45 protein-coding genes and 4 pseudogenes (1 of these 49 cut by a window edge) are annotated in these 57,671 nt (G+C 57.0%); 31 read left to right on the plus strand and 18 right to left on the minus strand.

Going from position 1 to position 57,671, the window contains the following annotated elements:
- Positions 1-514: the end of an NTPase KAP gene (locus NOV72_RS10135; protein ID WP_106854463.1), read on the plus strand. It extends 1,214 nt beyond the left edge of the window; only the last 514 of its 1,728 coding nucleotides appear in the window; the start codon falls outside the window, past its left edge; the stop codon is at positions 512-514.
- Between the two features lie 586 nt (positions 515-1,100).
- Here NOV72_RS10135 and NOV72_RS32680 read toward each other — a convergent pair.
- Positions 1,101-1,361, minus strand: a pseudogene (locus tag NOV72_RS32680) (energy transducer TonB); the annotation flags it as partial.
- 798 nt (positions 1,362-2,159) lie between these two features.
- Positions 2,160-2,423: pseudogene (locus NOV72_RS33045) on the minus strand (J domain-containing protein); the annotation flags it as partial.
- On the opposite strand from NOV72_RS33045, the gene NOV72_RS32685 reads away from it, so the two are divergent.
- Positions 2,313-2,552, plus strand: coding sequence for an abortive infection family protein (locus tag NOV72_RS32685; protein WP_245932976.1), 240 nt, complete (start codon positions 2,313-2,315; stop codon positions 2,550-2,552). The pseudogene NOV72_RS33045 and the gene NOV72_RS32685 sit on opposite strands and share 111 nt — an antisense overlap.
- A 10-nt stretch (positions 2,553-2,562) precedes the next feature.
- Here NOV72_RS32685 and NOV72_RS10155 read toward each other — a convergent pair whose 3' ends face one another.
- Positions 2,563-3,525 carry a toll/interleukin-1 receptor domain-containing protein gene (locus NOV72_RS10155; protein ID WP_106854464.1) on the minus strand — a complete coding sequence of 321 codons (963 nt, stop codon included), beginning with the start codon at positions 3,523-3,525 and terminating at the stop codon, positions 2,563-2,565.
- A 445-nt stretch (positions 3,526-3,970) separates the two neighbouring features.
- Between NOV72_RS10155 and NOV72_RS10160 the strand changes: the two genes are divergently transcribed.
- From NOV72_RS10160 to NOV72_RS10185, 5 genes are all read left to right on the plus strand, one after another.
- Complete coding sequence (locus tag NOV72_RS10160; RefSeq protein ID WP_106854465.1) at positions 3,971-4,978, plus strand: hypothetical protein; 1,008 nt, start codon at positions 3,971-3,973, stop codon at positions 4,976-4,978.
- Between the two features lie 449 nt (positions 4,979-5,427).
- Positions 5,428-6,237 (plus strand): TIGR02391 family protein, encoded by an 810-nt coding sequence (locus NOV72_RS10165; RefSeq protein ID WP_106854608.1) that lies wholly within the window; start codon positions 5,428-5,430, stop codon positions 6,235-6,237.
- Between the two features lie 435 nt (positions 6,238-6,672).
- Complete coding sequence (locus NOV72_RS10170; protein WP_106854466.1) at positions 6,673-7,284, plus strand: hypothetical protein; 612 nt, start codon at positions 6,673-6,675, stop codon at positions 7,282-7,284.
- Between the two features lie 420 nt (positions 7,285-7,704).
- Positions 7,705-9,351 carry an ATP-dependent nuclease gene (locus tag NOV72_RS10180; RefSeq protein ID WP_216858870.1) on the plus strand — a complete coding sequence of 549 codons (1,647 nt, stop codon included), beginning with the start codon at positions 7,705-7,707 and terminating at the stop codon, positions 9,349-9,351.
- Positions 9,308-10,741 carry a UvrD-helicase domain-containing protein gene (locus tag NOV72_RS10185; protein WP_216858871.1) on the plus strand — a complete coding sequence of 478 codons (1,434 nt, stop codon included), beginning with the start codon at positions 9,308-9,310 and terminating at the stop codon, positions 10,739-10,741. The genes NOV72_RS10180 and NOV72_RS10185 overlap by 44 nt, the downstream gene beginning before the upstream one ends.
- A gap of 129 nt (positions 10,742-10,870) precedes the next feature.
- On the opposite strand, the gene NOV72_RS10190 is transcribed toward NOV72_RS10185, so the two are convergent.
- Positions 10,871-12,103, minus strand: a complete 1,233-nt coding sequence (locus NOV72_RS10190) for an AlbA family DNA-binding domain-containing protein (protein ID WP_146149976.1) — start codon at positions 12,101-12,103, stop codon at positions 10,871-10,873.
- 2,001 nt (positions 12,104-14,104) lie between these two features.
- Here NOV72_RS10190 and NOV72_RS10195 point away from each other — a divergent pair.
- Positions 14,105-14,617 (plus strand): hypothetical protein, encoded by a 513-nt coding sequence (locus NOV72_RS10195; protein ID WP_146149977.1) that lies wholly within the window; start codon positions 14,105-14,107, stop codon positions 14,615-14,617.
- A gap of 77 nt (positions 14,618-14,694) precedes the next feature.
- Here NOV72_RS10195 and NOV72_RS10200 read toward each other — a convergent pair whose 3' ends face one another.
- Genes NOV72_RS10200 through NOV72_RS10210 form a run of 3 tightly spaced genes read right to left on the minus strand, consistent with a single transcriptional unit; the run spans position 14,695 to position 19,772 of the window.
- Complete coding sequence (locus NOV72_RS10200) at positions 14,695-16,014, minus strand: TniQ family protein (protein ID WP_106854472.1); 1,320 nt, start codon at positions 16,012-16,014, stop codon at positions 14,695-14,697.
- 14 nt (positions 16,015-16,028) lie between these two features.
- Positions 16,029-17,051 (minus strand): AAA family ATPase, encoded by a 1,023-nt coding sequence (locus NOV72_RS10205; RefSeq protein ID WP_106854473.1) that lies wholly within the window; start codon positions 17,049-17,051, stop codon positions 16,029-16,031.
- Positions 17,052-17,060: 9 nt separating this feature from the next.
- Positions 17,061-19,772 (minus strand): Mu transposase C-terminal domain-containing protein, encoded by a 2,712-nt coding sequence (locus NOV72_RS10210; protein ID WP_106854474.1) that lies wholly within the window; start codon positions 19,770-19,772, stop codon positions 17,061-17,063.
- Positions 19,773-19,918: 146 nt separating this feature from the next.
- Between NOV72_RS10210 and NOV72_RS10215 the strand changes: the two genes are divergently transcribed.
- Complete coding sequence (locus NOV72_RS10215) at positions 19,919-20,170, plus strand: DUF6471 domain-containing protein (RefSeq protein WP_106854475.1); 252 nt, start codon at positions 19,919-19,921, stop codon at positions 20,168-20,170.
- A gap of 427 nt (positions 20,171-20,597) precedes the next feature.
- On the opposite strand, the gene NOV72_RS10220 is transcribed toward NOV72_RS10215, so the two are convergent.
- Positions 20,598-21,089: an HAD domain-containing protein gene (locus tag NOV72_RS10220; protein ID WP_106854476.1), complete on the minus strand. Its 492-nt coding sequence runs from the start codon at positions 21,087-21,089 to the stop codon at positions 20,598-20,600.
- A gap of 154 nt (positions 21,090-21,243) precedes the next feature.
- Here NOV72_RS10220 and NOV72_RS10225 point away from each other — a divergent pair, with 154 nt between their 5' ends.
- The 7 genes and pseudogenes from NOV72_RS10225 to NOV72_RS10260 all read left to right on the plus strand — a co-directional run.
- A complete protein-coding gene (locus NOV72_RS10225) occupies positions 21,244-21,768 on the plus strand; it encodes a DUF6471 domain-containing protein (protein ID WP_106854609.1) in 525 nt (174 codons plus the stop codon).
- A 207-nt stretch (positions 21,769-21,975) separates the two neighbouring features.
- Complete coding sequence (locus NOV72_RS10230; protein ID WP_181290963.1) at positions 21,976-22,311, plus strand: hypothetical protein; 336 nt, start codon at positions 21,976-21,978, stop codon at positions 22,309-22,311.
- Positions 22,298-22,531, plus strand: a complete 234-nt coding sequence (locus NOV72_RS33050) for a BPSL0761 family protein (protein WP_106854477.1) — start codon at positions 22,298-22,300, stop codon at positions 22,529-22,531. Before NOV72_RS10230 ends, NOV72_RS33050 begins: the two co-directional genes overlap by 14 nt.
- Before the next feature lie 444 nt (positions 22,532-22,975).
- Positions 22,976-23,650, plus strand: a complete 675-nt coding sequence (locus tag NOV72_RS10240) for a hypothetical protein (protein WP_146149978.1) — start codon at positions 22,976-22,978, stop codon at positions 23,648-23,650.
- A complete protein-coding gene (locus NOV72_RS32690; RefSeq protein ID WP_245932977.1) occupies positions 23,647-24,042 on the plus strand; it encodes a hypothetical protein in 396 nt (131 codons plus the stop codon). The genes NOV72_RS10240 and NOV72_RS32690 overlap by 4 nt, the downstream gene beginning before the upstream one ends.
- A gap of 254 nt (positions 24,043-24,296) precedes the next feature.
- Positions 24,297-25,504: pseudogene (locus NOV72_RS10250) on the plus strand (RNA-guided endonuclease InsQ/TnpB family protein).
- Positions 25,505-26,641: 1,137 nt separating this feature from the next.
- A pseudogene (locus tag NOV72_RS10260) lies at positions 26,642-27,148 on the plus strand (UPF0149 family protein); the annotation flags it as partial.
- A gap of 297 nt (positions 27,149-27,445) precedes the next feature.
- Here NOV72_RS10260 and NOV72_RS10265 read toward each other — a convergent pair.
- Entirely contained in the window at positions 27,446-28,330 is an 885-nt protein-coding gene (locus tag NOV72_RS10265; RefSeq protein ID WP_106854480.1) for a hypothetical protein, read from the minus strand.
- A gap of 987 nt (positions 28,331-29,317) precedes the next feature.
- Positions 29,318-29,725 carry a GFA family protein gene (locus tag NOV72_RS10270; protein ID WP_106854481.1) on the minus strand — a complete coding sequence of 136 codons (408 nt, stop codon included), beginning with the start codon at positions 29,723-29,725 and terminating at the stop codon, positions 29,318-29,320.
- Positions 29,726-30,025: 300 nt separating this feature from the next.
- Between NOV72_RS10270 and NOV72_RS10275 the strand changes: the two genes are divergently transcribed.
- The 4 genes from NOV72_RS10275 to NOV72_RS10290 all read left to right on the plus strand — a co-directional run bounded on the left by NOV72_RS10275 (position 30,026) and on the right by NOV72_RS10290 (position 34,977).
- Positions 30,026-31,018, plus strand: a complete 993-nt coding sequence (locus NOV72_RS10275) for a Bug family tripartite tricarboxylate transporter substrate binding protein (protein WP_181290965.1) — start codon at positions 30,026-30,028, stop codon at positions 31,016-31,018.
- Positions 31,019-31,207: 189 nt separating this feature from the next.
- Positions 31,208-31,945 (plus strand): IclR family transcriptional regulator, encoded by a 738-nt coding sequence (locus NOV72_RS10280; protein ID WP_216858872.1) that lies wholly within the window; start codon positions 31,208-31,210, stop codon positions 31,943-31,945.
- A 581-nt stretch (positions 31,946-32,526) separates the two neighbouring features.
- Complete coding sequence (locus tag NOV72_RS10285) at positions 32,527-34,641, plus strand: 3-hydroxyacyl-CoA dehydrogenase NAD-binding domain-containing protein (protein WP_106854483.1); 2,115 nt, start codon at positions 32,527-32,529, stop codon at positions 34,639-34,641.
- Positions 34,642-34,770: 129 nt separating this feature from the next.
- Positions 34,771-34,977, plus strand: coding sequence for a rubredoxin (locus NOV72_RS10290; protein ID WP_106854484.1), 207 nt, complete (start codon positions 34,771-34,773; stop codon positions 34,975-34,977).
- 626 nt (positions 34,978-35,603) lie between these two features.
- On the opposite strand, the gene NOV72_RS32240 is transcribed toward NOV72_RS10290, so the two are convergent.
- The 3 genes from NOV72_RS32240 to NOV72_RS10300 all read right to left on the minus strand — a co-directional run bounded on the left by NOV72_RS32240 (position 35,604) and on the right by NOV72_RS10300 (position 38,902).
- Positions 35,604-35,819: a hypothetical protein gene (locus tag NOV72_RS32240; protein ID WP_181290967.1), complete on the minus strand. Its 216-nt coding sequence runs from the start codon at positions 35,817-35,819 to the stop codon at positions 35,604-35,606.
- 562 nt (positions 35,820-36,381) lie between these two features.
- Positions 36,382-37,836 (minus strand): multidrug transporter subunit MdtD, encoded by a 1,455-nt coding sequence (gene mdtD, locus NOV72_RS10295; RefSeq protein ID WP_106854485.1) that lies wholly within the window; start codon positions 37,834-37,836, stop codon positions 36,382-36,384.
- Between the two features lie 313 nt (positions 37,837-38,149).
- Complete coding sequence (locus NOV72_RS10300; RefSeq protein WP_245932978.1) at positions 38,150-38,902, minus strand: hypothetical protein; 753 nt, start codon at positions 38,900-38,902, stop codon at positions 38,150-38,152.
- Positions 38,903-39,271: 369 nt separating this feature from the next.
- On the opposite strand from NOV72_RS10300, the gene NOV72_RS10305 reads away from it, so the two are divergent.
- The 10 genes from NOV72_RS10305 (at position 39,272) to NOV72_RS10350 (ending at position 51,607) form a co-directional block, all read left to right on the plus strand.
- Entirely contained in the window at positions 39,272-41,401 is a 2,130-nt protein-coding gene (locus tag NOV72_RS10305) for an acetate--CoA ligase family protein (protein ID WP_106854486.1), read from the plus strand.
- Between the two features lie 44 nt (positions 41,402-41,445).
- Positions 41,446-42,489 carry a CDP-6-deoxy-delta-3,4-glucoseen reductase gene (locus tag NOV72_RS10310; RefSeq protein ID WP_106854487.1) on the plus strand — a complete coding sequence of 348 codons (1,044 nt, stop codon included), beginning with the start codon at positions 41,446-41,448 and terminating at the stop codon, positions 42,487-42,489.
- Positions 42,490-42,523: 34 nt separating this feature from the next.
- Positions 42,524-43,267 carry an enoyl-CoA hydratase/isomerase family protein gene (locus NOV72_RS10315; RefSeq protein WP_245932979.1) on the plus strand — a complete coding sequence of 248 codons (744 nt, stop codon included), beginning with the start codon at positions 42,524-42,526 and terminating at the stop codon, positions 43,265-43,267.
- Between the two features lie 80 nt (positions 43,268-43,347).
- The gene (locus NOV72_RS10320; RefSeq protein ID WP_106854488.1) at positions 43,348-44,142 is read left to right on the plus strand and encodes an enoyl-CoA hydratase/isomerase family protein; all 795 of its coding nucleotides are present in this window, start codon (positions 43,348-43,350) and stop codon (positions 44,140-44,142) included.
- A gap of 1,115 nt (positions 44,143-45,257) precedes the next feature.
- The gene (tcuA, locus tag NOV72_RS10325) at positions 45,258-46,667 is read left to right on the plus strand and encodes an FAD-dependent tricarballylate dehydrogenase TcuA (RefSeq protein ID WP_106854614.1); all 1,410 of its coding nucleotides are present in this window, start codon (positions 45,258-45,260) and stop codon (positions 46,665-46,667) included.
- A complete protein-coding gene (gene tcuB, locus NOV72_RS10330; protein WP_106854615.1) occupies positions 46,654-47,820 on the plus strand; it encodes a tricarballylate utilization 4Fe-4S protein TcuB in 1,167 nt (388 codons plus the stop codon). Before tcuA ends, tcuB begins: the two co-directional genes overlap by 14 nt.
- A 118-nt stretch (positions 47,821-47,938) precedes the next feature.
- Complete coding sequence (locus NOV72_RS10335) at positions 47,939-48,232, plus strand: hypothetical protein (RefSeq protein WP_146149979.1); 294 nt, start codon at positions 47,939-47,941, stop codon at positions 48,230-48,232.
- 55 nt (positions 48,233-48,287) lie between these two features.
- Positions 48,288-48,755 (plus strand): tripartite tricarboxylate transporter TctB family protein, encoded by a 468-nt coding sequence (locus tag NOV72_RS10340; protein WP_106854490.1) that lies wholly within the window; start codon positions 48,288-48,290, stop codon positions 48,753-48,755.
- Positions 48,752-50,314 (plus strand): tripartite tricarboxylate transporter permease, encoded by a 1,563-nt coding sequence (locus NOV72_RS10345; RefSeq protein WP_106854491.1) that lies wholly within the window; start codon positions 48,752-48,754, stop codon positions 50,312-50,314. The genes NOV72_RS10340 and NOV72_RS10345 overlap by 4 nt, the downstream gene beginning before the upstream one ends.
- 531 nt (positions 50,315-50,845) lie before the next feature.
- Positions 50,846-51,607: an IclR family transcriptional regulator gene (locus NOV72_RS10350; protein ID WP_106854492.1), complete on the plus strand. Its 762-nt coding sequence runs from the start codon at positions 50,846-50,848 to the stop codon at positions 51,605-51,607.
- Between the two features lie 23 nt (positions 51,608-51,630).
- Here NOV72_RS10350 and NOV72_RS10355 read toward each other — a convergent pair whose 3' ends face one another.
- Together NOV72_RS10355 and NOV72_RS10360 are read right to left on the minus strand one after the other, a co-directional pair.
- Positions 51,631-52,407: an SDR family oxidoreductase gene (locus tag NOV72_RS10355; protein WP_106854493.1), complete on the minus strand. Its 777-nt coding sequence runs from the start codon at positions 52,405-52,407 to the stop codon at positions 51,631-51,633.
- Positions 52,408-52,449: 42 nt separating this feature from the next.
- The gene (locus NOV72_RS10360; protein WP_106854494.1) at positions 52,450-53,568 is read right to left on the minus strand and encodes a CapA family protein; all 1,119 of its coding nucleotides are present in this window, start codon (positions 53,566-53,568) and stop codon (positions 52,450-52,452) included.
- A gap of 295 nt (positions 53,569-53,863) precedes the next feature.
- On the opposite strand from NOV72_RS10360, the gene NOV72_RS10365 reads away from it, so the two are divergent.
- Positions 53,864-54,700 (plus strand): SDR family NAD(P)-dependent oxidoreductase, encoded by an 837-nt coding sequence (locus NOV72_RS10365; RefSeq protein ID WP_106854495.1) that lies wholly within the window; start codon positions 53,864-53,866, stop codon positions 54,698-54,700.
- A 39-nt stretch (positions 54,701-54,739) separates the two neighbouring features.
- Here the strand turns inward: NOV72_RS10365 and NOV72_RS10370 are convergent, their stop codons facing one another.
- From NOV72_RS10370 to NOV72_RS10380, 3 genes are all read right to left on the minus strand, one after another.
- A complete protein-coding gene (locus tag NOV72_RS10370; protein ID WP_106854496.1) occupies positions 54,740-55,909 on the minus strand; it encodes a lactonase family protein in 1,170 nt (389 codons plus the stop codon).
- 89 nt (positions 55,910-55,998) lie between these two features.
- Positions 55,999-56,403, minus strand: a complete 405-nt coding sequence (locus tag NOV72_RS10375; protein WP_106854497.1) for a Zn-ribbon domain-containing OB-fold protein — start codon at positions 56,401-56,403, stop codon at positions 55,999-56,001.
- Positions 56,404-56,409: 6 nt separating this feature from the next.
- Positions 56,410-57,579 (minus strand): thiolase domain-containing protein, encoded by a 1,170-nt coding sequence (locus NOV72_RS10380; RefSeq protein ID WP_106854498.1) that lies wholly within the window; start codon positions 57,577-57,579, stop codon positions 56,410-56,412.
- Between the last annotated feature and the right edge of the window lie 92 nt (positions 57,580-57,671).

Below are 57,671 nucleotides of genomic sequence, written 5' to 3' on the forward strand. Positions count from 1 at the left end.
AGGAGCGGATTCGGGCAACGCTATTGTTCAAGGATGGATCGAACACTTCCGTACGCTTCCGCATGAAGGCTCTTTTGACGAGGACCTGTTTAATCGACCCATCCACGACGCCATTCGGGAGGCGATGGCTAGTGTGGAAGCCCAGGCGAGGTCGCGCGTCACATTGTTCGAGACAGTCCAGCACATCGTTAAGCAAAGCGGATGGGGAACGCGGGAGGAACTAGTCATGAAGACGGCGACGGCGGCGGAGTTTGAGTCGCAGATTCGAAGCCTTTCGATGGACGAGCGCGCGTTTTTCATGCGACACATGCTGCGGATGAGAATACAGAGGGGAAACTACGACTCCCATTTCGGTACTGCAACCGAACGCTTTACGGAAGCCTGTCGAGTCATCGCGACGGCGCCCAATTCCGGCAGACTCGGCGCTTTGATTCGGGCGCTTTTTAAGAACGCAAGTCTCGAGAGCGAGCTGGATCCGCGAGAGCCTGGGCCGGGCACAATGGTGGGCGAATAGGAGGCGAGCACGTCGATGGACTTCTGGCAACGTCGGCACCGGACAATCGAACGCCGGCCGTCATCAAAAATCGAGCGCCAGCGCAGATGTGTGGCCGCGACCGCAGCGTGGCAAGGGCATGCTGCCGGGGCATCTTGCGCCTTGGCCGCCGAGCGCGGCAACCAAGGGTGGTCTCGATGCCCTGATTCGAGTGTCTATCGTACAGAATGTGCGACCGAGAGAAGTTCGCGCCTAGCTAAGCTCCTCCGCCCCGCACACAACTCGTTTGCATTGCTCCGCTCGTCGAGCAATACCCGCGCCAGTTCTCGATCATTGCCGGGTCGAACGAGATTTGCTCCTCGTTTGTTTCCGGCCAATAGCTCGCGATGAATCGGCATTGCTGGCTGAGGAACATGATCACGGGCCGGTATTCGCTCGGTCTGTGCGGCGTCTGCTGGAGCAAGATGGCGTCCGGACATGAAGCTTTAATGGAAGCCAGGTTCCGCGCGGCCGAATCATATGCGGCATCTGCGTCGGGGTGCTGCACCTTGATCGCGTGGACCCATGCAGTAGCCTTGTCTCGACCGGATTGAAGCGCTGGGCTGTCGCCGTTCGGACTCAGCGTTATGGTGAACGACGCAGGGGCTTCTCCGGATACATCCACCGGCATCGGGTCCGACCTCTGGACTGCACGAAGCGCAGCGTCATCCCATTGGGAGTTCCCGCTTGAGCGCGAAACACTCGCGGACAACAGGGTGCCCGTCCTGCCGAGACGAACGGCGACCACTGTTTCTAATCCGCTGGTTTCGCCGGCCCATATGATGTTCGGTCTAACTCGGCGCTTGACACGTTCTGCATAAAAGCTCGACGGAGCCGCCGGGGATGAGTTTGAGACCGCTTGTGCGGAGCCGATTACTCTGCTCTGACCGGATGTGGCCATGTCAGCATTGGCAATCGGTGGCTGAGACGCGGCTGCGTAGTCTGCCGGCTGGTTCAGTTCTGCAACAAGTCGTTCGCGCTGTTCGTTGTACCAGGTCACGAGACACGATTTGTTGAAGCAATTGGCGTTTCGCCAGTTCCATGCCCTGCGAGCGGTGTCGGCAAACGCCCTCTTGTCGGGTGCGACGCTCTTAGCCTGTGCGAAAACGGTTGCCAGGTCCAAATCCAGAGACGCAAGCTCGGCGTCGCTGCAAATCAGTTTCTCGGACGTGGAGCGCGCTTTCGTGCAGTCAAAGCTGGTGATGACTTTTGGCTCTTCGCGAACAGGCGCATCAGAAGGGGCCGCGGGTGCATTAGATGACAAGTCGCTGCCCGCGCTGTTTGCATATTGCGACGGCGCTGCCGTTTCGTTGTTGCTCGAATCGTGCGACGCGCCCACCACCATGCGGATGAAGGCAGCAACCACAATGCCGACGATCCAGAGCCAAACAGAGCGCTTCTTCGAACCGGCGGTCGTGGCCGAGCTCGGTGGGACTTCCGAAGCGGTAGGCTGCGGTGGCGGTGAAGCGTTGTGTTCCTGCCTTTCACTTTCCGGTGGCTCAGCGTTGCGTTGCTGCTCACCGCTGGAGGCCGGACGGACTGGCTCTTCGTCGTCAACAAGCGTTGCGTCGTATCGTTGCCGCCTGTCCGCATCGCCCAAGACCTCGTACGCCTCGTTTAGAATCTTCATGATCCGCGTGGCGTCCGGACTGCTGTTCTTGTCCGGGTGGTAGCGTTGGCTCAATGCCTTGTATGCCGCCCGTATGACTTCAGGCGGCGCGTTGCGGGACACCTTGAGATTGTCGTAGTGGGTATGCGGTTGAGACATGCGCGATGATCGTTGCAATTTTTGTCTCTGGATTACGGCACGGCCCACGAAAAATTTAGCCTGTCTTTGTGTCCCGTCACGGTCGAGATTCCGGTCGCAATGAATAAACTCGGCGATGCGCATTCTCTCGGCCCTCTCCGGGCGCGCCCTTCGCCACGGCACGCCGAACTGGCTGCCAACCTGTCCGGCGCGATGGCGACGTTCCTGGTGCCGACCTGGGATGTGCGCAAACAAGAGAGCAGCGCTGCCTGAAAGTCAGGCGTCAGCGAGAGCTGAGCGGCGACACGAACCGCTGCCACAGATATTCGGCTGCCTGATCGGCCGAAAGGTGCTTCATATCGAACTTTTTCTCGGAAGCGAACATGCCCATCGCCATCACCGCCTCGAACTGCAGTTCTCCGCTCTGCGCGAGCGACAGCATCTCGTTGTAGCTGTTGTTGGACATGGAGCGGCCTTCTGAATAACTGATGCCGTTTTCCGAATGGAATCCGCCCATCCAGACCCGGCCGATGCATGTACTCTTGCCGTCGAGAAATAGCTCGGCCCGGAAGTCAGTCGCCGTGGTTAGCTGGAAGTCGGTGTCGATGCGCGCCTCCTGACGGGATACGGCGTCCAGATTAGCCTCGAACAAGTTCTTGATCGTTGCAAACCCGGCCTTAACGAAACGGCGCTTGTCGGCGTCGGTGGGGGCGCTCTTCAACGACGGAATGAGGCTGTCTGCCCGCGATGCCACGACTGGTTCAACGTCTCGGGTACTGGGTCCCGGAAAATCCTTGTGCGGAACTTGAGCCGCCGTACCGGGAAAACGAGGCCGCGTGGACGGCTTCGCCCTCTTTTGATTGATACCGTCGATGAGCGCCTGGCGAGCCGCGCCCTCGTCTAGGCCAACAGTCCGAATCTGCACGATCGACTTGAACAGACCTGGCGGATCGCATTTGCGCACCATGGCCGGCACCAGCTTCATCTCTTGCCCTTGGGGATCCTGGCCGAACGCTGCCGCCCATTCCGGGGATGCGAACGGCGATTGAAGATAGTCCGGCGAAAGGACCATCACGGTGCGTTTCGCCGAATCTGCGGCCTTTTGCATCTCCAGCACGAAGTTGCTACCCGGCCGAAAATCCCACGCCTGTATAACAACGCTGAAGCCTTCCTCTTCAAGCACGTAGCCGATCCATTGGGCCCAGTCAGCGTCAGCATGGGTATAGCTGATGAAAAAGTCCGTCATGTTTTCCCGGAAAGTTCAAGGTATGCGTTGAAATCGCGTAGGCATTGATTGTAGCTATCAATCCGGCGAGACGTAGTCCGCTTTCGACACATCTATGCCGAACGAAACGTGGCGCAGAAGCAAGCGTAATTGCAGCCACAAGCGCGCCTCGTGCATATAGTGCAATGGATGTCCGCATTCCTCGAATGACCGGAGGCAGCGCCCAGTCTGCCGTGGCGACAGGCCGGCGCGCTTATGCAAGTGCTTGTCACATTCCATTTTTTCCTTTAAATTGGCGACTGGCCAACCGCCACGGTCTGCTCGACTGAAGTATTGCCAAACTTGAAGAGCGCAGTAACCCGCAGCAAACTTTGCGTCAGCCCTCGTTGGTGAGGTTTCTGTCGTAAAAACCGGCAAACAGAAACAAAAGTCGTCGTTTTTCACTCACTTACATTTCGAGGTGCCTATGCAACCCTCAGCGTTCGATCGCGCCTATTTCCAGTCCCTCAAGCGTGACCTCCTCGCCGCAACCCGCGATTTCTTTCGCGTTCCCGATTCGCAGGTCAACGAGTCTTTCGCCCGTGGCTTCGGTGTCAACACCTACGCTGCGCTTATCGCCGCACTCGACGGAAACCATCCGCGGAAGCATCTGAAGGCGCCGGGCGTCGAACTGCTCGATCATGCAGCGTTTGCGGCTCGCATGACCGAACTTTCTGACGACCGCACGGCTGAGTCCGTGAGCGCGATTCTGGAAGGCGCGCGTATCGAGATCAAGATCGTCCGGCGCTCGCCCGCGCGACAGAATCCTGTCCGCTATTCGGACATCGCGTACGACGTGACTGTCGACATTTTGGGCGTTCCGCCGGAGGTGCTTGAATCATCGCCAGAGTTTCTCATTCCGGAATTTTTCAGGCCTGACGGCACGGAGTTGTATCGCCTCGATTGCGACTGGTCGTTCCGCGTCGACGGTGAGTATGCGGTCACGCGCAAGCAGTCGGGTCGGGGTCTGCTCAATACAAAGGTAGTCGATGGTCATTGGAAGGGCGCGCTGTATGTCTACTCGCCGCAGCATCAGGAAGACGATTCACGCTGCTTGCGTTCCGTGAAAGCCGCGCTGGCGCGAGCAATGCTTCCGGCGCTGACATCGCGCGTGCGCTGTTCGATTTTCCGGCCTGACCGCTATCAACACGGAGCATGGCGCGTACGCATCGCTATCGGTCCCGTCATCCAGGCTTTCCTCGGGGGCTCGCGCCTGGTGTTTGCGTTGCCGAAGCTGCCGAAGCGCCACGTGGTCATGGACAAAGGCTTCATGTTCGATATGGGTGTTGGTGTGTTTCAGGATGGCGAGTGGTGTGCCGATATTTACAGCAACGGCATCCACGAGGATGAAAATCCGACAAGCCTTGCGCAGGTCAAGGCGGAACTGCTGCAGGCTGTAAATCTGGCTCTCCAGGGAGCTGGCTTCGGAGGTTAAGATCGACGCGCCTGACTCGAAAACGGAGCCGGGCGGGTTGAAGCCTCTGGTCGACAGGAAGGGAACCCGGGAACGCGAAAGCGACCCGGGTTTTTTAGAATCTAACTCCGAAAATGCGACGGCTTCTGCGATGCTGCACGGGATCATGTTACGAGGGTTCCGTTCATGGATAGATCAGTACAGCGAGCAGCTAGAATGGAACGCAAACGGCCATGAGGTGTATTGACGGAATGGTCCTGACCGGCGTATTTGCGCTGTTCTTTCCCAAGTCAGGCGATATGAGGTCACGTGATTTCAAAGTGAAACAGGGACCGCACGCCACGTGCCCATCAACCACTCACAAAGGCAATGTTGTTGCCGATAGACAGGACGTCGGTACAAGAGCACTCGCTGTCCTATCATCTCGCACTTGTCGTATGTCGGGACGGCTCACACCTAGGAAAACGGACATGACCGACAATCTGACGTTTTCGTCAAGCCAGCTTGAGGCGATCGCCCGCGCTCTGGGGCATACCACAGAGGGACTGACGGGCAGGGAGATCGAACATCTGCTCGCGATGGCCCGTATCACGGATACCGATCCAGGCATCACAAAATGGATTCGGCTTTTCAACGCTTTCGCCGGTAGTCAGAACCACCTCGGTCATCGTCGCAACATCCTGGCCTTCATCCGGTTTGCAACGAAACCGGATCGGTACGCACACGAGCCGGCGCGGTTCGAGCCGATGCGGGCGCATCTGAATCGCAGTCTTGCTTTCGTTGGGCTGCAGGTACTGGAGAATGGTGATCTTGTAGAAAGCAGCCGTGTGTCCACGCTCCCGGATGCAATCCGCAGGGCGACCGAACTTCGCGCAGATCTTGTGGCTCGCGGCGTGCACCCCGATGTACTCGAATTCTGTCGGTCTGAACTTGTTGCTGATAACTACTTCCATTCTGTTCTTGAGGCAACGAAGAGCGTAGCCGCAAAACTTCGGGAACGGACGGGATTAATCGATGACGGCGCAGCCCTGGTCGATCGTGCTCTCAGTGGCAATCCGCCAATGCTGGCAATCAACTCGCTTGCCGACGAGAGTCAACTCAGCGAGCAACGGGGCTTTGCCCATCTCGTGAAGGGCATGTTCGGGATGTTCCGGAATACGACGGCCCACGCCCCGAAAGTGTCGTGGAATATGAGCAGAAGCGACGCTGAGGATCTTTTGACGCTGGCGTCGTTAATTCACCGCCGGCTCGACGCAGCTGTTATGCCCGCCCGCGTATAGAGCGGCGACGAGAGACACGAGAGGTGTAGATGGAAAAAGACCACGCCGGATCCGCAGGAGAAACGGAGACAGGAAACGCGGACGTTGGCACGGCATCGCCGGGCGGGACGCGTTCCCCGGGTTCGCCTGCGTGGACGCCATCTATCGCTACCGATGCTGCTCTCGGCGCGCGACTGCCCGAGCCGGCCTGGTTGCAGGGATTGCAATCAGCCTTAAGGCCGGGCGGCGTCGTCAATACCATCGTGCAAAGGATCCAGCAGGCCGCCGAAGCAGCGAGCGACGCCCATTGCGACCGAGCTCGAAAAAACATCGCATCTCATCGGGAAGAGTATCGCAAGGACCGAAGGCGTCTGGCGGAAGATAGCCGAGGATATCGGAACAGTTGCAAAAAGCCTCCAAGCCTATCCTTCTAGGGTTCGTGAGGCGCTCGTGTTGATGAGCCAGTTCGGCTGGTACTTGGATCGCCAGATGGGAATGGGGGCTCCGCTGCGGTTCAAGAGCGCAGTCGATGCCGGCCGCGCTCCTGAAGCGGAGCGGAAGATGATTGCGCACTTCGAGCCGCGTGCCGAGGGGATCTGCGCGGAACTGATGGAGAAATATCCACATCGCAGCGAGCTCTTTGAGGCTGCATTCAACGCGCATCGAAACGGCCAGTACATTCTCTCAATACCGGTCATGCTCTCGCAGGTCGACGGCATCTGTTTAGACGTGGCGAAAGCGCATTTCTTCATGGGACGAGATCGCGAAAAGGTAATCTCTCACGTTGTTGAATTTGCAGGTTCAGAAATCGCAAGGGCGTTCCTTGCTCCATTCGAATCCGACATGTCTGTAGTGCAGTCGCAGAAAGCCCGCTCGGAGGGGTTTGCTGGGCTGAACCGGCATATGGTTCTGCATGGGGAATCGCTCGACTACGGAAACAGGGAGAATGGATTGCGCGCGATATCCCTGCTTAACTACATCTCGCAATCGCTGCAGCAGGACACTGACCGACCGGTCGAGGAGACGAGCGACTCGACCGGGGCGACCATGCCGCCAGCGAACAACTGAAGTGCCCGGGCAGGTAACTGTCGGACGGATGTGCGGTGACGCTGCGTCGGCCAACCCCGCGGCTTTCCGTTTCTCCTGCGTTGTGGCCGTTATTGTTTTTCTAATAGCGGCTCGCGCAGCGGGCGACGCAGAACAGCGGAATAGGAACGACATTGCCGCGAAGCTCAACGGAGCCTTTATCCGGTCGACGTCGAGACTCATCAGCGAGGAGCCGTCCTTTGCGGAGATGATGTGCGAGATTAAGCGGAGCCGCGCAAAAGCATCTTCTGTACTCGCAGCGTTCCAAGGCATAATGCCCTCGTACATGCGTCGATAACCATCTCTCACCCGCCAGCAATGCGAATTGGAAAACTATCTGTAACACATTTTCGTGGCATTTCGGAACTGGAATGGGTGGCCGCTGGAGCTTCTCTATGCTGCTTGATCGGTCCTGGCGATTCCGGAAAGTCAACCGTTCTTGATGCAATCGAGGCAGCGCTGTCCGCGCGGTGGCTCAGTTTCAACGAATCCGATTTTCACAATTGCGACACCACGAAAGAAATTGCGATCGAAATCACGCTCGGAGAGCTTTCGAAGTCACTTCTTTCTGACGAGCGTTTCGGAATGTACGTTCGCGGATGGTCGAGGGACGGGGTCATCAACGACGAACCAGAGGACGGCGATGAACCGCTGTTAACCGTCCGCCTGACCGTTGACGCGACCATGGAGCCCGTATGGCAACTTGTATGCGAACGAGCGGAAGTCCCCCGGGTACTTTCCAATCGGGATCGGGCGCTGTTTGGTCTCGTGCGGTTGGCCGGACATGATCCGCGGCACCTGACCTGGGGCCAAGGTTCCGTGCTTGCACGTTTAACGGACAGTAACGATGAAGCGGCGAGACATTTGGCCGACGCTTACCGTAGTGCAAGAGCCAGCGCCAATCTGGCAGGCATCGATGCTTTGAAGACAGCCTCGGGAGAAGCGGAGCGACTTGCGAGAAGCTTCGGAGCCTACATCAACGGAGCTTATGGTCCCGGGCTTGAACTTACGCGAGGTGGGTTTTCCTCCGGGTCGATTGCACTGCACGATAATGATGTTCCATTGCGCCTAGCAGGGCTGGGAACGAGAAGGCTTGCGACGTTGGCTATACAGCGCGCGTCAATCTTGGATGGCGCCATCGTATTAGTGGACGAGATCGAACACGGACTGGAGCCTCATCGAATAATCGGGGCTATCGCACAGCTCAAAGGGGCACAGACCGAGGCAACCACCTCGGGAAAACCTTCGGGGCAGCTTTTGATGACAACTCATTCGGACGTTGCGTTGGGTGAGATGTCACCGGAGGACATCTACGTGGTTCGCCGAGAACCGACATCGAAATATACAACCGTCGCGTTGCCCTCTGATCCGGCGCACCTGACGAAGATCGTAAAGAAGTCGCCTCGCGCGTTGTTCGCTAGGAAAATCCTCGTGTGTGAGGGGCCAACGGAGGTGGGCTTGATGCTGGGGTTGAGAGAACTGCTGCCTAGAAATCACCATGGCGTGCCTATCGAGCAGCGAGGGGCGGCACTGGTCGACGGAGGCGGTGCGGAAGCACCAACTGTGGCGTTGGCTCTCGCGAAGCTCGGTTATCTCGTTGCGATGTATCGAGACTCAGACCGAAAACTTACAGCCCAGCAGGCGCGAGATCTTGCAACGGTTAAGGTGCAAGTGTTCCAGTATCCGACCGCAATACACACAGAGACCGCATTGTTTGAGAGTGCCTCCGATTCGCACGTTCAAGAGCTAATCGACGCGGCAAGGGAAGAGAAAGGAGCCGCCGCAGTCAATGCGAGCATCAAGCAGGGCATTCCCGAGCTGGAGCTCGATACTATCAAGCAGTCGTTCTCCTCATGGTCACTACTAGAGGGCGTTGACGATAAGGAACTACGCGTGGGCCTTGCCAAGATCAGCAGCGACATGAGTTGGTTCAAAAAACTGCATTCAGGCCGTGAGATTGCGCCGACGGCATCGAAAATCTGCACGAACGCTCCAGCATCGTCGCTTGCAGTTTGTCTCTCACAAGTCGAACAGTGGCTTTATGAGTAATACGCGGAAGTTGGCATTCCTCCGAGAAGGCTCGATTATTGCGCCCGCAGGTCACGGAAAAACTGAGGAAATTGCAAAAGCAGCGGCTCACGGAACTCGATCATTGATTTTGACGCATACCCATGCCGGCGTCCACGCTATAAAGTCACGCCTGAAACGCATGGGAGTCTCACAGTCGGCAACCATTGTCGACACCATCGCCGGTTGGGCGATGCGATATGCAAACGCATTCCCGAGGACCGCAACTCCACCGAATGGTATGCCACGAAATGCTGGGGAGTGGACTTGTCTTTACGACGGTGCCCATCGACTATTGCAAATAAGCGCCATCAAAAGGGTAGTTGAGGCGTCTTACGATCGCGTCTTCATCGACGAATATCAAGACTGTGAAGCCGGCCAGCACCAGATCGCTATCGCGTTATCGAAAATTTTGCCGACGGTGGTCCTCGGTGATCCGATGCAGGGAATCTTTGAATTCACGGGATCAATCGTTAGCTGGAACAGAGACGTATTGCCAGTATTTCCAGAGTTGATGTCCTTGGACCGCCCTTGGAGGTGGGAGAAGAAGAACGAAGACTTAGGAAATTGGATTGCGCAGGTGCGTCAGAAATTGCTACGAGGCGAGCGAATAGATCTTTGGGACGCACCGGTGAAGTTCATTGAAAGCGACGATCAGTTCGACATGGGAGCATTCTTTGATGACTTCGATAGTAGAGATGGCTCGGTCGCTGCAATTCATTGCTGGAGGCAAACTTGCAATCAGTTAGCCAAAGCAAGTCGGGGTGCTTATCAGTCAATCGAAGAAGTGGCCGCAGCCCGCCTTATGGCGTTTGCGCAGCAATGGGATGCTGCAGAAGACGGGGCAGAACAACTGACTGCGATACGGCAACTGCGGGATGAATGTGTCCATATTAAACCGTCTGTTGAGCACCAAGAGGGCGCTTCGTCAGACGCTGAGGTCTTGGCAAGAATCAAATCCCTCGCTGAAGTTGTAAAAAAGGGCGACGCTCCCGGCGCTGCTAGCGCGATCATCAACTTATCTCGCAAGCTCTCTAACTGGCGAGTCTATCGTGGCGAACTCTGGCGTGATGCTGAGCGCACGCTTGAAGAACTGGCACGCGGAAGGGCTGGGTCAGCGGTCGCCGGAGCCACGGCCGTTCGGCAGCGCGTCAGCCTTACTGGCCGCTCGCCCCACAAACGTATCATCTCTACACCACTTCTACTAAAAGGCCTGGAGTTCGACCACGTGGTATTGCCTTACGCGACGCATTTCGCGCAGCAGCGTCTTGCTGCCGCAAAACTATTTTATGTCGCCATCTCGAGGGCCACCCGTACGTTGACTGTTAGTGGGCGAGAGCGCTTTTTACAATTCCCGGTTCCCACGCTTTAGGCCCTGATGAAAGGGACCTAGGACCTCGGACGCGGCCTTTTGATCTGCGACGAAGGCGATGGTCGGCGCCGATACGACAGTCTTCGTCTAGTCTGGTAGGGCTTTGAACACATGCCCGGCAAGGTTGAGCTAGCGAGGATGTGGGGCCCAGACGCCCTCGGCGGTGTAATTGAACGACCGGGCTAGTCCGGCTGATTGCCATACCAGGTCGAAGACAGGTTTTAAAACTTGTTCAGGTGGTAGCTCGGCGGGTAAAAGGATATCGGGAAGAACAAGCGTTTGTCGGTCGAAAAAGCCTTGGTGATCGTCAAGGAGGAAATGCGCGCGATTGATGCCGAGTTCAACATTGTCCGCGCCCAAGATCGAGAGCATACAGGTCATCTCGAGACCGATACCTAGGTGTGTGTATTCCGCACGTAAGCGGGTGAGCAGCGCGATGAATTCTTCTTCATAGGACAAGCTGCCGAGAGAAGCGCGTGCGCCCTCGGCGTATTCGAACACCTTGACGGTTTCGAAGTATCCGTTACGAAAAAGAAGCGAGTATCCGTATGTGCCGGCCGGTTGTGGATTGCGAACAACCAGCGCTCCGTCGGCGTTCACCCTTGCGTTGGGAATGGTGCGGCTAAGAATAGGCAGTGCGCGCTCCTCCATGTACTGGATTGGGTCAACATTCACTGTTCCGAGCGCGGATTGCGTCGGAATAAAATGGGCGACGAGTCGCGCCCCAGGTACAAGCCGGTGCGGCCCCTCACCGGCGAGGATTGCGCTCAATCGCTCCGTCCGAAAATCTCGTATCTGTTGCGCTTGTCGATCTGAGCGGAGAAAGAGGCCGCGAATTTCAGGAACATCAAGCTGACGCTTGCGACCGTTCTCTCGAACAAAGAAGTGTTGATTGGTATTCACACGATGAGGTCCGGCCCAGCTTTGAGGGACCCGGACGATTGCAACGAAGCCCCCATCGACCGGTACCGTTTGGATCTGCACGCCAGGAATTCGCGGCTGCACGCCGTTCAGCAGCATGTCCTGCAAACGCCTGGACTCTTCGTCAGCGTTCCCTGCAAGAGGCCGGACTTCGAGAGCGCGGCCTTCGCCATCTTCCTCGATCCCGTAGACCAGGTCTCCGCCAGATGCATTTGCGAACGCAGAAACGTCGGCGACGAATTCATGCCGTGCTTCGCCGTTGCGCCCGGGTAAATCACGCTTGAAGTCGAGGTGTGTACCTTCGACTGCCTGCTCCTGTACGAGCGACTGAATATCGCGATCTACAGTCGTAGCGAGGTTGCGTGGAAGGGCCATGGACACCGCTCCAGAAAATAATGTCAGCGGTATTCTGCCACGGCTTTCTGGCAGTTCCAGTTCCAATGAGGCTCATCGGTTAGGACGCGTTCCCGCCCAGTGAATATCGGGAGACTCTCGTTGAGGTGTTGTTCGCCTCGCTTCTTTACCGGCGGATGGCCTCGACGCCGCTGAGCGTTTGAGCGACTGCCCCGGCAAAGCCTTGGTGGAGGTTCGCGGGGGCGTTGCTCGCACGCGCGGCGTCCCGCTCTGAGCCTCGCATTGCACGAGCAGCGGTCACGTTCAAGACACCGACCGAAGCCGACCGACGGGGCGCCCGGCATCGCCTCGAGTCGAGCGTCGCTCCCGTCGTCGCGGCGGCGGCTACTGTAAAGCGCGCTTTGCCGTAGAGGCATCATCGGTACGGGCCGATCGGATGCTTTGGGTCGCCGTGCCTCATGCGTCGCACATTGGCTGAGAAAAGGGCGGTTGGTCGCTGCGTCGACTTGGTAATCGGTATTGTTACAAATGAATTCACGATTGAAGTTTTGAAAATCATTCGCCAAATAGCGGCTTTTTTTATCGGCGGTGAATTGAGCGCGGATTTCAGCACGAATATCGCATTGTTTTAACCGCGAGCGAGTGATATACATCCCCATGTCACGCGTCGGCCGAGCACCGAGCCGCCCGACGTTATAGCCAACTCTTCCGACTGAAGAGCTTCGGTTGTGACCGCCAGCGCGGACGGGTGTGACCGGTGGCGCGCTGGGGAGATCCGCACCACGGGGATGGGACCTGAGAAGCGGACACGCTGGCGAAGCTAGAGGCGTGGGACCCGAAATAGTCTGGCGGAGTCGGTTGTTGGATGACCGATGGAAGGGGCACCTGCTTTATTGCCAGGGGCCCCCGGCATGACCTTTCTACTCTAAAAAAAGATATGCTCACTAAGGAAATTCTTTAGCGAGCAGTGTTCGCATTTCTCAAAAAAGAGATCCTCACAAAAGGATATGCTCAACCCTTAAAAGGAGATGCTTATGTAAGCATCTCCTTTTGTGTTTCGCGTTTCGGCGATTGAGGGCCGCTGCGCGGCTGGCAGCCAGGGCGGTGCGTGGCGGGCGCGAGTATGGTGTATCGGCCGTTGGCGGCGCGGAGGTTCTCGCAGCGAAGGGCGTTTCATCGCGATCCTGCTCAGCGCTTTCTCGATGTCGTCGCGCGAGTATGGGATTCATGTTTTGCAAGCGCGGTATGTTGGCCGCTGCGCGGCTGGCAGCCAGGGAGGAGCGCAGAGGGCTTCGCGTCCGCATCGTTCCCACCCGCGCTGGCTTTACGCGCGCTCGAACGTTAAGCGCCGTATGCGAGGCCGATGTCGTCACGAGTGGGTTGCCATTGTCGTTGTGCTCGATCTTGCGTTAGTCGCTGATGGCAGCACGAGCGCAAGTTCGACGAACACTTGGGAGCGTTATGGCGCCGCTTTTCGCCTGGTTGCCATATGCGCCGTACGCGTGCCGCTCTTCGCCGGTCCTATTGGCAAACTGGGGTTGTCTCTCAGTCTTCGCGCAAAGCGCAATGTATCTTGATACTGCTTGTTTTCGCTGAAGAGCGCGCGCGGCATTCCCGCAATAGCGACATTGGCAAAACACGTATAGGACGCAATACCGGTCGAAATATAAATTCCCTTTTTTTAAAGCTGCCCGGGAAAATAGCACGAAGCATTGAAACGTAAGACGAATCGCGTTATAATAGCGGCCAGCTTTCTTCTGCATTCTTGTTCGCCGACCAGGCGAGAGGAATGTGGACCTTTCCGAGGACGAGTTGAACTCGATGCACTGAAACACCTTTGATCTTTGGCGCTGGCGCGATATGACTTGTCGCGTCCGCTCGAGTCTGGGGCAAATGCTCCGGGGTGTTGTCGTCCGTGCTTAGACGGACGTGCATTGGAGCCGCTGCAATCGCCGCGGCAAAACTCTCATCGGAATAGACCAAAAAATGGAAGCTACTTTCTGTCTCAACATCGCAGGCTGCCCCGTCGGAATTGGCGGCATCGTAGACTTGCGGTCACTCCCTGTACGCCCGAAGCAAACTATCGGGATGCCCGCCGACACTCCAGTACTGACGTGTCCGGTCGCGCCCGCAGACGCTCGTTGGCTGTCAAAGAGTAATGGCCGGGCCTGTTTCGGCTTTGGGTTCATCCCACGCGAAGACGGCCTTCTGATGACTATCCGCGCGCAGATTGGCGGGTTGCAGGTCTACTGGGTCGCCGAAATGGCCGACCCGCAAGTGTGGGCTGCCATCGACAAGTGGAAAAAGGCGAAACGCGTTCCTGTCTTGTTCGAAACCCGTGAAGGTGAGCGAATCGACCACGCTTTCGGTGTGTTTGATTTGCCTCCGGGAACCTTGCGCAACGAGGCGCATCGACATGAGCCTGACCCTGAGCCGACGGTTCAAAGGTTTCAGAGAATAGTATCCTTCGTGGGTAGCGGAGCTTTGCAGATGCGGGCAGGGACCGACATCTCGGGAGTTCCGTTGCAGAAGGTACTGGCCAACGTGATTATCACGGAACGGTTCGCGCAGTTTGTAGAGGCGTCGCCGGTTCCGGTGTAAGAGCTCGTTACGAGCGACTGTGAGGTGTGCGGCTGCCGGCCGCGCACCTCCTTGGCTGCCCGTCGTTCGGAAGAATCTTATGGCAAGGTCGCGGACCGTGAGCCCTCGATTTTCCGTTTCGCCTCCTGGATCATCGCGATAACTCCGCGAACAGCGCCAAGAACGTTTCGGGGGACCATCTGCTGAACCTCGCGAAAGTTGGGCGCCTTTCCGCTTGAAAGAATCTCTTCGACAGCCACTTCGATCGCTCGGGCGGCCTCACGTCTGTGTTGCTCGGTACAAGCGTGTTGATGCTCTTCCCATCTCGCCCCAATGCGGCGCGTTTTCTCGTGCTCCAGACGATAGAGTTGTCTCCGACGGACTTTCATTCGCCGCGCCGCTTCGCTGACACTGATCGCGACGTCTGACTGACGCAACTTGTCCATTATCGCTTCGATTTCAGCGGTATCACGGTGAACTGGCAATGCTCGCTTCTTGTAGTCTGGGACAAGCTCCGCCAACGAAGGAGATTCATGCAAGCTAACAACGCTGTCACCGATAGCTCCGGTTAGCAGCGCCACGAGCGATACGCCTGTCTGTGATGCGATGCGCAGGTGAGCGGCTAGTGTCGGAACCCCGCCTTGCTTCAGCCAGTAATGCACGGTCGATTTATTCAAGCCGATACGCCGAGCAAACCTTGCGCTCATCCCACCGTCAAGTTGTTCGACGAGCTTCAAAATCCCAGCTATCATGGTGCCGCGATCCGGTACCGAGCTTATCGACGATTGCGCCGCCAGAAGTTGCCCGACTTGCGCCGCCTTCCACGTCTCGTCAAGAGTCGCCGAAGAGGCAGCGGTTCGGACGCCGCCGAGAAACGCTCCGCAATAGCAACACCACCCAGGAACAACCCACACAGCGTTGTTCCTCGCTCCAGTACGGCCGCAGTCCGGACAGGTATCTGTGAGACGGGTGTGATCCTTCGCACAAGCTTCAAGGTCACCTACATCCCACGCGAGCCTGAAGTAGGGCATTCCTTCGTTAGCCAAGTCCTCTTCAAAGCACGCGCCGCACCAGCGCCCCTTCGCCGGTGCCTGACTCCTCTGCGCGATCACGTTTCGCCACGGCCGAAGCGTCAACGAATCCAGACGCTCGACGCTCGTCATCTCAGACAATGCGCACGCATATCGTTCGGCGACATCGCCCATGCCGCTCAAGTTGACGTCCTTCCAAAAGTTCTTCGCCGGAGCCGGCAAGCCGCAAGTCTTCGAAATCCTGTGCAGCAGGTCCGTTGACGAAACGCAATGCGTTACTGCCAAGCGACAGAAAAAACTCACAAGGCTCTCTACGTTTGCGGTTCCCACGCCGATGGGCTCCAACGCATAGAGCGCCGAGCGAGGAGGGCACAAGACCTCGTTCATTTTGCCGTTCCTCCTCAGCTAGCTATCTCTAGCTCGCCCACCGAGCACATCAAGTTCGGGCCAATCCCGGCTTCGCCATCGAGAATCTCCTCCAGAATGCGATTGTGCTGTGCCGTCGTCAAGAATGCGCGCTCCAACGAGCTTGTTGTCCAGGCTTTCGTGGTGCTCGCGAGCCTGGCCGCACGCACAAGCACGCTGCTCAGCGTACCGATGCATCCCAGGGTGTTCTCATGGAGCGCTTTCGAATGTCTTTTAAGCTGTCCTCCGCCCCACAGTTCGGGAAGCGTTTTCTCAAAACCAGAGACGCAACGCTCGAAGGCCAGAGCGTCTTCTGGTTGATCTTGCCGGTAGCGTTCAAAATGCACCACGTGTGTACGACGAGCGAGTTGCCCGGAGAGGGAAACGAGCTTGTACAGGTCATAGGAGCCAATCAGGACCATTTGCGTTCCACACAGATTTGCCAGCGACTTCAAGGTGTCGAGCTGGATTTCGAGCCGTTTTTCGCCGCGCGTCTGCCGAATGATGTGTGCCGCTTCGTCGATAACGAGAAACTGCACCTGACGCGCGCGAAGGCCGCGCTCGACTGCGGTGCGTAGAGCCGCGAGCGTCGTTCCTCGGTTGAGGGCTCGAGCTTGGTTCATTCGGCCCGTTTCTTGGTCGATGCCATACACCAGCTTGGGCGAGTCGGCATCGTCGTCGAGCTGCGCGAGAACGCGCTGATAGAATAGTCGCCATGAGAAGTCGTTTTCGCCAGACGAGGGTGCCTCCGTATAAATCGCGGGAATGATTCCACGCTGCGTCTCGAGTTGACTCCGCGCTTGTTTCAGAGCATTGTGGACCATGTGTCGGGCGAGCGTCGTCTTGCCGGCGCCGCTGGGGCCGCACACGAGCAGGATGCTGTCCTGGCTGCTCGGATAGATGAGCGTGTCGAGCTCAGTCATTACCTTGCTCACGCGCGTGTGCTTGATCCGCTTCGCAGCCAAGACTTCAACCTGCGAATTTACTTGCGAATTCTTATTGCTATTCTGAGAGTTCATGTCTAGCTCCTAAAGGTCATCGAAATCATCGAGGTCTGAAAGCGCAGCACTATCGGCTTCAGGATCATGAGATAGCGTGGCGTTATCAGACGTGTCATGTAGCGGCGCCGGCCTGCGTGCAACGGGCGGCTCGCTTGGCAGGCGAGGGCGACGAGGCTCAGCGATGGGCTCGATGCTTGCCATTCCCAGCGAGTTGTACAGGCCTTTGTTTTCCGACTGCCGCTCCAGCTCCAGTGCGAGTGCGCCCTTTGGCGTAAATACCTGCATGAACTCTCGCAGGCGTTGCGCGTGTTGCTCGTCGTCGTCAGGCGCCTTGTAATGGCTTCGGTATTCAGAAGTCAGCGCACGTTTCTCAATGTCCGTCAATTGACCGAGACCGTGAAGGCTTCTGCAGCTAGCTTGAACCCATTCGTTCTTCAGTCGGATGTAGACGGATGCCCCGTCCCAAGGGTCGTATCTCACAGGCAGCGACTCTCCAGCGACGTTTGAGGACTTGAAAACCGTGTTCGCGTAGTATCGATGGTCGTATTTCACGCCGCGCTGAGGATTGACTGTCCGTACGCCGGAGCGGTCGACGGGCGGACACGTGGCGATCAGAAAATCTCGATTGAACACGATGTGCCGCTGAGGGCGGTGTCCGTTTTCTCGCACGCCGCGCCGAAATGCATCTCGCGGCGATTCGTCCAATGCAGGATGTGTCTCTTGGTCGTAATACTCACATGCCCAGTGCTGCAGTCCGTAATAGAGGCTGCGCAACGTCCACTCGGCCAGGTTCTTTGGAAGATGTGAGCCGCTCACCATGCGGACATTCTTAGTCGCTTTCGTGTTGCCGGCGAGATTGTGGATGTACTCAGTGTTGAGCCGACCGAACATACGCTCGAGCACCGCCCCATGCCTTGGCTGTCCCGCTGGACGGAAGCGCAACTGCGTGCCCATCACGCGAAGGAAGGTTGCGAAGGCCAATGTCATGAAATCACGACCATTGTCGACGATGATAAACTCGGGAAGCCGACCGAACCGCCGCACTATGTCCCGCACGACCATCATGACTGAGTGATATGACGGCGTATCGAAGGTAAGATAGAAGGCAACTATTCGCCTCGACCACGCGTCAACCGCTAACGTTAGCCACGGGCGGCCCAACGGCTTGCCAGTACGACTCGAAATAAGCTCAATGTCGAGTTCGGTATGGTCAATGTGGACGTATTGAAAGGGGCGGCTACCATGCACGGGAGTGTCGTAGTACAGGACGTCGATAAATACATCTTCCTGATATGCGGCGCGCTTCCCTTGGCGGGTTCGTACGTCGCGGTTCGTCTTCCGTGCCTTGATCCGCGCGATCAAGGTCGGGTAAGACGGCGCCTTCTCGCCTGTGCCGTTGAAGGCGGTTTCCAATTTCCGGTAGCACGTACCGTAATTGATTGCATTGCTATTGCGCCACTCGATGTCAATGACCTCGTCCATTCGACGGACCTGCGTCTCGGTCAACCTTGGCGTCCGATTGCCTTTCGCCGCGTTCCTGGGTACCAACGCGAGGGCAGCGTTATCTCCATTGGCCAGAGCGACGAGTCTCCGCGCGAGCCAACGTCGTAGTGTCCGGGGCGATACTTTCCCTTCGGAATTCATCGAGTCGAGGATCGTCTGTCTGCGGAAGGCGGTCTGCAACTCCTCGTGTGAGAAGAGGCTAATGTCCTTGCCTGAGGTCGTCACGCCCTTTTTGAGCGCTGTGATCTGATTCCCGTCGTGCGCAAGTTCAATCCATTCGCGGGTGAGCTGGATGTTCGTGCCATCCTGTCTATTACATACAATCGACTCTTCTCCAACTAAAACCATCGTCAGCTCCTGGCCTTCGAACAGGAACCGGGAGCCGGGCGCGATTTCGAGCGAAAAGCGTTCCACTCCGGGCATCTGTCCGAAGCTCTTGTCCGCAAGGAGCAGGTCGCGTAATGCTGCGTCACGGTAGAGAAAGAACGCTCGCTTGTCTGCGAGGGTCTCTTGGTCGAGGGCAGTCGCGATGAGATCGTCTGCGATAGCCTGGTTGAGGAAGTCGGCAGAGAACCCGTATGGCGCTTCGAGCAGCTCGAAGAAGGACAGGGCGCCATGCTCAGCTAGAGCGGCGTTCAAACGTCCGACGCTGTCCGGAGGAAGCGGTTCTGCGCCCGGCAGGAAATAATCGGCGAGGTGCAGAAGGTTCTCCACGCGTCGACGTGGAATGCAATCCTCGCTGAAGATGCGGTACCGCACGCCTCGTTCAGCAAGTTGCTGCTCAATCTGCGGCGAGTACCATTGTCCGTCGCTGGCACGGACATAGCGATACGGATACTTGTCCGCCAGGCGCAACAGCTTCGCTTCGGACTTCCATTCCTCGAGCGTGAAGCCGTCGCTGCGAACGGTGAGATAATCCGGGAAGTGCTGGATCTTTTTGAACTCGCCGGTGGACTCGTCTACGAGATTGAGCTTGAGTTCACAAGGCTGCGCGTAGTATTCCAGGACGTCGGCGGCGTGCTCTTTCGTGACGGCAACGGCGAACTCAATGTGTCGGCTTTCAGTTCGAATTTCGCGCCCCATCTTCTGGCTGGCGAGAACGGTGATGACGTTGCCACCTCGCGAGGTCACCTCGCGAACCGGCGCTTGTATCCTAGCGTTGGCAATGAGCTTCTGGCCGGCAGGCGGGGTGCCAAGTCGTTCGAAGAGCTCGGCCAGTTGAGCCTTAGTCAGCATGGCGCTTGGCGGGAGACCGACCCGGCAGAAACGGTTAGAGAAGATGCGTCGGGCATGCAGACGCTGGCGCGCGTATATGGTGAAATGCCACCTGAGGCAAGTGCAGATAGCGGGCGCGAACGATTAACCGAATCAAGAATTAAGCAATGAGCAAACGACCGGACATGGCGCCCCCAGCCGAGAATGTCTACGGAGAGTGGGAGGAGGAGGCGCGAGAACTCATCGTATCGAAGATGATCGAGCGCAAACTCAGCTACAAGGCATTGGCGCTGCGACTCGAGCGCCTTGGGATCGTTGAGTCCCCAGGCCAGCTTAACCGGAAGATCAATCGCAAACGGTTCTCGGCCGCCTTCATGCTGGCGTGTTTTGATGCGATGGAAGAGGAGACCTCGACCTAGGGGAACGGATGCCCTCATTGCACCGGTCACCGCTGGCGCAACTTCGCGACCAGTCTTCTCTTTCTTTTGCAACATCGCCGCCTCCCGGCACAGAGCGTCTCTATTCCGGCTCAGTGGGAGGAAGTGTTTCGCGCTGCCATCGCTCCAATAGGCGGCGGACATGCACGTCGGAATGCACCGAACCTTCGAAACGATTTCTTCCAGCGCATCGACGTCGAAATCGCGACGGCTGAGACGCGATCTAACCATCCAGAATTCCAATGTAGGCCAGACTCTTTCGGCCCATTCTTCTCGAAGTTCTCTCTTTGACGATTTCATTTGATTTCTCCCAATCGAAGTTTCCTCGGAACGAGCGAATTCATTCACTGAGCGCGAGAGCATTGAGTTCGAGCGTGTGCGAACGCACCACCGAAGACGGCGCTTCGGCCTAATCTTGGCAATGCGAATCAATGAAACGACGCAAGATCGCGGCGAACTCGGATGGACACTGGATGTCCGACTCGCTCACACAGATAGATCGGTGGAGTAGCTCGGTAGGGATTGCAGTTCGCGAGGCATCAACGATGGTGATCTGAGTGGGCTTGCGTCTCTCGACGTCTTCGCGCAGCAGTTCGGCTCTCGCACGGTATGCTATCGGCCGACTGTGCAGCCGATTTCCGTTGATTGTTGCGCCGATCGTTTTTTGTGCTATACCAACGGGTAGTGTGCGAAGAAGTTTTCGGAAGCCGTAATCGATCACTAGCCAACTGTTGAGCACGATCTTGAGGTTCGTCTCGCGCGCGACGATTGTCGACACTGATTCGAGCAGCGGCAGGGGTTCCGGAGAAGGGACTGCGTGCGCACGGCACGGAACCGTATGACTGTGCGTGTGGGCTCGAAACAGCACACCTTCTATGCCGAGGTAAAGAATTGAGTCCATGGCGGCGGTTCTCTGTGCCGCTTGTTTTTACAGGCGATGGGGCCTGGATCGTTGGATTGCGGCGGGGAAGAGGGGTCCTCTCGAGGGGCTTTTTCTTTGTAGTGAGAGGCCGCATGGGTTTTCACATCACTTATTAAAGCACATGTCAGCGAGAATGCAAGGCGAAGAAACGCAGACGATCGATTCGGCTTGGGCTCATCTCGCCTCCAGAGCGCTTCGGGCTGCGCTGGTCCACAAGGGTGTGAGCTACGAGGACCTTTCGCGCAGGCTCGCCGAGATCGGCATTCAAGAATCTGCGCGTTCGATCGAAGGAAAAGTGCACAGGGGGACGTTCAAGTTCACTTTTTTCCTTCAGGCGCTCAGCGCAGCGGGCTCTGCACTCCCCCGTACATGGGTGTATCCGCAACAGGTTGCAGGATCTTGGGAGGCAAGGGCGGCAGGGGCCTTCAAGGCGGACCTTGCGACTCAGCCCTGGTTGGATACGAACCTGCTGAGCAGGCGGCTTGAAGAGTTGGGCGTGCATGTCGAAACGGAAACGCTTGAGAGCCAGATAGAGGACGGCGTGTTCAGTGCTGCCCTGTACTTCCAGTGCGCAACGGTCTGTCGATTTGACGCACTGTGGCTCTATCTCGACATCAGCGCTGTCAATGAAGTCGCTATGAGCAGAAAGTTGCGATAGCAACGATCGTCGGCAGGCGGAAGTGCGCCTTGAACTTCGCGCACGAGGGCTCTATAGTTGAACGCATGGGAATCCCCATGCAGTCGGACGAGCCACCAAGTCAAATACCAACTCTCTCGCCGCGACATTTGCCGCCCGGTACATCGGGCTGCCGGCATTTCAATGTTGAGCGCATGCTCGATGCCGGCCCTCTTGTCGAGGGCAATCATGCCAATCTGGTCTCTGCCGTCAGTATCGAGCGAGCCTTGTATTCGCCTGCTCGAATGGCGCGTCTTCGAAATCCTTCCGCAAGATACCCGTCATTTCGTCGGCTTAAACGCGAGCGATCGAACGGGACGAGTCAGCTCGGCTATCGAGACTTTCGATGTCGTAGCCTCGCAAGGCACGACACGGTCCGGGCGCGTCTACACGCTTGTTGGCGACAGCGGGTATGCCGATGATGCGAAGTATGTATGGGATCGCTGGTGCGAGGCGAACGGCGTCGAGGAATGCGTTGATGTGACTGACAAGATGAACTCGTGGAGCGCGCATGAGCACCGCTGAGCAGAGGACGCGAGCCGTGGTGGGTGCTCGCGCCTTGCTCGCAACTCTGGCGGATGGGCGCGGCCCTTACTGCGCTGACCTCGTGCGAACGTTGGCTATGACGCTGCTCAGACACTACCCGAGCGAAGCCGACATCGATGTGTCCGCGATCGCGCTGCCGAGTCTGTGGGCGGAACCGGCGCAGGTTGATACGCGCAGGGAGCATCGACGAAGGAGCTAGCATCGACGAAGGAGGGCAGCCAGGGGAGTGGCGCTTTGCGCTGCGACGAGGGATGGTTGGTGAGCTGGATATCCGCCGGGTGTGTTTCACGCGGCCGTGACGTTTGCTCGTGGCAGGGTGCAGCGTTCGACCGCTCGTCCTTGGCTGCGCTTTTGACAGTCCGTCGCGTCCGAGCGAACTACTGGAAACCCGCGCTTGCCCTGATGCTAATGGGCAACCAGGTGCATTCGGCTGCGACGTCTGATGGCATCGCGTGTAGTTTCGAAGCGGCATGACGCCGCGAAGAGATGCTTAGTCGCCTGTACAGCATCGCGGGGAACTTCGAGTCCCACTGTCGCAAGGGGGATCGCGGCGATAGCGAGAAACACGATGCGACAAGTTGACGCCGGCGGCGCCTTCGGCCCCCACCCAACAGCGTTTCGCTGTGATTTTTGAGGCACGACGATGCCACGGTCTTCACGTGCAACAGACGACAATCCTCCCCTCGACGACGCTCGGCTGCAGCTCGTATTTCGCCGCGCTGCTGTGGCGGTAATCCTGTTCGACCCGATCGCAGCCGAAGCGCTTTTGGACCTTCCGGATGCTGAGGTCGGACGACGCTTCAAGATCTGTCTTGCGCGAACCATGGGTCGGGCCACGGCGCTGAATTTAGACCTGCGTGCGATTCGCGAGGAAGAAAAGAAGCAACTTGGCGCTAGCGAACGTGGTCCGAAACGGCGAAGGTCGGGGCGGTATTCGCTCGTTGTCGAAGGAAAGTTGCTGCGCGCACCGATTGTCTCCGAAGCATTGGGTATCACAGAGCAGCGGCTGGCCAAGGACGTCGAGGCATCTCGCATATTCACTGTTAAGGTCGGCGGCGACGAATACTATCCGGCGTTCTTTCTTGCGCCCGAACTCGACCGCAAATCACTGGCAAAGGTCGTGCGCCAGCTGGGTGATTTCGACGGGTGGAAAAAGTGGAGCTTCTGCACCAAGCCGAAGGAGTCGCTCGGCGGTATCACGCCGCTTCAGGTGCTTATGCATGGCGAGGTGAAACGGGTGTTGCGGGCGGCTGAAATCTTCGTAGCGCAGTGGGCGAGGCGTGTTAATGGCAACGAATCGCGTGCGCGGAAATCGTGAAGTTCATTGAAGCGCTTTGGACCTTCGCGCTCAGAAATCCGCACTTGCTGTATGTACCGGCCATCGGATTCGTGTTGAGCCTGGTCGTGCTACGCATCGAGAAGCGATACGTGGAGGCGGGAGTCTTTTTTGGGCGCAGTTCTGCGTCGTCGCGCGTGAACCGAACCTCGAATACCGCGGAAGGTGGAGAGATGCCCGTTGACAATCAAATCGATCTTTCCATAGCGCTCAAGAAAATTCACGAACTGGCGTTGGCGGACGGTGACCTCGGTTTCGAGTACTGGCATCACGTCGGCAACCTTCTGAAGCGGGCAAACGGCATGCAAGCGGAGATAGATTCGCTCAGCAAAGAGCTGGAACGATGCCGCACGATGCTTCGCAAATCGGAGTGAGACAGAAAACTTCAGGAATCATCTCAGAGTCGAGAGGGCGGAAGAGCGCCCCTGGTTGTTGTAGCCGCAAGCAGAATAAGAGCTTCGTCTCCATTACCCGGCGTTCTTCATTGCAATCGATCTTGACCGGGCAGCCCGACAAGCCCCGTCGTTCACGGCGGGGAGGATAGCGCTGACACCGTAGGTGTCCTTCTCAGTGCCATGTCTGTCGCGTAAGTCGCTTTCATGCCTCATGGACCGAGCTATACGGTCTCATGAGACGCCTCCAAGCCTTCAAGTTCGAACTCACGCCCACCGGTGAGCAGGTGCGCAAAATGCGCCAGTTCGGTGGTGCGTGCCGGTTCGTCTATAACAAGGCGTTGGCGTTGCAGCAAGAGCGCCATGCGGCCGGCGAGAAAAGGCTCGGTTATGTTGGCCTGTGCAAGCTGCTCACCGAGTGGCGCAACAGCGCGCGGACACCCTGGCTGGCCGATGCGCCCGTGCATCCATCGCAGCAGGCGCTAAAGGACCTCGAGCGCGCCTACACGAATTTTTCGAGAAACGGGCAGCTTTTCCGCGGTTCAAGCGCAAGGGCAGTTGCGATAGCTTCCGGTTCCCGGACCCGAAACAGGTCAAGCTCGACCAGGGCAACAGCCGTCTGTTTCTGCCAAAGCTCGGCTACATCCGCTACCGCAACAGTCGGCCCGTGCTCGGTGAGGTGCGCAACGTCACGGTCAGCCAGTCCGGCGGAAAGTGGTTCGCCAGCATCCAGACCCAGCGCGAAGTCGACGTACCCTTGCCGACGGCCACAAGCGCGATCGGCGTAGACGTCGGAATCGCACGGTTCGCCACGCTGAGCGATGGCTCGCACATCGCCCCGCTAAACAGCTTCAAAAAGCACGAGAAGCGGCTCGCCAGGTATCAGCGGCGCATGGCGCGCAAGAAGAAATTCAGCCGTAACTGGAAGAAGGCGAAGGCCCGCGTCCAGAAGCTTCACACCGACATCGCGAACGCCCGCAAAGACTTCCTGCACAAAGCTTCAGCAACGATTAGCAAAAACCACGCGCTCGTATGCATCGAAGACCTGCAGGTGCTCAACATGAGCAAGTCGGCAAGGGGCACCATTGAGGCACCGGGCAAGAACGTCCGGGCGAAGGCCGCGCTCAATAAGGCTATCCTCGACCAGGGCTGGGGCGAATTCCGGCGCCAGCTTGAGTATAAGATGGCCTGGTCCGGCGGCATGCTGCTCGCGGTACCAGCGCACAACACGAGCCGCACGTGCCCGTGCTGCGCACACGTGGCGAAGGAAAACCGGAAGACTCAAGCCCGGTTCGCGTGTGTGTCGTGCGGCTATAAGAATCACGCCGACATCGTCGGTGCAATCAATATTTTAGAGCGCGGACAGCGCTTGTTAGCCTGTGCAGATTCTTCGCCTGAGGTAAGGGCGTCGTGGCAGGAACCCGCCGAAGCGACTACGTGGTAGCGCAGTAGGAATTCTCCCCCCGTCCCGGCCTTCGGCCGGCGAGCGTCAGCGAGAGGGGGAGGTGGATGTCAACTCGGCTACGCCTACTGGCATGACGTGGGTGCGCTTTTGAAACGGACTAATGGCATGCAGGCAGAAATCGATTCGCTTAGCATAGAGTTGGAGAGGTGCCGTGCGATGCTTTCAAAAGCAAAATGAGCGAAGAGGGACGATTTATTTCGCGTCTAAGAGTCGCTTAGGGCCAAAGCTTTACGCGTTTTCCACAGATTTTGTTGACAAGCTTGTGGATAACATCAAGGCAGGAGGTCGCCGGCGCAATTGCCTCGGTCGTTTTGATACCGTGCTCAATTCGGCGACGCGAGGGGGACTGTCTACGAGGGCTGTGAAGCGGTGCTTTGTTGGCAGGTTCAGCGGACGCTGTTAGCGTTGCGTTGGCGCGGGCCGGGAACGAATCGCTGGCGAAGAGTCGCAGAATTCACGCGTTAAACGTCGCGCAAACGATGAATCTCCACGGGAGAACGCGTGTAGCATAACGGGCCGCATGATGAGCTTCTTCAAGAGGGCCTCGCATCAGATTCAAACTACCGACATTGTCGATTGAGCGGACCATCCGCATGCCGCTCGAGCGCATCCCGCCGCGGCATGATGCTCTTGGCCGTCGAGGCCATGCGACTGTAGGTCTTCTGGTCGATGAGGACTGACGCGACGTTCATGGATGTCAGAAGCAGGACACCAGCCGCGAGCATCTTTAGGACGAGCAGGACACCAGCCGCGAGCATCTTTAGGACGATGGAGCGTTCGTCGGTGGGAAGGGCGCCTACCGCTCCCGGACGCGGTTCATGCTGGCATTTTTTCCTCCAAGAAACGCATCGCCGAGCGCAGGCTTTGGCAACTAGGCGAGTGTGCTGCGCAAACTGAATGCGTTGGTCCACGGCAAGTTCTTCCCGACGGCGTAAAGGAAACGGAGCCCAATGCCACGGGGAGAATCATTGAGACCAGTGCGCACGATCTGTCGGTGCGTCAGCTTGGACGCAGCAACTCAGCCGGTGAGTTGTTCCTCGATGCAAGAGTAGCTCCCCGTATAATGAATAAGCCCCCCAGCTACTCGACGCTCGCATCCGAGAGAATAATACTTCCGTGAATAATTCAACTTCCCACCAGCCGCTTACTGACGCCGAACTCGACCGTCTTGCCGAGTTTCTCAACTCCGTCGGCAATCCGGCGTTGAACATCGAATTTCTCGACGGCTACTTCGCTGCATTGATCTGTGGTCCCGAAGTGGTGTTTCCCAGCGAGTACCTGCCAAACATATGGGGGAAGGGCGTGGCGTTCGAGGGCGACGAGCAAGCTGCCGAGATCACGCATCTTCTAACGCGACACTGGAGCGCGATCAGCTCAGAACTGCAGCGCACGCTGCAGGAGCCGGACGTGTATCTGCCAATCTTGTTGGAAGGGGAAGATGATGTAGCTCCAGCAAACGACTGGGCGCATGGCTTCATGCGAGCGGTGCAAATGCGACCGGAAAGTTGGAGCGAACTCATCGACGATGAAGAGAACGGCGGCGCCATGGTGCCGATCATGATGCTGCATCATGAGCACGACCCTGACCCGCACATGCGACCTCCGGCGATTACTCCGGAAAAGCGCGAACACGTGCTTGAGACTATGATCGCCGGGCTGACGCACATTTACCGATTTTTTGAGCCGCATAGAAGGGCGTCGTCGGGTATGGCGCTGCGGCGGTCATTTCAACGGGAGGCGCAGAAATCGGCCGAAACGAACCATGCCCGTGCGGCCGCGGCAAAAAATTCAAGCATTGCTGTCTGGATAAGCCGTCGACGCTTCATTGATCCGGGCGCGAAAGTTCGTGCGGCTGTCGCAGGCCTGAGAAGAGCCGCGGTCTGGGACCTGGGTTGTATGTTCTTCGCGCGTGAAGATACATCAGCGGACCTTATCAGGGGCGCATCGCTTAAGGATGTGCTGCCAGCCGTTGCGGGCTCGAACGGCTTCGCCAAGTATGTCGAGATATTCGCCATGGTCGACGCGTTCGTCCGGCGGAAGAAAGTCATCCGCGTGTCGCTTGAGAGCTTCCTGACGCTGCGTGGTGCTCGCCGTCATTGAGGTGATGCGGCTGTAGGCTTCGCATGCATACGCGAACGTCTCGCGCCTAGCGTAGTGGATGTTGAGCAGGTATTCTTTGCGACGGCTCTCATTTAGCCCGAGAGTAGTGCGCTTGCAGTTGTGGAAGACGTGTGCCGCCTCGTGGACGACGAAATCCGCGCACGGATCGGTCTCGGCGAAGTACGACATCGAAACGTAGCAAGTCGTTTCTTCGCTCAGTCCCACGATGTGGCAGGCGTCCTGCGATAGAACGGACGCGCCGATGCTTGCGAGGTAGAGGTTCGCGATGTCCCAAGCTGTCGAGAGCCACATTTGCTGCTTGAGAATCCGCTCGATGTTCTCGGCTGTGAGAAACACGACGTTGCGAGCAAGCATGTCGAGGATGATGGAGCGCTCGTCAGCAGGGAACAGCCCATCGACCATCGGTGAAAGCTTATTGCGGGCCCACGCATGCAAGTCGTCCGGCACCATCACCTGGCTGCAAAAGCCGTCTGCTCGCCGATGCGTTTCCTCAACGAGGGAAGTTCGCAGGCGCAGAGTCGCCTTTTGAGCGACGTCGACGAAATTGTCGCCCGGCCAGCCCGTGAAGTTGCTGTCGTAGTCGCCACTATCGAGGTAGCGCTTCACTTCGCATTGGAGCCACGCCGGCGTGCCGACTTTCGGGCTCTGATGGTCGCGCTTCGCGACATTCGATGACATTTGCATATTTTGAGAGTCGGTTCATGCGGAGGGACAACGCTCGAAGATACCGCGGAACACGACACGCTTCAAATGGTTGGGAAATATGCCTTCAAAGGCGTCTGCAAGGTTTTTGGCTTGATACGTTCGAGAGCCATTCTTGCGGTTGGAAGTAAGTGTGCTGTCGAATCAGTATCAGCGCGGCCAAGCGGTTGTAGAAATTGAGCAACGCTCTCCGAAAGGGCGTGGATTGACATTCACTCACTCTGTAGTGGCCAGGGCGTTCCACGCTTTTTTGATAAAAATTCGGCTTGGGTTCGCGCTGGTCATAGGTTGTAGCGCGCTCTCATCCTCGATGGTCGGCCGCTTGCAGTTGTGGCACACATTGGCCGCTTGATGGACGATGAAATTCGGATCGTATCGGCCTCGGCGAAGTACGGCAGGGGGAAGCAGCGTTTTGCTTCTTCGCTCAATTGAGCGATAGCCACGAAATCGGGGCGTGGCTAAGTCAGCACGTTGCATCATAGGGGCCGCTGCATACTTAACGATGCGCCTGGGCGTCGGGCCGTTCCGGTGTGGATATTTTCGACGAGATAATGCAGCACTGGTGCCCGTAGCCAAGTTCGATGTGGTTGCCTCTACACGGGGCATCAGGTGCTCGCGCTGCATCGATAGGCTAACATGCGTCGCTTTGCAACACACGCGAGGATTCGCGAACACCGACTGCTGCTCTCAAGCTGGCTGACACTTCATCTGGTGCCCTTACAGCGATTGCGTCCACGCCTGCTTGTTCCCGCGCTTCGCCAAGCAAAAACGCTTGCTCCGCAGAAAGCTGGAGCTCGCAACCTCCGTGAGTTGACTTAAGGCTTGGCTCTGTTGAGCCGCCGACGTGATTCACCTGCGATGCGATCGCAAACTCGTATGCGGCAGCACGAGCCAGGCGGGCCCGGCGAACAACACCGCGAGCAATCGCTTGAAGTGCTGCCCAATCATGGAAGCACTGGAGCAGGCAAGCTACGACTGACCTTCACAACCAGGCACATCATCGAGTTCAGTTAGCCAAGAGAATCGACGCTTCATCCAGATCTGCCGCGAGGGAGACCCGAGCTCATATCGTTGATTTAGCGCCCCGATTCTCAGTGAATATGTCTGCGGGTTTTCGGCAGCACAGGCATAAACCGGCCCTCCGCAGTTCTCGCAGAATGCGTGGATGCGCTTTGCTCCGCTGTCGGAAATTTTTAGGTATTTCCGAGGCGTGCCCGAGACAATTCGGAAGGACCCCGCAGGCGCCGGGATATTAGCTCGAAAGACCGAGCCAGACTGCCTTTGGCAATCCTCGCAATTACAGATGACCACGTTGCCCGGTTCTACCTCTGCTTCATACTTAATCGCACCGCAGTGACATTGACCATCGACTTTCATCTTTGCTCCAATGCGAAGTTCGACATGGAATGGCCTTCCGATGGTAACAGCTACAGCGGCGCCACGCCCGTGTCTGCTTGTCCACCGCCTCTACCGTTCCATTCACCTAAGATACCCGCCCTTGCTTAGACGCGTGACAGGTGTCAAGAAATGCCCGTTGAAAGTTCCGTTCAGTGAAACCAATTTCAAAAACATTGACGATGACGGCCTTAGTGTTTACATTCATGATCGACGGACCGTAGCGGTGCAGGTACGATGGTCCTCGACTGTGGTGAACAGATAAGACGTGTGAGGTTGGGGATGCTTGGAAGGAAGATTGTCCAGATTATTGTCTTGCTGTCGTTGAGTCTAGCCGGGCTCAACAGCGTGAGGGCGAAGGATTTTCCAGCTCAAACCATCAGATTGCTGGTCGGCTTTGCTGCTGGCGGCGGCACCGACACGATTGCGAGGCTCTATGCTCGCGGCCTGCAAGAAGAGTTGCATGCGACGGTTATTGTCGAGAACAGACCCGGCGCGTCGTCTCTCGTTGCCATCAGAATGCTGATGGCGTCACCGCCCGACGGATACACGCTAATGCTCGCAAGCGGAAGCGCGCTGGCTCAAGGGCCGGGAGTCAGGAAAGACCTGCCTTATGACCCTCTAAACGATTTTAGTCTCATTTCGATGGTTGCAACGGCGCCAGGCGTCTTCGTGGTCAGCCCTAAGACAGATATTCATTCCATCGACGATCTCATTGGCTACGCCAAAGCACACCCAGGGCAATTGAATTTTGGCTCTGCAGGCGTTGGTGCAGCCAGCCATCTTCAAGTCGAGTACCTGAAAAGCGTCGCTGGAATATCGATGACCCATATTCCGTACAGGTCTGATCAAGAGCTGACTCAAGAAATCGGGATGGGCGATATACAGGTAGGCCTGAGCGTGCCGCAGTTTGTCATTCCTCTTTTGAAGGCTGGGAAATTGAGGGCTATTGCAGTCACGGGTAACCACAGGCTGAGCGCATTGCCTGAAGTCCCGAGTCTCGCGGAATCCCACAACGCCTCGTTGCACGGCATCGAAAACTATACGTTCTACGGAGTCATCGGACCGAAAGGCGTTCCTTCCTCCGTGATTGAGCGTATCAGTGCGGCTGTGAATAAGGTATCGAGTTCTCCGGAAGTAGCCAGCCGGATGCGTAATTCGCTCTATTGCGAGCCAGTTTCGGGTGAAACCGCGTACTTTTCCGACTACATGTCAAAAGAGGTCCCGAAATGGCGGAGGCTGGGCCAGTCCGTCACTGTCGGTGACGGAGGGTAGGATCTGCGAAGTGAGAGGGCGCATTCCCGACATCTTGAGCGCGAGGGCGCTCAACCCAAGCAGGGAGATTTACGGGGTGTCTTGTGGGGACACGAAACTTTCGGTCGTCGCTAAACGATAGGTGCAGCGGTCTTCAGCCGCGTGACTATGACAAACATTGCAAGCGAGCCATCTACAGCGAACCGAAACATGATGCGGTCTGTTCAGCGCATTCTTGCTGTGTTCGAAAGCTTCAGTTCGGATCGAACCAGTCTGACCTTACAAGAGGTCGCGGAGCGCATCGAACTGCCGAAGTCTACCGCCTTTCGGATAGTGCAAAGTCTTGAGAAGGCAGGATACCTGGTCCGTCTCGAAGATCAACAGTATTGCCTCTCCTTTAGGTTCACTCGCCTGGCGGGCATGGTCAGGAGCACCTTGGACGTTCGAGCAATCGCTCGACCAATACTGGTTGAACTAGCTCAACAGACGAAGGAAACGGTTTCATTGCATACCTTGTCGGGACGAAGCCGTGTTTGCATTGATGCCTTATCCACTGTGTCTGCGCCGTTGCGAGCGGTTACCCAACCGGGAGAGGAAACGCCATTGCTCGGCGGTTCGGGTTCGAAGGTACTTTTAGCTCACATGCCGCCGCTCGAGTTGACGTCGATCTTGCCGTCGGTGGCCCGCGTTTTGAACGTAACAGATGAGGCGCTCATCGCAGAACTTGAGCTGATACGCGCACATGGTTATGCAGTTTCTCACGGCGAACGGCTACTCGGCATTTCGGCGGCATCGGCGCCAATTCGGGATGCAAATCAGGAAGTTCGTTACTGCTTGTCCGTTGCTGCGCCCACCGTAAGATTACGGGTCAACGAAGACGAGGCCATACGGCTGGTGGTGAGTGCGGCCGAAAAGATCTCGCGTCGGTTTGGCGCGCTCTACCAGTAATCAAACTGTCGTTACCGATCTGTTGAAGGTTTGGCGTTTCCGTCGGAGGTTGCGACCGCATTTCGGCGTTGCCGTTGAAATGAGGTGGAGAAAATCCACGAGCGCAGCGTTTCGCAAGCTATCGCGAATCCAAGAATCCAAGAATCCAAGAATCCAAGAATCCAAGCCGCCATCCCACACTCCCTTTCCGGCTCTTCGTGGGCGGTGCAATCCGGCGTCGTTCCGTAGCTTGTCCTCCTGCTCGTCACTGTCGGTTCGTGCGCCTCCAGCCATAGCCCGTGATGCGAGTTCCCACCGCGTCTCAGCGACTCGTAAATCCGTGTCGTGTTGTCAATCGTCGCGCCAGTCTCTCGAATCGTGACATCTCGGTGCGGAAGTTCCGATCAGTGGAATTAATGCTGATCATCGGAACGCGTGTTACGATGGGCTGAAGTTTTCTTCTGCGCGGCGAAGGACGGTTCGGAGGTGGGAAGGTCGACTCCCGGGGAGGCATCTGCGGTTCAACGTGCCTTCCTCGGGAAAGGATTTCACAGGATTAGCTGACCCACCGTCAGCGATTTTGATATTAAGAGAGACACCTGATGAGCGATACACAGAATGTCAGTTATCACGTCGAGGGCGGCGTGGCAGTGATTACCGTCGACAATCCGCCGGTCAATGCGCTGGCACCCGGTATGCGGGAGGGCATCATTGATGGCCTGGAGCGCGCCGGCGCTGACCCTGCAGTGAAGGCGGTTGTGCTCATCGGGTCAGGCAAGAACTTCATCGCCGGAGCCGATATCCGACAGTTTGGGAAGACGCGCCAAATCAGTACCAGCGTCAGCACTGCTGCCCTGGACGCATGTGAGAAGCCCGTGGTAGCCGCGATGCAAGGCTACGTTCTTGGCGCGGGACTCGAGCATGCCCTCGCATGTCATTATCGAATCGCCGCGCCTGACGCCAAGCTGGGACTGCCTGAGGTAAGCATCGGGATAATTCCAGCTGGGGGTGGGACCCAACGGCTGACGAGGTTGATCGGACCGAAGGTGGCTGTTGACATGATCAGCAGTGGTCGTCATGTTTCCGCGTTCGAGGCGTTGAATTCCGGAATCGTTACGCAGATTGTGAGTCAGGAAAATCTTCTGGCTAGCGCAATTTCTTACGCGAAAGACGTCGCGCCCGTGCGCCCATTGCCACGGGTTCGGGACATGACTGATCAAATTACCTATGCGGGTCAGCACCCTGAAGCCTGGGAAGCGGCGAAGAAGGCCGCTCTTAGCAAGGCTCGTAACGTGAAGGCACCGCACTGCGCTGTCGCTTGCGTGGAAGCGGCACTAACCGGTAGCTTCGAGGACGGACTGGCCCTTGAGCAGCGACTGTTTTCGGAGCTCGAGGGCTCGGATGAAGCGAGGGCATTGCGATATGCTTTCTTTGCCGAGCGTGAGGCGAAAAAGATTCCGGGCGCGCCCGCGTCCTATAAGCCTGAAGGCGTGCGATCCGCTGCAATCGTGGGCGCTGGAACAATGGGGGCTGGAATCGCAATCTGTTTTGCGGACGTTCGCGTTCCGGTGATAGTGCTCGAAGTCACGCAAGAGGCACTCGATCGAGGCATGAAGCGGATTCACGACACGTATGCGGTAAGAGTGCGGCGCGGAAGCCTCACACAAGAAGAAATGAACGAGCGACTGACGTACGTACAACCTGTCTTGCGATATGAGGACATCGGGGACGCCGATGTTGTCGTGGAAGCAGTGTTCGAGCGTATCGATCTGAAAGAAGATGTCTTCACGAAGCTGGACGCGGTGATGAAGGAAGGGGCGCTCCTGCTTACCAACTCTTCGGCGATCGACATCAACACGATGGCGGCCGTTACACGACGTCCGCATGATGTCGCGGGGGCACACTTCTTTGCGCCTGCGAATGTCATGAAACTCTGCGAAGTCGTCAGGGGCGACCGGTCGTCAATAGAAACGATACTCCGAGCGACGAAATTGGGGCGTGACCTCGGCAAAGTAAGCGTCGTTGCAGGTTCTTGCGATGGTTTTGCGGCAAATCGTAGCCGCGCGCCGCTGGTGACGGAGATGATGCTGATGCTGGAAGAAGGCGCGCTGCCCCAGCAGGTGGATAAGGTCATGGTTGGATTTGGCTATCCAATGGGACCTTTTGCGGTCAGCGATTTGTCGGGTCTCGACGTTAGTTACGATACGCGCAAGCGCCGCGCCGCTGCAGACCCGACCTATCGAAAGCTCCACGTCCCCGATCGCATGGTTGAGATGGGTAGAAAGGGGCAGAAAAATGGTGCGGGTTGGTATCGTTACAGCGAAGGTGATCGCACGCCGCATCCGGACGAAGAGGTTTCGAAGATTATCCGTGACGTTGGTCGTGAGCTTGGCGTCCCGCAACGTGAGTTTTCAGACGACGAGATCCTGAACCGCTTGCTCTTCGCTTCGGTGAACGAGGCCTGCAAGATACTGGAAGATGGTAAAGCCTACCGCGCAAGTGATATCGACGTGATGTGGCTGTATGGTTTTGGCTTCCCGCGCCATCGAGGCGGACTGATGTACTGGGCAGACTCGATTGGTGCACAAAAGATCTTTGAGCAGGTCAGTGCGTGGCACGAGCAGTACGGAAAGCGCTGGAAGCCAAGTCAGTTGTTGGCGCAGATCGCCGAAGTTGGTGGATCGCTTCGAGAAGCCCAAGCGCCTAATCTTTCTTAAGCATTCAGCGCCTGGTTCAATGATAAGTAGGAGCCATCGAAACGGATTTGGTTCTTGCAGTCGCGAACGCGCGGCAACGACCCAAAGTTAGTTCCAGGCGCTCGTCGAACCGAGTTGCGAGGCAATGATATGACGGCTGAAAACGAAGGACAAAGTACCGAGATTCGTGAATTCAAGGTTTGGCAATGCCTTCTGTGCGGATTCACGTATGACGAGGTTGAAGGTCTACCGAGCGAAGGGATCGCGCCCGGTACTCGTTGGGAAGACATTCCGGAAGATTGGGTATGTCCCGAGTGCTCGGCGAAGAAAGGCGATTTTGAAATGGTCGAGATCTGACGGAAGTCAAAAATCGCCATAATCAAACTTCCAATTCATTCCACGCAATGTCGATAGTAAGGTGTCGAGTACGACGTTCTGCCGCTGAATAGCGGTGCGCAGTTGCAGCGGCCCTATCTCACGGTGGTGTGCACTGCTCTTCGCAAGGCTCTTTCGAAACGTCAAGAGCTCCGTGCGACTATTTCCACGGAGCTTCGGGCGTGTTGCTTTCTACGGGACTGATTGTTCAGCATGGTCTCGTGATGGAACGCCTGCTCAACAGACCGCCTTCCGAATCAACTCCTGTGCAGTTCCCGAAGTCGCGTCTCATGAAATGTAACGAAGGCGCCGACTTACGGGTTGATCGGCGCTGGCCTTCTCGTCAACCCAGCGCACAGCATTCTTCTGTAACTCACGTCCCCGACTTCGCCGCCTCCGCAAGCTTTCGTCCGGTTGTGGAATAGCGCGGTTCGCAATCTACCGGGGCACTAATCGCATTCATGGCGCTCGAGGTAAAGCACAAGAAGCGTCGGGCTGTTGGCCCGTTGTGGATAGATGCTCTCGCAGGGCCGCACAGGCCGGGTCTCGCGAAAATTACTCGCCGCCCCAAAGTTGGGCAACCAGTTCGCCGGCTGCCTGCACAGCGTTCAGCCGCGATGACCGGGATCACCTATAGCTGATCTGCGATTTCTGGCAGCGAACGCTCGTTGTGAACGGGCATCCAGGATGTCGACGATATACGCCGCACGCGCAATTTCGAAGTCGATGGTGCGTTCGTGTCGAGTCATTTCGGGGATCGACGGCGCGCTCGCGTCCTTGCGAACGCTACCCAAAGTCGTCGTTGCTGCCGTCTTTTGCTGCACGGCGATGATCGGTGGTGGCTTCCGGCGTGGTGACGAAGCGTTGATGAGGCATGCGCTCGGTGAACCGTGTGATTCTTGTTGGCAGACTGTTCAATGGAGAGGCGACTGCGGCCGAAACTGGCATTCTTCGCGCAATCGCGATCTTAGCGAGTGAGATGACGCACAAAATGTCGATGCTGGGCGCCGATGCGGTCAGTTAACGCGGGCTGCTCATCGATTTGCAGGTGCACGGATGCAGCACGGTGAGGCTTTGGTCACATCCCCAACCACCTCCGAAAAAGAACGCCCGCCTCTTTGGCGGGCAATTGAGAGGGCACGGGTGTGGCAAGCCCAAAGTCAACAGCAGGGCGAGGGGTGCCAGATAGCAACCTCATGCCAATTCCGAAACAGCGAATTATCGCGGGCTCGCCTCCAACCAGTGACAATCAAGTCTATCGGAACCACCCGCGCGCCGACGGACCCGTTGCTCGATTGCCGGTCGCAGTGAAATCGGCAGGGCAATGCAGTGCGTGGATCAACGGCGGCTGGACGACTCGTACGTGCAACCAGGGGGTGTGACAGTCTAATCTTCGACCGCGTTGGTCTTCCGGGCGTCGATGCCTCTCGTGTCGGACGCTAACTGGGCAAAAATGAAAGCAGATGACATCGTGATTAACCCGACGCACACGAACGTAGAGTGAAACACGGGTAGAGCTTGAGGCTGCAGATGCTTTGAAAATACGTTTCCAAACATCGCTAGCATCGCGCCCGCCACTGTCACCCCGAGGCTCATGGACAGCATTTGGGTGAGCGAGAACAGACTATTCCCACTGCTTGCGCCGACAGTATCCAAGTCCTTCAAGGTGAGCGCATTCATCGCAGTAAATTGGTTTGAATTGACCGCGCCAAAGAACGCAAGCTGTAGGAGTCGGACCCATAGCGGCTGCTGCGGGTCAACGAAGGCGAAGCTCGCCATGCTCAGTCCGGCAAGAACTGTATTGGAGACAAGGACCGTACGGTAGCCATACGCTGTAATCATCGCAACGATGACTCGTTTTGACGCGATTCCAGCTGCTGCCACGGGTAGCATCATCAAGCCCGCATGAAATGGTGTGTATCCAAGAGCCACTTGCAAGAACAGCGGCAGCAAGTATGGCATCGCTCCGCCGCCGATGCGAGCAAACAGGTTCCCAAGAAGACCGATCTTGAATGTTGGGATTTTGAGTAGGGTCAGCGGGAGAAGCGACGCTGGATTATCTGTGGAGTGCAGCGCATAGGATACGAGGAACGCGAATGCCAAGATTAGCAAAACCAATACGGAGGCTCTTTGTAGGCCGAGCTCCGCAAGTCCATCTAGCGCGATGGTTAGGGACAGCATGGCGAGCACTAGAAGAATGTATCCCTTGAAGTCAAATCGCGTCACAATCGGCTGGGGCTTCCCGATCATGAAGAAAAAGCATCCGATGCAGCCGATTGCGCCGATTGGTACGTTGATGAGGAATATCCAATGCCATGAGGCGACGTCAGTAAGCCATCCGCCCAGGGTCGGGCCGAGCAGCGGACCCACTAGTCCAAGGACTGCTAGCGAACTCAATGCCGGCAGGTACCGTTCCCGTGGAAAATTGCGCAGTATTGCCAGCCGTCCAACCGGCAGCAGCATCGCCCCCCCCACTCCTTGAACGACTCGCGCAGACACCAGCTGCCATAGCGCACGGGAGTTTGCGCACATCAAAGAGCCGACGGTAAAGATGATGATCGCAGCGAGGAAGACTCTACGCGTTCCAAATCGGTCCGCGAGAAACCCGGAAGCGGGAATCACGAGCGCCATTGTCAGCGAGTAAGCAATCACGACGGATTGCATGTGGAGCGGAGCTTCTCCGAGACTGCGGGCAATCGAAGGCAATGCGGTGTTGACGATCGTCGTGTCGAGCGTCTGCATGAAAAAGCCGGTTGCAACTAGCCACAGTGTCATTGTGACTTTTCGTGCGCTTGTTTTGTCGAGTTCGACCGTTTGTGAGCCAATCGAGTTATCGCTCATCAGATACTGTTCCGGTTATCGAATCGGTGAAGTCGGCGTTTGGGACATGACCAGAGAGCAGCGTTCTGCCGTGGCGCAGCGGGAGTGCGAGAGAAGGAGCGCTTGATGAGGCAGGCGATGACCTGCATCGACGGTGAGGTTGTCGCCGCCGAAGGCCGACTGGAGCGTCGAAGCCCCATGGAACATGCAGGGAGCAGACCACGTCTTTGTAATGGAAAACCACTGAAACTGGTGTGGCCCAAATTATTACTCGTTTCGGAAAGCCGGGTTACGGCCCCTGCGTGAGGAAGCAGGGGCGCAAGTCTGACTTGACTTAGCGTTCCTCCTGCGGGTATTGCAGGACCAGCGCTTCCAGACCTTTATCGCCCGCCCGGATGTCGAACTTCTCTTCGCTAGGTTCCACCACGACCATTGACCACAGCGGCAGTTCTTCGTCGTTGTGCAACAGAGTGCCGTTCCCAACGAGCACGTAATAGCCGCCCGCTGCTTTCGGATCGGGTCCGGGGACGCTCATACCTGCGCCGAGGCGAACGACCTGGGCATGCATGCCGTCACTCGAGTCCTCAAGCAATGTCTCCCAGACTGCCTCTTTTCTTGCTGCAAGCACAGGTTCGATAGAGAAACGAACAGGCTCTGACGTGAGATGGCGACGCTTGCTCGGTTCAAGGCGGTCCCTGTAGCCGGGTTTATCAAGATACACGGGCTCCGAGTTGCCTGTGTACATGCGCATTGCAACGAACGAAAGCCCTTGAGGGCCGGCGACGATCGGGCCGTAAGCGGTGTGGTGATCCTTGAATTGAACCGTCAGAGGCTCCAAAACCTGTTTGCGGGCGCCCAAGGTACCCGATCCCGCGATGAAGCATTGGAACATCGTCACCCCGTGGAAGTGGGAGACAACGGATTCGTGGGGATTGAGTTCCGACATCGTCGCCTGCGGCCCAGCGCCCGCGCTGTTCGAACTGCGAGGCCCAAAGAAGACGGTGCCCCAGTGCTCGTTACCCGTGCCGGGCGAAACCACGACGTTGCGATTTGCGAGAGCGTCTGTGCCGCTTCGTGTGTAAATCATCAGAAATCTCCTTGTGTCTAACCACTGCCTGCAGGGTCGGTGTGTCGGATGGATCGCGGTCTCGTCGGCTGCTTTAGCGATCACAGGTGCATCCTATCATGGGTTTTGATAAGTAGCATGGGTTCCGTTGATCGGAACAGATGACCCGCTAAGCGCGATATGCGAGGAGGTGGCTGTTTCGGTCGTTGTAGCGACGTGTCAGGGGTTTGTGTTTCATTGAGCGAAACCAATTCCATTTTTTGTTGACGTGGCAGTTTTCCAGGAATAGAGTTCAGTCAACCAGCGGTACATCGATGACGCGTCGTGACCGTGCAATTTTTTCGTTTCAATCCGAGCGGCATCTAGCTCAAGCCCGAGATTTATTGACCTATGAACTCCTTCAAACATTTATTTGAACCCCGATCCGTCGCAGTCGTGGGTGTGTCGGACGACGCGGCTCGCCCCGGTTCACAAACCGTCCGAGCGTTGCTCAAGAATGGGTTCGCGGGACAAATTTATCCAGTCAACCCCAAGTACGAGCAGTTCGAAGGGTTGAAGTGCTACCCGGCAGTCGATCAGATTGACGGACCGGTGGATCTCGTCGTTATTGGTGTGCCCGCAAAAGGTGTACTGGCGGTTCTCGAGCAAAGCGCTGCCAAGAAGATCCCGTTCGCTGTTGTGTTGAGCGGTGGCTTCCGTGAGAGCGGTCCGGAAGGCATCGAGCTGGAAAAGAAGATGCTCGCGATCGCCCGTGAGTCGGGCATGCGTATCATCGGACCGAATTGTCTTGGGTTTGCCAATATTCACTCGAACGTGTATGCCGCATTCGGCAGCATTACGCGTGAGCCGAAGCTCAAGGTAGGATCGGTTTCTCTCGTGACGCAGAGCGGCGGTTTCGGCTATAGCCTCGCTCTTGGGTGCGCCGCCGCCGGTGTGGGTTTTCGCCATGTGATCGCGACAGGAAACGAGACCGACATCGATACCGTTCAGCTTATCGATGCCCTCCTGGACGATCCCGAAACCGAAATCATCGTCGCATATATCGAAGGTACAAGGGATGGACGCGCGCTGCTGGACGTTGGGCGCCGTGCCCTGGCGGCAGGGAAGCCCGTGCTCCTTTGGAAAGGGGGCGTGACGGAGCAAGGCGCTCGCGCGGCAGCCTCTCACACTGCAAGTCTGACAGGCAGCTACGACTTCTATCGCGCGCTTTTCAAGCAGACTGGAATCGTCGAGATCCGGGAGATCCACGAGGCTGTCGACTTTCTGAAGGCGCTTGCCGGTGCGAAGTACCCGTCTGGTGGCGGGGTCGGTGTCATGGGCGTGTCGGGAGGATCGGCAATCGTGTTTGCCGATGCGGGGGAGCCGGAGGGACTCTCCCTGTGCGACCTTAGTGAAAGCACACAAGCACGGCTCAAGGACGTCGTCCCGAATATCGGAGCAGTACACAACCCCATTGACCTGACTGCTGGCTACTTTTCCGCTGCAAACCGTGAAAAGTTGAAGGCGGCGGTTCTTGCCACGCTCGACGATCCATCGGTCCACTCGGTCTGCATCAACCTTGCTACGACCGGCAACGCCGGGAGCGTCGCTGCTGCTGAAGTCTTGGCGGGCATTGCAAGTGAAGCCGGCAAGCCGGTACTTGTCTTCTCTTCAGCTCCCGCAGACCAAATTGCTCCCGCGCTGGAGATCTTCGATCGCGCGAGGATTCCAGTTCTTCCGTCGCCTTCACGTGCGGCCAGAGCGATCGCAATGCTCAAGCGATATGGCGAAGCTAAGATGAAGCTGACTGGCTCAGCGCATGCGTTGGAGGCGGATGACGCTGGAGCTCGAACCAACGGTCTCTCGGACGCAATCAAGAAGGGTAGTTTGTCGGAAATCGAGTCGAAGGAAATTTTGGCTGCAGCAGGCATTCCTGTCACGAAGGATGTCATCGTCGAGGGTGTCGACGGGGCACTTTTCGATACGCTGAAGGGTCCTTTGGTCGTAAAAATTGTCTCCCCCGACATTCCGCACAAGACCGAAGTCGGTGGCGTTAAGGTGGGGTTGCGCACGCGAGAAGAACTCGAATCGTCGATCGCAGAGGTGCTTGAGAATGCGCGAACACACGCACCGGCGGCGCGCATTGAAGGCGTGTTGGTTTCTGAAATGGTTCGGGGTGGCTTCGAGCTGATCGCTGGCGTCGTGAATGATGAGGTGTTCGGCCCCGTGGTTGTGGTCGGGGCGGGAGGCATTTATACCGAGCTTCTTCGAGATTCCGCTTGCCGCCTCGCGCCCTTTGACGTGAAAACTGCTCGCGAGATGGTTGACGAACTGCAATGCCGACGGATCATGGACGGCGCGCGCGGATCCGCTGCCCTTGATGTCGAAGCGGTGGCCCAGGCTCTTTCGGCCCTTTCCCGCTTTGCGTGGGACAACCGAGGCATCGTGAAAGAGGTCGACGTTAATCCCCTTTTCGTGCTCACGCAAGGTGTGGTCGCAGCCGACGCCTTGATCATTCCATCCACCACGGGCAACGCGTAAGCGGCGACGCAAATACACTCCAGTTAGTAAAAGGTAAATCTGTCATGAGTGAGGGTCAAGTTTTTTCGGACACCTTCCCAGTCCTCTTCAAACCGCTGGACCGTACCCTGGACGTGCGATCTGAGCAGACCATTCTCGAGGCCGCTCTAAGCGCCGGATATCCGCTGCCCTACAGCTGTAAAAGCGGTGTGTGTGGGTCGTGTAAGGCGCGGGTGGTCGACGGAGAGTTAGACCCTGGTATGGCTCAATCGGCAACGCTTACGCAAGCGGAAATCGACGAGGGCTACACGCTGCTCTGCCAATCTAAACCACGTTCTGCGTTGACCGTCGAATGCAACGTGGTTCCGGTGGTGGAGGGCTATCCGGTGCGCAAGTTGGCCTGTCGAGTGGATCGCCTTGAGCGGCTAGCAGACGACGTAATGCGGATTCGTCTGCGACTTCCGGTCAATCAGAGTCTGGCGTTCTTGCCCGGGCAGTACATCAACATCGCCATTCCAGGTGGTATCCGTCGGAGCTTGTCTATCGCCAACTCGCCCGATGACGCGGGGTTCGTTGAGCTGCATCTGCGCAATTACGACGGGCCATTCAGTCGGCACGTGTTCGGAAAGATGGCAGAGAACGACCTTCTCAGATTCGAAGGGCCGCTCGGTACCTTCTTCATCCGCGAAGCTACCGAGAAGCCGATCATTTTCGTTGCGAGCGGGACGGGGTTCGCGCCTATCAAATCGATGATCGAGCAAGAGGTTCGCAAGGGTCACGGCCGTCCTATGACATTGTACTGGGGTGGCCGGCGGCCGAAGGACCTCTATTTGCATGACGTTGCCAAAGCTTGGGTAACGGACGTCGGACTCAACTATGTTCCGGTGATATCCGATGCTTCGGCAGAAGACAGCTGGACTGGACGATCCGGGTTCGTGCATCAAGCCGTAATGGAAGACTTTGCCGATCTTTCGCAGCATCAAGTTTATGCATGCGGGGCGCCCATCGTTGTTCAATCAGCCCGCAAGGACTTCATTAACGAACGCCGTCTGCCAGAAACTGAATTTTTCGCCGACATCTTTGTGTCAGGCGCAACGCCGGCGGCCTGAGGCCACCCGAGCGAAAGAAACATATGGAGATGCAATGATGCAAAGTGTCAGTCCTGCTTCAGCGACTATCGCTGTGGACGTCGAGCAGCGAAATGCTCAGATCTGGATCACGATAAGCCGCGCCGAGAAAGCAAATGCGATGACGGTCGCAATGGTGGAGCGCATGACTTCCGCAATTGCCGAGGCGGGCAGCAATCCTGACGTGCAAACAATTCTATTGACAGGTGCTGGAACCCGCGTGTTTAGCGCTGGGGTGGATGTGCGCGAAAAGCCAGTGGACGGAGACCAGGCGGGCCAACGTGAGCGCCGCTCCCACGCGTTGGCATCGTTGCAGGACGCGGTCATGAACTGCCCGAAGCCGGTGATTACGGTCCTTAACGGCACCGCAAGCGGAGCCGGAGCAATGCTCGCGCTTCTGTCAGACGCCTGTGTTGCCGCCGACGAAGCAGAACTGACGCTGCCCGAGATCAATCTGAGCATCCCCACGTTCTCCGGGGCGAACATTCTTGAAGTGATCGGAGGTCGGGCCCTCGCATTGGATCTTATTCAGACGGGCAGGCGTATGCCGGCGCGGGAGGCTCTGAGTCGTGGTTTGATCACGAGCGTCGTCCCACCTAGTGAGTTGCAATCGGCCGCCGAGGTCGTCGCCGAAGGGCTCGGGTCTAAGGATCCTCACGCCTTCGCGGCGAACAAGCGCTGGATCAACCGCTCGCTCAAAAAAGCTTTGAACGAGGCGCGAGAGGAGCACGCGCGGCATCGACAGAAGGTTGCGAAGTAGGTAACGACCGCCGACCGTTCTTAATAGTTGGCGACACGCGACGAATGGACTGTAGAAACGTGCCTTGGCAAGGAGACTAAATGGCGGACCTCGAGCTTGAAAGAACTGACCGTGTACTCGTCGCACGACTGAATCGACCCGAAAAGAAGAACGCCCTTAGCGAGGAAATGCTGGAGGTCCTTCGCAACGCCCTAAAAGAAGCAAATGAGGATAGCGATATCGGCTGTTTCGTAATTACTGGGGCTGGAGACGCGTTCTGTTCCGGGGGCGATCTCGGACGACGTGCGGCCGAAAGTGCAACTGGAGACCTGACGCCACTTGATCGAAAGCTCCGTTTGCAGAAGGTTACGCATCAGGTAGCGTTGGCTGTCGAGGAATTCGAGAAGCCTTTGATTGCTGCTGTCAACGGCGCAGCGGTCGGGGCGGGAATGGACCTATCCCTAATGTGCGACATGCGTTTCGCAGGGACTTCGGCTCGATTCTCAGAGGGGTACGTGAAGGTCGGCCTCATTCCTGGAAACGGCGGCTGTTACTTCTTACCTCGACTCGTTGGGCCCGCGAGAGCGCTTGAGTTGCTGTGGACGGGAGACTTCGTTTCTGCAGACGAAGCACTGAAGGTCGGCCTCGTCAATCGTGTCTTCAATGATGCGGATCTCTTTCAAGAAACGCTTACTTTCGCTACGCGCCTGGCCGAGGGGCCGCCTATTCAGATTCGCGACATCAAGAAGCTAATGTATCAGTCGCTACGTACCGATCTGCGCACGAGCCTCGAGTCCGTGGCAGCTCACATGGCGGTCATCCAATCCACGAACGACTACAGAGAAGCAATCTCCGCGTTTAAGGAGAAGCGCAAGCCGAAGTATCGAGGAAGCTAATCGCTCCCGCATTACGCATCGCTCTCCATTTCGACTCATGCGATGACTCGCCGCGTGTCCGACGCTGGTTCATCTCGACGTCGGTACGCGTGGGGAGCTGGACCTGAGCGACTCACCTCGTCCGTTTCGCCGTCGCGCGAAACCGGCGCGCGTTCGAACACTCGACGCGGCTTTCATAATACGAAACGGCCTTCCTATGGGCGCAGCTAGGCGTTCATGGTCGGAGAGAGGATCGCCGCCCTCTCGAAGCTGAACGCTCGCTAACCGGTCGCGTCCCGCTCTCGCGAGCGCTTGCCGACAGCGCATGCGGTCCCTCGTGCAATCTGCCGCCAACATTGTCGTAACCGCCAGCGAGGTCGCGTTAGTCCCACGACGCTTGCTGACAACCGTAGCGCGGCAGACCTCCTAGGCTTATTCGACATCTCGGGCCCTGATTCGGCCTAGCCAAAACAAATCGACGAGCTTCATGTTCCAATGAATGAAACTTGTACCAATCAACGAAATTGGTTGTAGACTAAAGTCACGACAGGATAGACGTCGCGGCGGAGTCGGTGCCGGGAAAGGAACTCGACCGGATTCGTTGGATTGCAGATGTGGGACGAGGCGTCGGATGAAGTTTCCTCTAACGCCGACGGTGAGGAACAGGCGAGGAGTTGATGATGAAAACGGACGGGCAGTCATTACGCTGGTTGGTTCACAAATGGTTTGGCTCAGCGCCGGCAAGTGGGATCCGGGTCACTCGAACCATACCGGTGAAATCGAATCCGTTTCGAGGCGTTTGCGTCGAGACGACTCAGTCGGACCGAGACCTCGTCATTTTCTTCTTCCGTCACGACGACGGTTCGTGGAGCGTCCTTCCCCCATCTGCAAGGCGCCCGATGTTCAGTCTGTGTGTCTGAGCCAGCCGTGATTTAAGAGCTTCGCATTGCTTGAGCGAAGGATTCAAACCGCGAAAACGTCAATAACGAACAAGCCTCGCTGTTGGTACGAACAAAGCAGGTTTCGCGTGCGTCGCGGTAAGAGTTGCGTGTTTGTGAAGACGTGTTGCCTCGATCCTAGTTTTGATCAAAAACCCCGAGGCCTACGCTGAAAAAAATGTAAGTCGGAGCGAGACGATGATAGATGTGCTTGTGATTGGAGGTGGCAACGCAGCCCTTTGCGCTGCCCTGATGGCGCGAGAAGCGGGTGCTTCAGTTCTCGTGCTTGAGGCCGCGCCAAAGGAGTGGCGTGGAGGGAATTCTCAACACACGCGTAACCTGCGCTGCATGCACGACGCACCCCAAGACGTGCTAGTCGATGCTTATCCCGAAGAAGAGTATTGGCAGGACCTTCTCAAGGTTACTGGTGGGTTGACCGATGAGAAACTCGCCCGAATCGCAATCAAAGCTTCGTCGAACTGTCGAGACTGGATGCGTGGACATGGGGTTCGATTCCAGCCACCGCTGTCTGGAGCCTTGCACGTCGCGCGAACTAACGCCTTCTTCATGGGCGGCGGTAAGGCGTTGGTGAACGCTTACTACCGTAGCGCGGAAGCGCTCGGCGTTCAAATTCGCTACAACGCGCCAGTTGATTCGATCGAGCTCGATGGCGAGCGCTTCGTGGCTGCTCGAATTGGCTCTGAGCGCATTGAGGCACGTACTTGCGTGCTCGCCGCTGGCGGATTTGAATCGAATCGCGAGTGGCTGCGGGACGCGTGGGGGCAAGTGAACGGTCAGTGGATCGCAGATAACTTCCTGATCCGGGGTACCCGCTTCAACATGGGAACCTTGCTCAAATTCATGATTGACGCGGGTGCCGATACTATCGGAGATCCGTCGCAATCGCATTGTGTGGCTATCGATGCGCGAGCGCCGCTTTACGATGGAGGCATCTGCACAAGAGTTGATTGCGTTTCGCTTGGAGTCGTCCTCAATCGAGACGGAGACCGTTTCTACGACGAAGGCGAAGATTTTTGGCCTAAACGCTATGCGATCTGGGGACGCCTCGTTGCTCAGCAACCTGGGCAAATCGCATATTCAGTGATCGATTCGAAGGCTGTGGGGCGATTTATGCCCCCTGTCTTTCCTGGCACTCGAGCTCATGCGCTCCCTGAACTTGCCCGTGCGATGAAGATTGATGAAGCGCGGTTCATGAACACGATCGAGTCATATAACGCGGCGTGTCGCGTAGGGACGTTCAACCATGCCGTTCTTGACGACTGCCATACCGAGAATCTAACGCCCCCAAAAACGCACTGGGCACAACCTCTCGACAAACCTCCGTACTACGCCTACGCGTTGCGCCCAGGCATCACGTTTACCTACCTGGGGCTGAAGACTGACCCCCGCGCGGCCGTCTACTTCGACGGAACCCCGTCCGAAAATCTCTTCGTAGCAGGGGAGATGATGGCGGGCAACGTCCTCGGGAAAGGATATACGGCGGGGGTCGGTATGGCTATCGGCACCGCATTTGGCCGCATCGCAGGTACTCAGGCTGCACTCGCGGCAAGAAACGTGAAAGGGAAACATGACCATGCAATCGCTTGAAGCTTTGGCTCGAGAGGCATCTGCGCTCGCTAAGAACGAAATCATCGTTCGATCTGCTCTGTCGGAGCAAGAGAACGAAGTAAGCAGAATCATGCAGATTTGCAACGCTTGTCGCTACTGCGAGGGCTTTTGCGCCGTTTTCCCGGCTATGACTCGCAGGCTGGAATTCGATCGCTCTGACGTGCATTTTTTGGCCAATCTCTGCCACAACTGCGGTGCGTGCCTTCATTCCTGCCAATACGCACCGCCGCACGAGTTTGCAGTAAACGTGCCCAAAGCGATGGCACAAGTCCGCTTGACTACCTACGTCGACTACGCGTGGCCCTCCGCGTTCGGACGGCTTTACAAGCGTAACGGGCTGACGGTGTCGGCCGCGCTCGCGGGTGGTTTGGCGCTTTTCCTCGTGCTCGGGATGTACATGACGGCGGGATCGGTGCCTGCCGCTGGTGCGAATTTTTACGCAGTTTTTCCGCACAATCTGCTGGCATTGATGTTCGGCGTTGTCTTTGCCTTTGCAGCGCTAGCGCTGGGCATCGGAGTGAGACAGTTCTGGAGAAACGAAAATCCCGGCGCACCGTCAATGTCTGCTGCGTCGGAAACCGCCGGTGATGTATTGAGCCTTCGCTATCTTGGTGGTGGTCATGGAGATGGATGCAACAACGAGGACGACGCGTATACACTCGCACGCAGGCGTTTCCATCACTTTACCTTCTATGGATTTTTACTGTGCCTCGCCTCGACGTGCGTTGCGACCGCCTACCACTATCTCTTCAGGTGGGAGGCGCCATATGCACTTAGCAGCCTTCCGGTGTTTCTTGGATCGTTCGGCGGCATGAGCTTGCTCGCCGGAACCAGCGGCCTCTTTGTTCTTAATTTGAAGCGGCACCCGCTCCATGGAGACCGTGGCCAAAGAAGTATGGATGTCGGTTTCATTGTTCTCCTGTGGTTAACCGCTTTAACCGGTTTGATTCTCCTGGCTCTAAGGGAAACCTCTGTTATGCCCGTATTACTCGCGGTTCATCTCGGGGTAGTCATGGCTCTTTTCGCGACCCTTCCATACGGAAAATTCGCACATGGAATCTTCCGCACGGCGGCTTTACTGAAATGGGCAATTGAGAAGAGAAAGCCGTCGACCCTGTTGGTTGAAGATTGATGAAAGTTGTAGGTTAGCTAATGAACTAGGTGTGCCACGTCGATCGATTGGGAGTGCCACTCCACTAATCAGATTCGACATTCAAATGAGTGTGAATTATTCAATTACAGGAGACTGAGTGTCTTACGGGCAAGTGATGTTGTTAAAACATCGCAAGAATCGACCCGAAGTCCTCAAACAAATCATGCCCCTCAAGAAATTCCATCTGCGCGCTCCGAGCGTGAGAGGTCGTAGCCGTAGCCCCTTATCAATGACGCTCGGTCGTTGCCGAACCGCCTTCCGATCTATTTTGGTCGACGCTGCGGCCGGAAGCGTGTGCGATGCCGTTGTGCACTTCGACGGCATCGCCGCGTACCAGCTCTTTCTAGCGGACTTCCAGACATCCAAGAATTCGCTGGGTCTGGAGGCGTGAAACGGTAGCTCGATCGGCGCGTAACGGCGCTTAGAAATATATAAAAGGAGGCGTGATGTTCGGAAAAAGCCTAAACAGGGATGTCGTTGGAGGCGTCTTGATGTTTGGCATTGGGATTGCAGTAGCAATACATTCAATGTCGTTACATCTAGGTTCACTCAGCCAGATGGGTCCAGGGTATTTCCCATTTGCGCTTGGTGCCATCCTGACCGTAGTCGGACTTGCGATCGCTGTGCAGGGTCGTCTCTCGCCGCCTGCTGAAGAAGAGAAAGAACAGCACGGTGCGGAGTGGAAGGCCTGGTTTCTCATATGCCTCGGTGTGATGGCATTCGTTGTCCTAGCAAGGTATTTGGGACTCGTTGTCGCGACCTTCGCGGTCGTATTTATTTCAGCGCTCGGTGATCGAAAGAACACGTGGAGATCCGCTGCGCTTCTCGCCATCGCGCTAGTTGGGGTCGCCATTGTGGTCTTCTGGTGGGCGTTGCAAATTCAGTTGCCTTTGTTCAAGTGGGGTTTCGCATGATCGCTCAGACACTTCACGACCTGTGGTTCGGCTTCAGCGTTGCGTTGTTGCCGCAGAACCTATTTTGGTCTTTCTTCGGGGTGCTTGTTGGCAACCTGATTGGTGTGCTTCCCGGGATGGGCGCGCTGTCGGCAATCGCCATGTTGTTGCCGCTCACTTACTCGATGCATGCTGTGCCTGCTCTCTTGATGTTGGCAGGGATCTTTTACGGCTCGCAGTATGGCGGCGCGCTTGGTGCGATCTTGCTTAACCTTCCTTCCCATCCGCCGCATGCGGTGACATGCATTGATGGGTATCCGATGACCAAGCAGGGAAAGGGTGGTACGGCGCTCGGCATCACGATGGTTGCATCGTTCTTTGCGGCCTCGGTCGGCATTATCGTCATGATCTTTGCCTCCCCATTGCTTGTAAAAGTCGCCTTTGAATTTGGGCCGACCGAAATTGTTTCGATCATGATGCTCGGACTTATCGCCGGCTCGACGATGGCACGCGGTTCAAAACTAAAGGGAATCGCGATGACGGTCTTCGGGCTTCTTTTGGGCATTGTCGGTACGGATGTCAATACTGGTATCCAACGCTTCACCTTCGGCTTTACAGAGCTTTCGGACAAAATTGAACTCGTGGCTCTTGCGATGGGTCTCTTCGGCGTTGCCGACTTCATGCTCAGTGTCAATCGAGTCGCATTCATCGGTACGCAGGCCAAAGTTCGTTTTCGCGATATGCGGCCATCGGTCAAGGAATTGAAGCAGGCGTTTTGGCCTATGGTACGCGGAACGTGCGTTGGTACCTTGTTCGGCGCGATGCCAGGCACGGGGCCGACCATCACAACGTTCATTGCGTATGCTTTAGAGAGAAAAGTGGCGAAGGATCCTAATCGGTTCGGGCAAGGCGCAATCGAAGGGGTGGCGAGTCCCGAAGCGTCCACGCACGCAAAAACGCAGGTTGACTTCATTCCAACGATGACCCTTGGTATTCCCGGCGACGCCGTGATGGCATTGCTCCTTGGGGCGTTGCTGATTCAAGGGTACCAGCCGGGTCCGCAACTCATCACTGAACATGCGGATCTGTTCTGGGGACTGATTGCCAGCTTCTGGATCGGAAACGTGCTTCTCCTGATCTTGAACGTGCCGCTGATTGGAATCTGGGTGAAGCTGCTTCAGGTTCCGTACCGGCTGATGTATCCGTCGGCGTTGTTCTTTATTGCGATCGGGGTCTATAGCACGAACAATAGCCTGTTCGAAGTTGCCGAGGTCCTCGTTTTCGGTATCATCGGAGCCATACTGTTAGCACTCAAATTCCCAGTTGCGACGATCTTGTTGGGGTACGTACTTGGCCCAATGGTCGAAGAGAACTTTCGACGTGCGCTGCTGCTTTCAAGAGGCGATATGGGGATCTTCATTGAGCGACCCATCAGCGCGGCGTTCATGTCTGCCTGTATGCTGCTTATCGTTGGTCAAGCGTACTTCGCATGGCGCGGTGCAAGAAAGAAGAAGGGTCCGCTGGCGGACGCCGACAAACAGGCCCCGTCTCTGTCAAATACTGTTGTAGCCGAGGACTAGTCTAAGCTTCGGAATTTCAATTAGAAGCGATGGCCGCCGTTCGTTCTCTGTAACGTAGAGTCAAGCGCGCGACCGCGAAAAAGTCCTCTCAGGGGTGGGGCGCCGACCGTGTCATGGGGGAGGCGCCCTCTTTTTTTTGAGCAACGTCTAAGTACTAGTAATGGGAGTTGCGATGCCAGCGGTATGGGGATCATCGACGAAGTAGATGTGGATCATTTACCTCTGTAATTCAGAGGGTGGGCGCGAGCCTCAATGTGGTACCAGCGCACTCTGACTCTTGTGAAGGCTTAGATCGTTGTCCCAACTCCGTGCGGTCTACCGTTCAGAAACGCCGCTCCAGTTGCCAGACGATTCTTCACCAATTAGTCCACTTCGTACGAGGTTAATAGTGGGCTTTTATGCGCCTCTCATATGCAATGTGGGAGGAATTTTTTTGGAGAAAGCGTCGTTGGACGTGGCTCTGTATCGCGGAGCCACCTGTGCTGTTGTACCATACGGCATCACAGAAACATTCGAACGGAACTTCATCCTATGATGCGCTCGGTGGAACGGATTTTGGCGGTTTTCGAGAGTTTCAGCACTGAACGAAGCAGTCTATCGCTCCAGCAGATCTCTGACCGCATTGAGCTGCCGAAGTCGACGACGTTTCGTATCGTCCAGAGCTTGGAGCAGGCAGGTTACCTCGTGCGATTGGAGGACCAGCAGTACTGTCTTTCGTTCCGGTTTACGCGCCTCGCAGGCCTTGTGAAAAGTACGCTCGGTATCCGCGAGATTGCGCGACCGTTCATGACTGATCTTGCAGAGAAGACGAAAGAGACGGTCTCGCTGCATACAGTGTCCGGACGTAACCGAATCTGTATCGAATCGATATCGACTGTTATGGCGCCATTGAGGGCGGTCGTTCAAGCAGGCGAGCAGATCCCGCTGCAGGCTGGCTCTGGGTCAAAGGTGCTGATGGCTTATATGCCGAAGGCTGAGCTCACTCCGTTACTTGCGAGCGTGGGTAAGGCGTCAAAGCAAACTAAAGCTGAGCTCCTTGCGGAGCTTGAGCGGGTTCGCGAAGCTGGGTTTGCTGTGTCGCATGGGGAACGACTGATGGGAATTTCGGCGATCTCCGCCCCAATCACGGATGTCAATGAAGAGGTGCATTATTGCCTGTCCGTAGGCGCGCCTACGGTTCGAATGCAGATGCATGAGAAGGAGTTTGTGAAGCTGGTTGTGGACGCCGCGGCGAGCATCTCGCGGCAATTCGGGGGGCAGGCCGAACTGTCTGTGCCGATTGACGAGCCCTGAGCGTCCACGTATTCGTTTCTGACTTAGAACAATGAGCTAACCATCCCACCATCCACCGGCACCGTTGCACCGGTGATGAAACCTGCTTGCATCGACGCGAGAAAAGTGACCACCCCCGTAAGTTCTTGCTGAGTTCCCATGCGCCCCAGTGGCGTAAGCTTCTTTCGTGCTGCGGCCTGTTCTGGAGTGTACGCTGCGGAACCCGCGCGGTGAGGCGTTTCGATCAGTGCGGGCGCCACGCAGTTGACCGTGATGCCTTTCGTTCCCACTTCGTTGGCCAAGTGCTTCATATAGGCTGTCACGCCCGCCCTGAAGACGGTCGAGAGACTGTGGTGCGGCATTGGCGCCTTTACAGACGCAGAGGTGACGGCGATGATTCGCCCCCAACCCCTCGTCATCATCTGCGGCGTAAGCTGACTCACCACCTGGATCGTCCCCCACAGCTGGCTTTGATACGCCTCGGTCCATCGTTCCTCTTCGGTCTCTTCGACCGTGGCGCGGATGGGGTTTGGTGGCCGACCAGTGTTGAGGACGGCGATGTCCACGCCTGAAAATTCGGTTTGCAGCCTTCGCACAAGGTTGTCGACATCACTGCGAGAGAGCATGCTGCCCCGAATCGCGAGCGCTCGGACGCCATGCTGTGCCTCAATTTCCTGCGCTATTGCCTGCAGCTTGTCCGCAGAGCGCGCGAAAAGCGCCAGATTGACCCCCTCGGCGGCTAGCGCATGTGCAATGTTTCGACCCATTCCCCCGCTCGAGGCGGTGACCAATGCTGTTTTGCCGCGTATTCCCAAATCCATAATCAGCTTGCCTCAGGTGTACGTTTTTCAGCGTTCGCACGCTTAGCCGGTGATGAGCACTTCGTCTCCGACCACTTCGAAGCGGTGTGGCATGTCTTCGGAGACCCATTCCATGTATGCGACGAAGTCGTCAAAACGCTTGTCATCGCGCAGCAACACTTGGGGGCGATAGCGCTCATCGAAGGTCATCGGCAGAAATGAAACTCGGCCAATCCCGTTCTTTGAAACTTCTGCCTTTGCCAGCAGACCAAGAGTGCAGTCCTTCCCGTAAGGCATGAGGGGGTAGGTAGGGTCTAGGTCGGTATGGTTCCTGACTGCACCGTGCGCCCAAGCCGGCTCATTGGTCCACGAAGGAGCAGCAAAGGACTTCGTCATGGCGAAAACACCCAAGCTGTAGAAGACTACCTTTCCCTTGTAAACCTCGATAGCCTTCGGAATATGGGGTGCGTGGCACACGACCATATCGGCACCTGCGTCGATCGCCGCATGCGCCACGGTGACTTGGTAGTCGGAGATCACCCGTGGTAGGCGGATTACGCCAGAGTGGAAGGCCAGGATGACTACATCAGCCTGAGAGCGTAAGGCGGTGACGTCCTCAATGAGTCGCCGTAGGTCGTCAGCATTAGGTTCGGTGTGCACGCGCACAGGTTGATGCGGCCCGCGCGTTTCATAGGTCGTCTTGACCCGCACATTTGTCACGCCGGGCTTCTGAGGTCCGGCGTCGCTGCCTGCCGCTCCTACCGAGGTGTAGCCCAGGTAACCGACCCTCACGCCGTTGCGCTCGACAATCGCGGGCTGGCGCGCCTCCGCGAGATTACGTCCTGCGCCCGTAACCTGGACGCCGCTTTCCATGAGCAGGTCTCTCGTATCCACAAGAGCGTCAGGTCCAGCGTCATAGCTATGGTTGTTGGACATTGTCACAGCGTCGAACAGCCCTCCGGTGAAGAGCTTCGACATTTCTACGGGCTGACATACCTGCGGTGCATGGTCAGACTTGACCCCGCGAGTCGAATAGGTCCGCATACAGTTGACGAACCGGAAGTTCGCCTTCTCCAGAACCGGCTGGACCAGCTCAGTGTAGCCCTCAATCGGGTATCCCTCAGCAGGCCCATGGGTGGGTCCACAATCTCCAGCAATAACTACGGTTGAAGTGTCTGACATTGCGCCTCCTTTGATGTTCGGTCCGCTGAAACCTTCTGACCCGTTCGACGTCGAGTCTTTCCGAGAAATCCTCTTCTTTCAGTCGAAATTGTTCCACCATGAAAGATCATGCCCTCAGGGCTTCAAGAGGGCGCTCTCAAGCGAGATCGATTCTTTCAGTTCCGGTCAATGAAATGCGTGCTGATTATAGAAACCCATGATAGCATTTTCTTGCCGGTCCACGAGTCTATCTTGTGGATCGAGGAGGCTTGGGAAGCGCAACCGGCTGCATATACGAGACATAGCGAGGACAGACATGGATAGAAGTGATCGCGGGCAAGGATGGACGAGTAGGGCTCGACTGGAAGGGAAAGTCGCGGTGGTCATTGGGGCAGGACAGGCGCCTGGGGAAGGGATCGGCAACGGCAGGGCGGCAGCCGTTCGCTTCGCGCGGGAAGGGGCGCGCGTGGTGGCCGTCGACCGGTCGATCGAGTCAGCTGAGGAAACAGCCGAGATGATCCGGGCCGAAGGTTTTGAGGCCGTTGCGTTCGGCGCGGACGTGACTCGTGAGAACGAACTTGTCCAAGCCATCTACGGCGCAAAAGAGCGGTGGGGCTCGCTGGACGTACTCCACAACAACGTCGGGGTCAGCTTGGGCGGCGGTGACGCTGATTTAATGGACATCACCGAAGACAAGTTCGACAACATATGCCGAATTAATCTGCGAGGAACGGTGTTCGCTTGCAAACACGCCGTCGCGATCATGCGTGCGCAGCGCTCGGGCTCGATTGTCAACGTGTCATCCGCCGCAGGACCTGGGAAATACCCTTACGTGGCGTACAAGGCCAGCAAAGCGGGGGTGATCGCGTTTACAGAACAACTCGCGCTGCAAAATGCGCCGTTTGGGATTCGCGCCAACTGCGTGCTGCCGGGGTTGATTGCGACACCGATGGCGGTTGAGGCACGGGTTCGTGAATGGAGCCAGTCACGCGAGCAGGTGTTGGCGGACCGCGATGCCAAAGTACCGCTCGGGCGTCAGGGCAGCGCTTGGGATGTTGCGAACGCTGCGCTCTACCTTGCTTCTGACGAAGCGGATTTCGTCACTGGCGTTTCGCTTCTTGTCGACGGCGGCCGCATTCTGAATCGAATCTGAGTTGCCGTATTCGCCTTGTGGCGAATACGGCACAAAGCCTTACTTCGCTGAGACAATTCCCATCCAATATTGGAGTTCATTCCCGGAAGTCTCGACATCGTACTTCTGCATGAAGTCGAGACTTCCATCTGCACCAATCCGGAAAACGCTCAGGGCTGCAGGGACCTCTTTAAGTCCTGTACCAACCTCGACGGAGAGAGCCTTGATGCTCGCTGTCACGAGCAACGAGCCGCTTGGGTCACACGCGAAGGTCCGGACGTGAAAGGAATGCGTGTCGGCATGTTGCATGAGTTGAGGTTCGCCGGTATCTTGATCAAGCACATACACCGCAATGTTGTTTTCTCCGCCCGCAAAGACCTTTTGGCCATCTCTTTCGATTGTGTGGTCGGCTCGATTGGCGACATAAACGTATCGACCGGACGGATGAACGTGGATCGGGCCGGCAATTTGCCGCGCAGCGACGCTTTTGGAGTCTGCGAGCGTCTCTCGTGTATAAGCTGGTTCTTGTTCTATACGACCGTCAATGATGCGGAACATATACAGACGGTTCATACGCTCGTCAGACGCGTAAAGCCACGGTTTGGATGGGTGGAAGTCGACATGCCGTGGCCCGAACCCATACCCCCCCCATGGCGCAGCGACGTTTCCGACATCAAGCACACCATTGCGCATTTTGAACGAGCGAAGAGCGCCGGGGTCCTCGGGCTTGTCGCTCTGTGGTTTGTTCCCTCGGTCGACAATGAGTGCCGCATCTCCGGATGGAAATGTCATCACCTGGTGAGGATAGATTCCATAGTCGAGAGAGTGCGGTTGCTCAACTGCTTTGCCAATAGTCCCGTCCGCATTGATGCTATGAACGGTTATGCCGCTCATCGGATGATTGTGCGCGTTCAAGATGAACTGTCCGGTCGGGTCGACGCACATGTGGACCGCGCGCCGGTCGAGTGGCTGCGGATTGCCGTGCTGCGTCAGGGCTCCGTCTGGCCCGATGGCGAACGCACTGACGTGGTTGTAGTCCGACTTGACCCTGGGGCCACCGTTGCTGGTCGTAACGTAGAGGTACTGTCGCGACGGATGTGGCCACGCATACTGAATTTTCGCAGGGACCTGGATGCTGCACCTTCTCTCCAGAACGCCCGAAGCAACGTCGACCTGGTATTGGGTCAGGACGTTGTCGACGGCGCTATACAAGAACACCTTCCCTGTCATGTCTCCTCCAAGAGTGTGGATCGCTCAGTTGTTTGTCAGCTGTCGGTCTCAGCAGGGGACCGTCACGGCTGGCGTGCGCAGAAACATTCTTACGAAGACGGAGTGAACATCGGGATTGACGTGCCATTCGCTGATGTTTTGAAGACGGCCTTTACGCGCTGGCCGATCTTCACCGTGTCTAAATCGACGTCGACGATGTTTGTCATCACCACGGGTCCCTCATCAAGCGCCACGTACGCAATGCAATAGGGTGCTCCTGCTCCCCGTCGAGTCACGCTGTAGGTGTAGATTTCTCCATCGCCGCTTGCATCGCTCCAGACTACATCCGAACTCCAGCAGAATGGACACAGTTGGCGGGGATAGTGATGCGGCTGCCCGCAGGAGTTGCAGCGTTTGATCAATAGCCGGCCTTCCTTTGCGGCCGCGAAATATGGCTCGTCGCCCGGATTCATCGCGGGGTCGCCAATCTTTCTTTCAGGATTCTGTGCAGTCATCTCTTCTCACTCCCGTTCCAAGATAATGGTGGCTGCTCCATGGCGATGACCAATAGCGCCGCCGATACTGGTAGCAAGCGCCAGCGCGCAATCAGGAACCTGCACCTTGGCGTGAGCTTCTCCGCGCAGTTGCCGCACTGCTTCGATGATTTTTGTCATACCGCCCCTGTTCGATGGGTGGTTGTTACAGAGACCACCGCCATCGGTGTTGAAAGGGAGCCTCCCTGAACCGGAGATCAAGTTACCGTTGGCGACGAATTTGCCGCCTTCCCCCTTTTTGCAGAAACCGAGGTCTTCGAGTTGGAGAATTACAGTGATGGTGAAGCTGTCGTAGATCGACGCATACTGGATGTCAGATGGCGACACGCCTGCCTCTTCGAAAGCACGCGGACCCGTCCATGCTGCACCTGTGTACGTCAGGTCAATCTTCCCGCCCATCTGGTGTTTCGTTGATTCACCGCAGCCTAAAAGCTTAATCTTCGGACGGTTCAGGCTTTTAGCGATTTCGGGGCGCGCGACGATAATCGCCCCGCCACCGTCGCTTACAACGCAGGAGTCGAGACGGTGCAAGGGATCGGAAATCATCGGCGACGCCAGGACCTCGTCGACCGTTACGACGGACTGTAACATTGCTTGAGGGTTGTATTGCGCGTGGTGTGAAGCCGCAACCTTGACCCACGCAAGTTGCTCGCTAGTCGTGCCGTACTCATGCATATGACGCATCGCAGCCATTGCATATAGGTTCAACGTCACGGGGCTGTACGGAAGCTCGTAGGGCGCGTCAGGCAGGTTCACGCCACGAACGCGTACCTGCGTTCCGGAGATTCCCTCGGAATTTGGCCGGCCCGCGAGCGTGATGAGCGCGACGTTGCACTTCCCGGCGGCAATCGCCTCCGCGGCATGAGCAACGTGGATCAAGTAGGAGCACCCTCCCATGTCCGTCGAATCGATATGCTTCAGTTGATTGAGATTCAGATAATTCGCCAGGGACCACGCGTTGGCTCCTGGTGCGTCGCCGGCGCAAAAGAAGCCGTCGATATCATCTTTGGTCAAACCGGCATCTTCTATCGCACCTTTTGCTACCTCGGCATGCAATTGCGCCACAGAGTGATTGGGTGCTTTACGTAGTGGATGCTCATAGGCCCCAACGATGTAAGCCTTGCCTTTTACAGTCATACGCTCAACTCCTCTTCAACAGGTGAAGTCGCGACTCCCAGCACGCGCCTAGGGCCTGGGGCCTGGTCATGAACCACTTGCACCTCCGTCAA

The sequence above is a fragment of the Caballeronia novacaledonica genome (assembly GCF_900258035.1).
Lineage (GTDB): Bacteria > Pseudomonadota > Gammaproteobacteria > Burkholderiales > Burkholderiaceae > Caballeronia > Caballeronia novacaledonica.

Coding starts and splice junctions, on each gene's coding strand:
- NOV72_RS10315 (WP_245932979.1), top strand. CDS start 42,524: ATGATGCAAAGTGTCAGTCCTGCTTCAGCGACTATCGCTGTGGACGTC.
- NOV72_RS10275 (WP_181290965.1), top strand. CDS start 30,026: ATGCTTGGAAGGAAGATTGTCCAGATTATTGTCTTGCTGTCGTTGAGT.
- NOV72_RS10360 (WP_106854494.1), bottom strand. CDS start 53,568: ATGTCAGACACTTCAACCGTAGTTATTGCTGGAGATTGTGGACCCACC.
- NOV72_RS10280 (WP_216858872.1), top strand. CDS start 31,208: ATGATGCGGTCTGTTCAGCGCATTCTTGCTGTGTTCGAAAGCTTCAGT.
- NOV72_RS10305 (WP_106854486.1), top strand. CDS start 39,272: ATGAACTCCTTCAAACATTTATTTGAACCCCGATCCGTCGCAGTCGTG.
- NOV72_RS10160 (WP_106854465.1), top strand. CDS start 3,971: ATGCAACCCTCAGCGTTCGATCGCGCCTATTTCCAGTCCCTCAAGCGT.
- NOV72_RS10165 (WP_106854608.1), top strand. CDS start 5,428: ATGACCGACAATCTGACGTTTTCGTCAAGCCAGCTTGAGGCGATCGCC.
- NOV72_RS10240 (WP_146149978.1), top strand. CDS start 22,976: ATGCCACGGTCTTCACGTGCAACAGACGACAATCCTCCCCTCGACGAC.
- NOV72_RS10195 (WP_146149977.1), top strand. CDS start 14,105: ATGCCCGCCGACACTCCAGTACTGACGTGTCCGGTCGCGCCCGCAGAC.
- NOV72_RS10210 (WP_106854474.1), bottom strand. CDS start 19,772: ATGCTGACTAAGGCTCAACTGGCCGAGCTCTTCGAACGACTTGGCACC.
- NOV72_RS10155 (WP_106854464.1), bottom strand. CDS start 3,525: ATGACGGACTTTTTCATCAGCTATACCCATGCTGACGCTGACTGGGCC.
- NOV72_RS10370 (WP_106854496.1), bottom strand. CDS start 55,909: ATGACAGGGAAGGTGTTCTTGTATAGCGCCGTCGACAACGTCCTGACC.
- NOV72_RS10215 (WP_106854475.1), top strand. CDS start 19,919: ATGAGCAAACGACCGGACATGGCGCCCCCAGCCGAGAATGTCTACGGA.
- NOV72_RS10375 (WP_106854497.1), bottom strand. CDS start 56,403: ATGACTGCACAGAATCCTGAAAGAAAGATTGGCGACCCCGCGATGAAT.
- NOV72_RS10200 (WP_106854472.1), bottom strand. CDS start 16,014: ATGAACGAGGTCTTGTGCCCTCCTCGCTCGGCGCTCTATGCGTTGGAG.
- NOV72_RS33050 (WP_106854477.1), top strand. CDS start 22,298: ATGAGCACCGCTGAGCAGAGGACGCGAGCCGTGGTGGGTGCTCGCGCC.
- NOV72_RS10225 (WP_106854609.1), top strand. CDS start 21,244: ATGCAAGGCGAAGAAACGCAGACGATCGATTCGGCTTGGGCTCATCTC.
- NOV72_RS10365 (WP_106854495.1), top strand. CDS start 53,864: ATGGATAGAAGTGATCGCGGGCAAGGATGGACGAGTAGGGCTCGACTG.
- NOV72_RS10290 (WP_106854484.1), top strand. CDS start 34,771: ATGACGGCTGAAAACGAAGGACAAAGTACCGAGATTCGTGAATTCAAG.
- NOV72_RS10205 (WP_106854473.1), bottom strand. CDS start 17,051: ATGAACTCTCAGAATAGCAATAAGAATTCGCAAGTAAATTCGCAGGTT.
- NOV72_RS10285 (WP_106854483.1), top strand. CDS start 32,527: ATGAGCGATACACAGAATGTCAGTTATCACGTCGAGGGCGGCGTGGCA.
- NOV72_RS10270 (WP_106854481.1), bottom strand. CDS start 29,725: ATGAAAGTCGATGGTCAATGTCACTGCGGTGCGATTAAGTATGAAGCA.
- NOV72_RS10350 (WP_106854492.1), top strand. CDS start 50,846: ATGATGCGCTCGGTGGAACGGATTTTGGCGGTTTTCGAGAGTTTCAGC.
- NOV72_RS10340 (WP_106854490.1), top strand. CDS start 48,288: ATGTTCGGAAAAAGCCTAAACAGGGATGTCGTTGGAGGCGTCTTGATG.
- NOV72_RS10230 (WP_181290963.1), top strand. CDS start 21,976: ATGCCAATCTGGTCTCTGCCGTCAGTATCGAGCGAGCCTTGTATTCGC.
- NOV72_RS10170 (WP_106854466.1), top strand. CDS start 6,673: ATGAGCCAGTTCGGCTGGTACTTGGATCGCCAGATGGGAATGGGGGCT.
- tcuB (WP_106854615.1), top strand. CDS start 46,654: ATGCAATCGCTTGAAGCTTTGGCTCGAGAGGCATCTGCGCTCGCTAAG.
- NOV72_RS10380 (WP_106854498.1), bottom strand. CDS start 57,579: ATGACTGTAAAAGGCAAGGCTTACATCGTTGGGGCCTATGAGCATCCA.
- mdtD (WP_106854485.1), bottom strand. CDS start 37,836: ATGAGCGATAACTCGATTGGCTCACAAACGGTCGAACTCGACAAAACA.
- NOV72_RS10355 (WP_106854493.1), bottom strand. CDS start 52,407: ATGGATTTGGGAATACGCGGCAAAACAGCATTGGTCACCGCCTCGAGC.
- NOV72_RS10265 (WP_106854480.1), bottom strand. CDS start 28,330: ATGCAAATGTCATCGAATGTCGCGAAGCGCGACCATCAGAGCCCGAAA.
- NOV72_RS10320 (WP_106854488.1), top strand. CDS start 43,348: ATGGCGGACCTCGAGCTTGAAAGAACTGACCGTGTACTCGTCGCACGA.
- NOV72_RS10300 (WP_245932978.1), bottom strand. CDS start 38,902: ATGATTTACACACGAAGCGGCACAGACGCTCTCGCAAATCGCAACGTC.
- NOV72_RS10220 (WP_106854476.1), bottom strand. CDS start 21,089: ATGGACTCAATTCTTTACCTCGGCATAGAAGGTGTGCTGTTTCGAGCC.
- tcuA (WP_106854614.1), top strand. CDS start 45,258: ATGATAGATGTGCTTGTGATTGGAGGTGGCAACGCAGCCCTTTGCGCT.
- NOV72_RS10345 (WP_106854491.1), top strand. CDS start 48,752: ATGATCGCTCAGACACTTCACGACCTGTGGTTCGGCTTCAGCGTTGCG.
- NOV72_RS10310 (WP_106854487.1), top strand. CDS start 41,446: ATGAGTGAGGGTCAAGTTTTTTCGGACACCTTCCCAGTCCTCTTCAAA.